The sequence below is a fragment of the Cellulosilyticum sp. genome (assembly GCF_982396655.1).
Map to the genome: position 1 here is coordinate 57,672 of NZ_CEVXFV010000007.1, position 57,671 is coordinate 115,342.

Sequence of the window (57,671 nt, forward strand, 5' to 3'; positions counted from 1 at the left end):
GTGTATAGTTAGATAAATACTCAAATTTTAAAGGTGGAATATTGTCTTCTAAGTTTGCTTTGTTATAGCTTTCTGCATTATGAATTGCATTAGTTGCTTTACTTTTTCCTTCTTTTAAAAAACGATGATTTAAACTTTTTTCAAATTTTGTATCGCTAAATCCATGAAGTTGTGGTAACTTAATATCAAGATAAAGGGTAGAAAGGTCTTTACTGATATGTTTAGTTGTTGCCATAATACAGGGTATATCAGACATGACGAAAATAGCTGTACCGGGTTTGTCTTTTTTTCCTGTTTTTGCTTGTGCCATTATGGGCGAAATAAGTGTGAATATACATAAGAGGTAAAGCATCGCTTTAAAAATTTTCTTTTTCATATTTAGCCCCCTGAATCGTATTTTTATATTATTATTTTGCCCTAATGAATGGCTTCTATGTTAAGCAAACATTTGCAAATCTGCAAAGTATTTCATTAAGAAAAATATGTTAGGGCCTAAATTGAAAGAGACTCATATTGTCTTTAAGAAAGGATAAAGGTGGATTAAAAAATGAATAAATTTACCAACCATATACAAGAAATGCATCGTTATTTTTATACACGTCGTACTTATGACATTAATTTTAGAATTTATTATTTAAAAAAATTAAAAAAATCTATTTTAAATCATCAGGAAGATATTATTAAAGCCTTGTATAAAGATTTTAAAAAACCAGCTTTTGAAACCTATACAACAGAGATTTATACAACAATTACAGAAATAAATCATATGCTAAAAAATATTACTAAATGGACAAAAGGTAAAAATTATGGGGGTGTACTTCCACTTATAGAGAGCACAACAAAAGTTATGCCTGAACCTTATGGCGTTGTATTGATTTTTACCCCTTTTAACTATCCCTTTCAGTTAGCAATAATTCCTCTTATAGGTGCATTAGTGGCTGGGAATTGTGGCATTATTAAAGTCTCAGAGTATACACCTTATACTAATAAAATACTACGTCAAATCATTGAAGAAGTTTTTCCTTCTTACTATGTAACAATTATAGAGGGTGATGCTAAAGCGTGTGAGGAATTATTAAAAGAACCACTAGATTATATTTTCTTTACTGGCAGCATTGAGGTAGGAAAGAAGGTTATGGCAGCGGCGGCTGCACATCTCGTACCAGTAACATTAGAACTTGGTGGAAAAAGCCCTACAATTGTAGATTATGACGCAGATATTAAGTTGGCAGCTAAACGTATTGCATGGGGCAAATGCATTAATGCAGGACAAACTTGTATCGCACCTGACTATGTTTTAGTACATGAAAACGTGGCTGAAACCTTTATTACAGAGCTTATTAAAGTGCTAGATAAGCATTATAGTAATTCAAAACAAATTGCACGCATTATTAATGAAATGCATTATGTACGTTTATTGCAAATGATGGATGAAGAGAAAATTTGTTATGGTGGTCATTTTAACACAGATGACTTATATATTGAGCCTACTCTTCTTTATCCGGCAAGTATTCATGATCCTGCTATGTCTGAAGAGATATTTGGTCCTATCTTGCCAATCATTCCATTTAAGCGTTTAGATGAATCCATTCGCCTTATTCAACAACGTCCGAAACCATTAGCTTGTTATATCTTTGGTGAAGATAAAAAACGTATACAATATTTACTAAAGCACATCTCTTTTGGCGGTGGATGCGTTAATGACACGATTTTACACAGTACTCATCCAGAAGCTGCATTTGGAGGTGTTGGCTATAGCGGTATGGGACAATATCATGGCTATCATAGTTTTAAAACATTTTCTCACGAAAAGACAATACTTATAAGTGGAAAAAAAGAGTTACCATTTCGCTTTCCACCTTATGCACCTAAAATACCACTTATTAAAAAACTTATTCGTTAAATAAACTTATGAATGTATTAAAATAATAAAAAGCAATATGTCTTTCACTAGACATATTGCTTTTTTATTATTAGTAACAATCAGATCCTTTATTTTTCTTAATATCATTAAGTTTATCTAAAAAATCTTCAATTTGCCCAATTTCCATATCCCCTTTAGCTTGGATTGTATGGATTTTTTCTTCTCTAAAGTTTTTAAGATGCATTGTCATTGTATCGTCATTACCTTTTTCAGTATAAATACAACGATATCCTTCTTTATATTTGTTTTTTAAATCATCATATCCACTCATATTATTCACTCCTTTTTTAGGTAGTATAAGTTAATAAGTGGATTTTAATACCTATTTTTATTGAAAACTTAATTTTTTGATTTGTTCTTGCTTATTATGTGCATCAATTTCATGCGTATAAATAGAAAGTGTAATAGATGGATTACTATGTGAAATTAATGAGGAAATTGTAGAAATATCCATATTAGATGCAATGCAATAAGAAGCAAATGTATGTCTAAATAAATGGGCATGAATATGACGTCCCATTACTTGTGATAGTTTATTCATTAAATCATGTAATGTGCGGGTTGATAAGTAAGTAGATATATCATTTTTGCTAGGAAATAAATATATACTTTCATCTAAATTTTTTATCAAATCTGGATTTAGAGTTTGAAGGGCTTCATCATATAATGTAAAAGCTGCTAATAAATCTTCATGAATAGGAATCTGATTATACTTTGCACCTTTGGTAAAGAGTAAGATAGTTTGCCCTACTAGATTGATATCCTGTTTTTTTAGAGCAACCGCCTCATGCGCACGACAACCTGTATAAAGTAAGAGACTTATTAGTAAGCGGTTACGAATTGCACAATAATAAAGATAATGATAATACGATTGATCTTTTTTTACTTCTAATCGTTTAACTTCTTCATCTAGGTAACCAAAGAGATGTACAATCTCTTCTTTTGTAAGCACTTCTTTGGGTAAAACTGTTTTCTTGTTCTTAATAGGATCTATATACTCATAAAGCTTCTCTGTGCAAAGTTGTTTACGATAACAATACTTCATAAAACGGTGTAAAACGACACGTTTACGTTTGATTGTTGTCACTTTAAGTGTCTTAATACTAATAAAATAATCCTGAAAATCCTCAAAGCCTAATTCATTTAAATCAGTTTTAGATGTCCAGTTTATAAATTGTTTTAAGTCCTGTCCATATGCACGAATAGAGTGTTTAGAAAGTTGCTCACTCTCTAATGCTTCTAAAAAATAAACTACTGCTTTTTCAATTTGCATATTGAAGTCTCCTTAGTGATTGATACTACTTATTATAATACTAAAACAAAAGAGACGCTATAATAGCAACAGGCTATATGGCGTCTCTTTATGTAAATAATTATTTAGATGGTTTTGTAAGTTTTCTATAGATTAAGAAATACATTACTGCAATGAATAAACCACCAACGATATTTCCTAATGTAACTGGAATAACATTTTTTACAAAGAAGTTACCCCATGTTAAAGTTGCAATTTTATCTGCAGCTAAATGTGATGCTTCTACAAAGTCTACATTTGATTTTACAAAAAGTGCTGTTGGAATATAGTACATATTCGCAACAACGTGCTCTGCACCACTAATTGCGAAAGCAAAGATTGAGAAGAATCCGGCTAAGATTTTACCTGAAATATCTTTTGCACCATAAATCATCCAAATCCCTGCACATACAAAGATATTACAAAGCACTGCTAAACAAAATGCTTCTTTGAATCCTAAATTAACTTTATTAACAGCTGTTTTGAGAACATAACCGCCGAAAGCATTGTCACTCATTGTTAAAAGTCCACTGTTTGCTACTAAAAATGCTACAGTTACTGCACCTACAAAGTTTCCTACTAAAACAATTGCAAGGTTTTTAACAAATTGTGCAACTGTTGTACGCTTTTCTAATGTAGAAAGTGCAATTAAGCAGTTACCTGTAAAAAGATCCGCTCCATTAATAACTACAAACATTAACCCAATTGGGAAAACTGCACCAGTTACAAGTTTATTAATCCCTTTGTTTGCGATATCGTGAGCAGCTACTGAAGAAGCAAAACCACCAAGTGCAATATATACACCCGCCATAATTGCCATTAAAAATACAAGTAACACACTACGATTTACTTTGTTTACGCCACCTTCACTTGTGTAGTCTGTGATTTCTTGTGGTGATAAATAATTTGCCATTTGTATACAACTCCTTTTTCAATTTATGAGTATACCATTATACAGAATAAATTTCAATATCTTACTCCTTTTTTTCTCCTGTATTTTGTAACTTTGCATAAAACTCTTGGATTTTTTCATTATAAGCACGTTCTAACTGACGATTTACTTCTTTTAAATCGTTAATTTCTTCTGTAAGTTGTAATTTTTGCTCGAGTAATTGATTTTTAAGTTCAAGTTCATAAGTTGCCTGACGCTTTTTAGTTTCCTCTTCGTGTTTTTCTAAAATCTGTTTTTTTTCTTCATTAAGCTTTTCTACTTCTCTTTGTAAAAACCAAACTTCTGAGGCTAATTCATCATTTCTATTTTTTAATTTGTTATTTTCTTCATTACGTTCACTAATCTCTACTTCTAAGCGTTTATAGCTTTCTAACTGCGCCTTTAATTCTTCTACTTCTTCCTCGAACTTTTGATGTAATAGCAGATTATTCTTTAATTGCGTTTTTTGATCAGCTAATTCTGCTTCAACATCTTTTAATTGAACAGTTACTGTTTTTACTTTAAGTGATTCTTCTTGAATGTCTTTTTGACTCGCTTCTAATTGCTTTTTGAGGCTTTCATTTTCAATTCTTAATACCTTTTCTTCTTCTTCTTTTTCATTAATAATTTCCTCTACCCCTTTTAAACGCTCTTCATACGCTATCTCACTCTTCTCTGTCATATGTAAATACAGTTTTTGAATGCGATTTAACAAAACTTGTAGCTCTTTCATATCACTTTCAAATAAATGACTCTCTGAACGCGATTTTTCTAATTTATAGCTTGTGAGCAGCATACTCATAAATTCTTTACCACTTAATGCATTATTTCTCATTAATTCGGCTAGTTCATTCTTCATTTCTTCGGTTACTTTTACACCAAATGTTACATCACTCATTTATTTACTCCTTTTTGTTAACTTTTTTGCAACTGGTTAACCTATTGATTTGTATGAAGTTAACTTAGGTTAACTTATATTTATATGTTAACATATTTTGCATGTAAAATGCAACCCACCACAGATAATTTTATATTATCTGTGGTGGGTATGAGATAGTGTAAGGGAAAAGATATTGAAATTAGCTCAAAATATTCAGTTAATTTTAACCTAGTACTAGAATTCACCATAATATAACCAGCTATATAATATTTACTAAATAGCGTAGAGCTCTTCGATATAAAATACTAGGGCTCAAAAGTAGTTAAATAATGTGATAAAACATAAAAGCAGTATGAGATAACGTAAAGAAGTGATTAAGGAAGTTCATATAGCAAGAAAAAAGACACCTATTATTTAGAGGCCACTGAAAAACTATCGTTTTTCAAATAAACCTAAAAAAAGCACTTCAAAAAAGGCAATCAAAATCTAAAGTCAAGATTTTAATTGCCTTTTTTCTTTATTATTAAGTTAATGGTGGTACTAGGCCTCCATTAACTTAATAATTCTTTTTAAATTTACTGCGAACATGGCCAGTGCCCCTTGCATTTCCATGCCTATTAAGCCTGATGATGATGCAACATCATAACCATGCCTATGTTTTAATTCACTATTTTTAGCTTCTATTTTATATCGCTCTTTTGATTTCTCTTTAAAATAGTCACTTTCTTGAAAACGCACCTGTTCTTTATGTATATCGCTCTTTATAGTTACAGAATAAGTTTTACTTTTAGCCCCATCTTTATAGCATCCATCTTTAAATGAACATACTTTACAGTTTTCAACATCAAAATAGTAGGTGTCTGCTTGATTTTTTGAGACACCTTTCTTTCCTTGTCTTGCTTTTCGAATCGCCATATGACCGGCTTTACAAACATACATTCCTGCATCTTTATTAAACAAAAATTCATCTTCTTTTTTTCTAACTCCTTGTGTTACAGACGGATTCAATTTGGCTACAAGCTTAATCTCATTTTCAGTTGCTAATTCAATATTTCCTTTTTCAGAATAAGCTGCATCACCTATAATAGTATCTATTTCAAGGCCGGTCTCTAAACTCTTCTCTAATAATGTTTTTAGTTCTTTTCCATCATTCTTTTCACCAGTGCTGACCGTTGCAGCGGTAATGATTCTTTCCTCCGTCATAGCTATATGTGTTTTATATCCAAAGAATGATGTATCAGCTGTTTTATGTCCTACCATTGCATCACAATCACTTGAAATCTTTAAATGTTCAATATCATCATTTACTGTCTCTTCTAAAAGATTTATCTTTTCTTTTACTTTAGGATATGAAGCGATTGCTTCATTAGTGTTTATTACTTTTAAAAGTTCTTGGCAGTATGTAATTTCCTCTTCTATAACATTTGACGTGTTTTTAGAAGGGAAAACATCTTTCATTTTTTCATCTATTTCATACACGGCTTTACGTAATTTTTTAGAACGATCTTGTAAAATCTCTATAGGTGATTTTTGATTATAACGTGATTTAGTATGTGTTGCATCAACGATAATAGATTTTGACTTAATAATACCTTTTTCAAGTGCTATGCCTACTGTCTTATTGATAAGTAAGTCTAAAAGATTAACATCTTTTAATCTAAGTTTACGAAACTTAGTCAATGAACTTGCATCAATAACAGCATCCTCAGGAGCCATATCTAGAAAATATTTAAAAGACATATCATATCTAGAGCGTTAACAATATCTACATCTGATAAATCAAAAATAGATTTTAAAAGAAGATATTTGAACGTGCGAATAGGACTAATGGCATTTCTACCATTATCTAAGCAATATTTATTAATAAGTTCATCATAAACAAAGGAAAAATCAATCAGTTCATTGATCTTACGTAAAAGATTATCCTTTGGGACAACGAGATCGTAAATTTTCATGTATGGGCTTAAGACTAAAGATTGTTGTTGTTGAAGCATAGTATCACCTTCCGAATTTGATACTTTTATTATAACAGAAAAAAGTCTATGATTGTCGAAATTCAACAATCATAGACTTTTTCAGTGGCCTCATTATTTAAGGTGTCTTTTTTATAATACCTAGCACTACTGCTAACACTAGATATATCGTTCTGTATAGTTTATTGCTTGTCTTATAAGTGTAATTTCTTCTTTGCTACTCAAGCCACTATCCTTAATATACCTAAAGGCAGGCGTAGCTTCATGATCAAGCCAATTGTAAAATGCATTAATTTTATCATTTGGTATTGATACTGTCTCACCATTCGTAAGATATACACGTAATTCCATATTTATCATCTCTTTATATTAGAATATACTAAAATAAGATTAGTTAAACATCCATTACTTGAAACTTTCTTTTGTAGTAATATACTCTACAAATAGCGTATGTATACATATAAAAGCAGCTAGATTTATTTCAAAAAGTATTAATCTAGCTGTTTTCAATGGTTAACTAGGCTATTAATTTTAAGTTAACCCTTAGATTTATAGGATAAAGACATTATAAGGTCAGTTGCTCCCCGATTAATTTATCGTAGCTTAAGTTATTTAAGTTCATATTTGAGCGGATATTTTCTACTACGATAGTTTGTTTTTTATCTACATCATATGTAGATGATAAGTTATATTTCACATCAAATAGAGACATAAGATGATTTGGAATATCATATCCTACACAAAGAAGCTGTACATTATTACGATCTAAGAGCTTAATAACAGGTTCCCAGATATACGCTGCTGCTGTACCTGAGAATGGACTATCTAGCATAATGAACTTACGGCTATCCTCACCAATATGAGGATTGTAGAGTTTGCGAATATATGATATCAAACAAATGAAAATGCTCATATACATCCCATTAGATTGCCCTGTTGAACCAATTGCACGATTCCAAGGAAGTTCACGGCTATTTTCTGCAATATCTTCTACTTTAAAAATACGCACATCACTTTTTTTGATATTGACTACAAAAGCACTAAAGAGTTCACGTAGCGTTAAATGACTTGCTAAATAAGCTTGTTTTTTACTTTCCTCAATATACTCCACTTGTTCGACTAAGCTATTAATATAACTACGCATCTTAGCAAAGCGTAACTCTTCATCAAGTGGCGTGACAATAATACGAATCATCTCTTGACTACGACCATAAAGTTCAATTTTAGAAAGCTGGGAAAGACTCATAAGGTCATTATAAACTTGTTCACATTTTTGAATACACTGTGTAATAAAACTCTCTTCATCTTTTTTTAGTTCCAGGATAGTAAGTTTAATACGCTCTTTTTCTTCACGTAAATTTTCTAAGTAGCCACCTTTACCACCAATAAGTTCTTTATAACGAAGTGCTGACAATTCATCTTGTGGCTTTTCTGTAAGAAGTTTATCTAAGTCTCCTTTAAAATGAACAAGTTCTGGCGCTTCTAGTTTAGCTAAAACTTCGTGAAGTAAATCTTCATAAGCTTTTAATTCTTGACTAAGGAGGCCTAAAACTTTACTTGCATCTTGCTCAGCTACTTTAAAGTAGTCGAGCTCTACTAATTCTTCAGAAACTGGTATTAATGTTAACTGGTGTTTATAAATAAGTGCATCTAACTTCTGGCTCATATCAACAAGTTTAAAGAGTTGTACATCACAGGCATTCTTTTGACGTTCAGCTTCAGCAAAATCTTTTTCAAAAGCCTTATGTGCTTGCATGTTTTCCACTCTTTCACTGATAATACGCTCAAGATGTGTTTTCACATTCCCTTCTTGTAAGAAAACAGTATCATAATTAATGCCATAAGTCTGTTTAAATTGGTCTTTCATATTATTCAAAGCGCCTTCATGACTTACAAAATTTTCACGTGCAAGGGTAGCTTTTTGTTTAAGTCCTTCATAAAGATGTGTTTCTCTTTGAATTTCTAGGGCAAGGAGATTTAAGAATTCTAAATAATCGCCTTGTAGGAGTTGGCGAGAAGCAAAATACTCAGGATCAAAATCTTTATGTTTAGCACACATTTCCTTTTCTTTTTGCTTCATGGCATCAGTAAGTTCTTTGATTACCGCATCTAGGAGTTTTACATCACCCGCTTCTTCTGTAAGACGTTTTTCATAAAAAGCATATTTTGCATGAACTTCCTCAAAAGAAATGGTTGGTTCATCATACTTGGTAGCTTTTTCAATTTCAAATTTAAAAGCACTTAACTGCATACGAAGTTTAATGAGCCCTTCAAATAAAACACGATGCAAACGGTCGGCTTCTAAATATTTACTTTCTAAAACATTCAGTTCAAGTGTTAAATTTTCTAATTCTAAGTATAATTGTGCACACGTTACTTCTAGTGTGTGCACAATTTCACTTAATTGTATACGTGTCTCCTCATGAACTTCCCAGGTAAGTAGAGATTCCCATTCTTTTTCTAAAGATTTAATCTCATCTTCTAAAACAGCCCCTTTTGCAAGTGAGGTTTCTAATTTAGAAGTCAAAGTTTCCTTTTGATGACTGAGTTGGGTGCGTTCTAATTCTGAAGCATCTAGTAGCAGTATTAGATTTGCCTTTTCACCGTTTGCTTCAGTCAACATAGACTCTTGGACTTTAATCTTATCTGCGGGGAAAGCGCGCATAAGTTCCATATAGAGACTTCTATGCTGTTCTAAGACTTCAATTTGACCTTCAAAGTCTTTAAGCTCCTGAATGTAACGAAGTTCTTCTTTTTTTAGTTTTTTTAGTACTTTTTCTTTCAGTTGTACATTCATAAAGAATTCGTAATCCTTGGCTGTAAAAGTAAGTCCCGCTATACTAAACGGTTGTTCACTTAAAAGGGCTTGACGGTCAATAATAGGCAAGAGTTCATCTTCTAAATCACGCATTAAGTCTATATCTAAGCAAAGCTTTTGAAAATCTAGATGATCTACTAAAATACTATAAGGCAATAAATTAGTTTGCTTTAGCAAACGTTCTTTAGCTTCTAAACTTTGACCTTCTAAAAAGGTTAACCCCAAAATAGCTGAAGGATAAACATCTTTAATGCGTTCGAATTGACCTATAGCAGATTTAGAAAGATTTATGCCTTTATCTTCTATAATTGCCTCCTGCTTCTTTTGAAGCTCTTCTAGCTTTAAGTTCTTCTTAGCTATAGTTGTACGAAGGTTTGTAAGTGTTTGATTAAAGTAAGTTAGCAGCTCATAAGTATGATAAGTATCTCTCAATCGCTCAATTTCGATTTGTGCTTTATTGGCTTCATGAACCTTTTCCTCAAGATCAGTAATTTTTTCTTTCACATGATCATGTTTAGATACTAACAAAGAATGCCTTACATAGTTTTCATTTTGAAGTGTATCCACACGTTTAAGTTCTTCTTGAAGTAAAGCAATTTCTTTTTGAAGGGCCTCATATGTGTTTTTATCTGTATTGAGATGCTCCTTAAGTTGCTCTTTAGTTAAATGTTTAAATTGTTTTTGAAGTAAACTAAGTATTTCTTTTTCATTTGCAAGAGCTATTTGTTTTTCTTCAAGTTGTGTCTTATAATAGTGCTGTTCAGTTTTTAAACGTTCTTGCTTTAGATTTAGCTCATCTTTTAACTTTTTAAGCGTATCAAGTTCAGCCTTTGCAGTTTGTTCTTCATTTTCCTGACTTTCAAATTTTGTTAAAAGACGATTACCATAAACGTTTGCCCAATAGCTATAATCTGCTACAAGTTCACTATGTTCCTTAGAACGTGCTTCACGTTCTTCTTCTTTTAAAGCTTTCTTTTCACTATAGGTTAAATATTCTCTATAAAGTTTTTCACCTTCATAATAAGTTACTTTATCTTCTAACGCATGAATCGCATTTTCCTTATCTAGCATTTCTTGTTTAGAAACATTGGCTAAGCGTTCAAGTTCTGCTAAAGCTTCTACAGCTTCTTTAATCCCATAAGCACGTTCTGTAATTTCCAGCTGCCTTGTCTTCTCTTCACAGGATTGAATGGCTGTTTGAATTCTTGTTAGTTCTTGATTTAAAATTTCTTTTTCAAGAGTACTATTTTTCTTAGCTATTTTAATTGTTTGGTTAAGGACGCTTAAACGTTTAAGGAGATTAGTCTTTTCACGAAAGTGTATCTCTAATATACCTAATTGCTCAAAAATAGCTTCACAAGCATTTTCAATATAGAGATACTCTTCTTCTAGGGCTTCTTTTTGTTGTAAGGTCACCAAGGTTTGTCGAAGTTGTAGAAGTGTTTTCGCACGATTTTCTTCTGTTTGATAATCCATTTCGTGACGTAAGCGATAGCTTTCTTCAATCGTTGGAATTAAGAAATCTTGGATAAAGCTACTAGCAGTTGTATATGATCTTAAGTACTTTTCAGCATTAGCTTCACTCGCATTGATTCCCATAAGATGTTTCCATTCCACACTGTTTATATTAAGCTTTGCGAGTTCCTTAAGATGGTCCTTTTTTGTACGGTTAATTACTATGGCATAATCTTTAAGAGGCGTTCCTTGAAGTGTTTTTAAGTACTTCTCTAGCTCCTTATAATTCATAACTTTCCTAGTTCCATCATCTTTATAGGTAACAAGTGGTAACGACTCAATATCATAAGCATTTGGCGTATTATAGTAACAAATATATAAAAACGTACCAAACTCACCCTGATTTTCCTCATCTACAAATCCTTCTAAGGTTTTATCCCCTGTTTCTTTTTTATAAGCACAAAAACCTACTAGTGCATATTTATAGGCACTACCTTCATCTAAACGCCATTCTACTAAAGAATGAATGGTATTATTGTTATTATTTTTATCAAATAAAAGAGAAATAGGAAACTCCTGTTTAAATTTTGCATTAGGTAGCATAGGTTGCGCCATACATTGTAAGAAAAATGTTTTTCCAAGTCCGTTAATCATATCAATAAGTGTATGGGCACCACCTAATTTTAAAACAAAATCTTCGTAATAGTTATTTCCATCATTGTACTTGGTGTTGACAAGTCGGGTACGATTAATATCTGGCATCTTTAGCTGTCTCCTCTCTGAAGTAATGTTTCGCTATAATGCATAAGTGCATTTTTTACATCTCTATTATCAAAATAGTTAGCAATCAGTGCTTTAAACTTCTCTGTTGGCATATAATTACGTTCTTTTTCATTTTTAACCAATAAATTTTGCATTGTTAAAAAGTGTAAACTTCTTGTTACAAAGAAAAACTGTGAATTTGTTCTTCTAAGACTTTCTAAATTTTCTTCTGTCTGATGTAAGCTTATTTGTGTTAAATCTTCCCAGAAAGTTTTAAGTGTACTAAAAGCAAACGATTCTTCCTTTGAAATCTCTTCTACTGTAAAGGCTTCCAAGGTTGCTGTCACACGATCGACCACTTCTGTACTTGTAATATAATCTTTATAAGTTGCGAAACTACTTTCTTTATAAAAGATTGTCATTACAGAGTACATGATAAAATAGCATAAATAGAGCTCTTTGTTTGTTTCTAAATTCATCATATTACGCAACTCTTCGTTTTTATAACCAAAGAGTACATTATCAATACCTGGTGAAACATAAAGTGATTTTTTATATTCAATAAGTGTTACACCGTAGCTTTCTAATATGGTATAGACCAATTCTTGAACGGTCATATCACTTATATAAAGCGTATATAAATCATATTCGCTTATAATCCCAATAGGCTTATTTTGAAGCAGCAGATTGGTAATACGTAAAGCAGATTGTAGTTGTTCTTTATAAGTCATAGTTTACCTCGTTGTATAATAGTTACAATTTGTTATTTCTAGTGGCCCTTCTTGAATATATTCACCACGTAGTACTTCTACATGAAAAGAAGTTTCCTTAAAGCAAGCTAAACTCTCTGTTTCTGAAATGATTTTATAATAAACCCATTCCAAATCAGGCATTTTTAAATCTTTTCTAGAAAGATTTTTAAATTCAAAGCACTTAGCTCCCTTACTTCCTCCTTTATTTTGGGTAAGTGTTAAAAGAAATGGCGCTAAATCATAGTTTTCATATACTTTTTCACCATAGCGCTCTTTTAAAGCTTTTAAATATTCTCTTAAAGAAACTTGTTTCTTTTCCTTCACAATAAGCAGCAATTCTCTAAGCATTAATTCATAATTAAAACATAAACGACTTTCTACTTGTTGATCTAACGTTTCTACATGGATAGTATCTTGATTAGAATGATCTAGTATTTCCTTATCCTCATCAATCGTTTCTTTTAAAAGTAAAAGATGATCAATGCGTGTAGGTGCAAAACTTTTCGGAAGATGAATATTAAACAAACTATCTATAGCTATTTTAAGCCCTCTTACATCATCTTTGCGAAGTGCACTTTCTAAATAGTGCTGAAAGCTAAAATTCTCTTTAAAAATAGTTTTACGACGCATAAGCAACATTTCCTCAGCCTTCTGCCTTAGATCTACGACAGCATCTAACAAAAGACTATGTAGTTCTACAGTTTCAGTAAGTGCCATTTTCATATCAATGATAAAACTTTTAAAACGCTGTTCTTTAGCCGTCATTTGAACTGGTTCAATTTGATAGAGGTATTCAAATTCTAAACCATTTAAATAAGATAAGGTCTCTTTAAAGAGAGATTGCTCATCTTCTAAACGCTTACGTACACACTTAGTATAATTTTCATAGCCTTCTGTAAAACCATAACTGAGCTCTTCTAAGATTTCACCTTTACGTTTGGCTTCTTTTTTAATCTCAATATTAATATTTTCTAAAGTATTAAGGGCACTTCCAAAATCTTCACTATCTACAAGTTTACGTAGTAAGATAAGCTGAATGCTAATTTTACTTTCTTCTCCAAATTCTTTTGTTTGTAGTAAGAAATCAATTCCTGTGCTTGTTAAACGATAGAAGTTTTTTTCAAGTCGACTATCTCTTTTATAGCTAATATAACGTAATTTAGTTTCTTGGGTATCAGAAAGTACTTGATTATAATATTGATACGAAAATGGACTACCACCATTTTGTAATTTATCTAAAACATAACGTGTAAGGTTAGTTAATTCTTCAGCTGTATAAGTGACCTTATAGCTTTCAGCAACTAACTTCTGAATAAATACCTCTAATTCTTCAAAGGTTATACCCCGATCCTTTAAATGCCCCTCATATAATAAATAAGATAATAACCCTAATGTTAAAAGTCCCATATCTAAGTTGTTATATTTATCTGAGCGTTTATTAAGTGCATAAAGTTCAAAGAAAGGCATATATTTTGCAAGGTTTTCTTGGCGTATTGGTAAATCAGTTATAATACGTTCAATTTGTTTTTCAAATTCCATCGTACTTCTTCCTTTTGTAAAATTTCTAAATTTAGATGTTCTTGTGGGATGAAATATTTATTAGTTATAATATCAAATATGTTAACACCTATTATACCGAACATTTGTTCAAACTACAATAAAAAAGAATGTATTAAGCACTTGTAGAGTTTTTTATACCAGCACTTAATACATTCTTCTTATAAACGCAAATAAAGGATGTCATTAACTGAACACCCTTCAACAAGCTTACATATTTTATTGATTCATCAAACATTGCTTAACAATGCTACTTACTTTCCCGTTATCAGCTTTGCCTTTAACTTTCGCTGTGGCAATACCCATAACCTTTCCCATATCCTTTCCCATATCCTTTCCCATATCCTTCATAGATGTGGCACCGACTTGTTCGATTATCTCACGAATGATCGTAGATAGCTCTTCATCCGAAAGTTGCTTAGGTAGGTATCCTTGGAGAACTGCAATCTCAGCTTGAGCATCTGCTACTAAATCTGGACGATTTCCTTTTTCGAAATCAGCAAGTGCATCTTTACGTTTCTTGATTTCTTGCATAATAATATCAAGAATTTGTTCTTCATCTACATCCTCGTGTGAGTCCTTTTCTTTTTGAAGAATTGCACCACGTACACTTTGGACTGTATTCTTGCGAAGTATATCTTTTTCTTTCATGGCTTCCTTCATATCTGAAAGAAGTTGTTCTTTTAAAGACATTTAGCATCATCCTTTAAAACAAGTTCTATAGGCCTAGTGGCCTATAGAAACTTGAAATAATTATAGTTAAAGAATTTCAATTAGTATTGTTTATTCTTTTTACGTGCTGCTTCTGATTTCTTTTTACGTTTTACACTTGGTTTTTCATAGTGTTCTCTTTTGCGGATTTCTTGCATGATACCTGCTTTCGCACAGTTTCTTTTAAATCTACGAAGAGCGCTATCTAATGATTCATTTTCGCGAACTGTAACCTCTGACATTTCTTTTTCCCTCCCTCCGGTGCGATGTCGTGCTTTATGCATTTGTACGGAGAAAAGATTAAAGCACTACGTTAAATTATAGAGTAGTTTAGGTTATTCGTCAAGTGTTTCTCAAAAATTTTATGCTAAAATTTAAGATTTTTTAAGCATTCACTTGAGATTTGATAACAGATTTAGCAGTTTCTAGTGCTTCACTGATTTTTGCTGTGTTTTTACCACCAGCTTGTGCCATATTTGGACGGCCTCCACCTTTTCCATCTACTACTACTGCTGTTTCAGAAATAATCTTACCACAGTGTACACCTGCACTTACTGCATCAGGTGTTGCCATAACTACAAGATTTACTTTATCATCTAAAGCACTCATTAATACAACGATACCAGATACAAGTTGATCTTTTAATGAATCTCCCATATTTTTAAGGGCATTCATATCTAAACCATCAACTTGAGTTGCAAGTACTTTAAATGCACCAATTGTTTCTGCTTGGTCTAATAATGAACCAGCTTTACTTGCAGCAATTTCAGATTTTAATTTTTCATTTTCTTTTTCAAGAGATTTCACTTCAAGTGCCATTGCTTCAACACGTTTTACAACGTCTGCTTTTTTAGCTTTTACAACATGAGCTACTTCATTTAAGCTATTTTCCATTTCTTGATAGTAAGCAATTGCACCTCTACCTGTTACAGCTTCAATACGTCTTACACCTGCTGCTACACCTGTTTCAGAAATTATTTTAAATGTACCGATTGCTGCTGTATTTTGAAGGTGAGTACCGCCACAGAATTCAATAGAGTATCCCCCCATATTAACAACACGTACAGTTTGACCGTATTTTTCACCAAAGAGTGCCATTGCACCTAATTTTCTAGCTTCGTCAATTGGCATTTCTTTAACTTCAATAGTTAAGCCTTCTAAGATTTTTTCGTTTACTAAAGCTTCTACTTTTTCAATTTGCTCATGTGTTAAAGCTTCAAAGTGTGTGAAGTCGAAACGTAAACGATCTTTTGTTACATTAGAACCAGCTTGTTCAATATGTCCACCGACTACTTCACGAAGGGCTTTTTGTAAAAGGTGAGTTGCACTATGGTTACGAGAAACATCCATACGTGTCGCATTTTCTACTGCAAATGTAGCTTTTTGACCTTTTTCGAGTGTTCCCTCTACTACCTTTACATGGTGAGCAAACTTGCCACCAATTACTTTTGTTGTATTTGTAACAAGACCTTTACCTGTAGCTGTTGTGATTGTGCCAAGGTCTCCTGCTTGACCACCACTTTCAGCATAGAATGGTGTTTCACTTACAACAACATAAATTTCATCTCCAACATGAGCTGAATCTAAAAGTGCTTCATCATTTGCAAGTACTTCTAATGTACCTTCTAATGATGTTTCATGGTAACCTACAAATTTAGTTTTCATAGCTGGGTCCATTTTATTGAATACTGTTTCATCAGCACCCATATATTTTGAACCACCACGTGCATCACGTGCTTTTTGGCGTTGTGCATCCATTTCTATTTTAAAGCCTTCTTCATCAGCACTAAGTCCTTGTTCTTCTAAGATCTCACGTGTTAAATCAATAGGAAAACCATAAGTATCAGAAAGTGTGAAGCATGACTTACCATCTAATACAGTTTTTCCTTCAGCTTTCATTTCATCAATATGACCTTTTAAGATATTAAGACCACGGTCAATTGTTTCATTGAAGTTTTTCTCTTCTACTGTAAGAAGTTTAACGATATATTCAAATTTATCTTCGAGTTCTGTATATTCATGTTTAGAGTTTTCGACAACAGTTTTTACAAGTTCTTGTAAGAATAAACCTTGAATACCTAATAATTTAGCGTGTCTAACCGCACGTCTAAGAAGTCTTCTCATAACATAGCCACGGCCCTCATTTGATGGTAGGACACCATCTGCAGCCATAAATGTTACTGAACGGATGTGATCAGTAATAACACGGATTGATACGTCTTTTTTGTATTCCTCACCATATTTAACATTTGCAAGTGCACATACGTGATCACGAATTGCTTTAACTGTATCTACATCAAAGATAGAACCTACACCTTGCATCATTGCTGCAAGTCTTTCAAGTCCCATACCTGTATCAATATTTTTTTGTGCAAGTGGTGTGTAAGTCCCATCTTCATGACGTTCGAATTGTGTAAATACTAAGTTCCAGAATTCCATATAACGGTCACAGTCACAACCTACGCTGCAGTCTGGGCTATCGCAACCATACTCTGGTCCACGGTCAAAGTAGATTTCTGAACATGGTCCACATGGTCCATCGATACCAGCTTCCCAGAAGTTATCTTCTTTACCAAGGAATACAATATGATCTTCTGCAACACCTACTTTGTTTTTCCAGATTTCAGCGGTTTCTTTGTCTTCTTCATACACAGAAACAAAAAGTCTTTCTACTGGAAGTTCAAGATGTTTTGTAACGAATTCCCAAGCCCATTCAATAGCGTCTTCTTTAAAATAATCGCCAAATGAGAAGTTCCCAAGCATTTCGAAGAACGTACCATGACGTGCTGTTTTACCTACATTTTCAATATCACCTGTACGAATACATTTTTGACATGTCGTCATTCTTCTTCTTGGTGGCTCTTCTTGACCAGTGAAATAAGGCTTAAGTGGTGCCATACCTGCATTGATCAATAATAAGCTGTTATCATTTTGTGGTACTAATGGAAAGCTTTTTGCACGAAGATGATTTTTGCTTTCAAAAAATTTTAAGTACATTTCTCTAAGTTCATTTAAACCGTAGTTTTTCATGTGTTCCTCCTAAGTTTGACTATTTATATTAACCTTTTAAAGCACAAAGATATTCTTCTAAACAAAGCTGCTTTTGATGCATTCTAATGGCAGCCTTTTGTCCAACATACCGATAATGCCAAGGTTCATATGTAATGTGTGTGATATCCACTTTATCTTTAGGATAACGTAATATGAGGCCAAAACGTGCACTATTAGTCAGTAACCATTTACCAGTAGCTGTTTTTTCAAATGCTGTAGTCAAAGGGTCTTCTAAATCTTTCATAGACCATACAGCGAGATCTACAGCGAGTCCTAACTGATGTTCACTATGCCCAGGCATTGCGACTATTTGAGCTGCTTGAAGTCTAGCAGCCTCTTCGTCTAATCCCTGATTTCTATAATGATCTATCTTACGTGTAAAAAGCATCTCCTGATAGGTATATGGACGATATCCGCTAATAATGACAACCTGTTCAAGTCCTAAATGATGCAGTGTAAAGTTGACTTTACGTACAGCGAAAAAAGCTTCCCTGCACAGCCAAATCTTTGAAAAAGAATCTTGCATAAGGTGGACTGGTTTAAAATCTTTGCTTAAACCATATTCTTTATTCACTAAACGTAGTGTATCCATATTAACCCTCCTTCAATCGAAGAAAAAGACTCATACACGCAAAAAAACCTCTATCCCAATTAGGGACGAGGTTTCTCGCGGTACCACCCTAGTTACATGCAAAATGCATATCACCTTCACGATTCATAACGAAATCACCCGAGTACCTCTACTTGTAATAGATCTTATAAAGTATATAAGTCCACCTTTGCACGTTCAAAATACTTACTCCAAGACTGCTTCTATAAATAGGTATTAGAAAGCTCACACCATTACTTTCCTCTCTGAAAACCCTTATTTATATACTCCTTCTTTTCACTGTAGTTAATATATATATACGCTACGTCTAGCGTCTTTATTCTTTTTCTTATTCGATTATATGTAAAGTTTCACAATTTGTCAATAAAAGGCTAAAACTTTCCATTTAATCTATAGCATAAATCGAATGAATATCCTATTTTTACTTTTTAAAGCCGTCTTCATCAATAGCATGAATAAATATTCCGCTACGTAATTTGGGTTCAAACCATGTTGACTTAGGTGGCATTAAAAGATGTGCATCAGCCACAGCAATTAACTCATCCATAGAAGTAGGATACATACTAAAAGCAATATCCATATCTTCATTCGTACGTCTATTAAGTTCTTCTATTCCACGAATTCCACCAATGAAGTCAATACGTTTATCATTTTTGGGGTCTTGAATATGAAAAACAGGTGCCAATACATAATTTTGTAATAAGGCTACATCTAAACAAGCTACTGGGTCATTTTCATCAATACATACTTCTTTAAGTGTAAGCTTATACCATTTCTTTTCATAGCGCATACCAAACGTATGACGTAATGTAGGCTTGTATATCTCTGAAGAGACCTCTTCTACATCAAATTTCTGCTTTAAATATTCAAAGAACTGTGCTTTACTCAGTCCACTCTCATCTTTTAGCACACGGTTATAATCCATAATATAAAGTTGTTCTTTTGGAAAAATAGTAGCTAAGAAATATTGTGCCTCTTCACAGCCTGTATTTTCTTCTAAATGCTTTCTTGCTACGGCTGCTGCTGCTGCTGCTCGATGATGACCATCTGCAATATAAAGCGCAGGAGCTTCTTTGAAGGCAGCTGTGATATTTTTTATTGTTTCTGGGTGACTTACTTTATAGACTTCATGTCGTACACCATCTTCAGATGTAAAATCATATAAAGGCTTTTGAGTGGCAACATATTCTTTCATCCATAAAGTTACAAGATCTAAGCCTTTATATGCTAAAAAGATAGGACCCGTATGTGCATTGCAGTAAGTTACATGATTAATACGGTCCTGTTCTTTATCAGTACGGGTATTTTCATGCTTTTTAATAATACCTTCATCATATTCTTTTGCTGAAACACAGCATACAATCCCATACTGACTTGTAAATTCATTCGTTAAACCATAAATATAGAGACTTGGTTCATCTTGTACAAAAACATCTTCTTGAATCATACGTTTTAAAGTATCACCAGCAAAACGAAAAACCTCTGTAGTATCTTTAGGATTTACAACATGCATTTCAGGTTTGTCAATATGTAAGAAAGAATAAGGATTTCCTTCTACACAAATCTTTGCTTCTTCTGTATTCATTACATCATAAGGTAATGCTGCTACTTTAGTTACTAAATCAACCTGTGGTCTAAATGCACGAAAAGCTCTAATAGTTGCCATAAAATTTCACCTTTCCTTTTATAGTATATTTATTGCCAACTTATTATATAATAATACAATTATCATACCATATTAATTATGAATTTAGAATATTTAATAATAACTCATTTGCAAAAATATACTCACGTAAAAGCATTTGATTAATCTACCAATTAGTTTATAATAAAAGAAGACTATTATATTTATTTTGCATAAGGAGATTTGATATGAAGAACTTTATATTTTTCACACGTTTCTTTTTTTCATTAATAGGAACTATTCCAATGCTATGGAAAGTTAAAAGCTATGAAAAAAAAGGACAACTTATTGAACGTGATGATTATATTCATCGTGTTTCAAAAAAATGGATGTTAGATAATGTGAAATTCTCAGGTTCAACTGTTACTGTACATGGACTCGAAAACTTACCAGATGAAGGACCTGTTGTTTATATTAGCAATCATCAAGGAAACTTTGATATTCCTTTACTAATGGGGTATATTGATCGTCCTAAAGGTTTTGTTTCAAAAATTGAAGTCAAAAAAATACCAATTATTAATAAATGGATGGAACTTATTCATTGTGTATTTATGGACCGCTCTAGCCTTAAGGGGTCTGCAGGTGCAATTATTGAAGGAATTAAAATTTTAAAACAAGGTCATAGCCTTGTTATTTTCCCAGAAGGAACAAGAAGTAAAGGAGACAAAATGGGTGAATTTAAAGCTGCTAGTTTTAAACTTGCTACCAAACCAGGCGTACCTATTGTTCCTATTACAATTGACGGTTCATATCATTTAATGGAAGAGGGACATAATCGTATACGTAAAGGACATGTAAATCTTACGATTCATCCACCAATTCCAACAAAAGGTTTATCTAAGGAAGAATTAAATGAACTGCCAGATAAGGTACATAACCTTATTGCAAGTGTATTACCAAATCAAAACTAAAAAAGGAGTTACCACAAAATTAGTTTGTGGTAACTCCTTTAACTATTTACAACTTATTTTTTTCAATAATGTGCTTTGCGCATAAATAACCTGTCGAAAAAGCTGCTTGAATATTATAGCCTCCTGTATCGCCATCTACATCTAATACTTCACCAATAAAGTATAATCCTTTTTGTTTACGACTTTCCATAGTTGTAGGATTTACTTCTTTAAGTTTAATTCCTCCAGTTGTAACCATGGCAATATGGAAACCACCTAATGATTCAATATGAAACGGGCATTTGGTAAGCATTTGCACAAGCTGTTCACGCTGCTTTTTATTGACCTGCGCACAAGGCATATGTTCGTCAAGTTCAATAGTTTCACATAGTACAGAATACAGGTTACGCGGCAATTTAAACTGCTTTAAAAATGTAATCACTTCTTCTTTGCCACGATGTGCAAGTTGGTCAGCAAAATATGCTTTTACCTCTTCATACGTTTGTGGATATAAAAAGTTTACAGTAACAACGTCTCCTGCATACATCCACCTAGAACTATTAATAATTGCAGGTCCCGAAAGTCCTTTATGTGTAAAGAGCAAATCACCTACATAACTTGTTATCTTTTTCTGATTACGCCAAATTGTAATTTCTGCTTCTTTAGTGGATAACCCAGAAAGTACCTTATATTGTTTTTCAAGTGTACGAATATCTGTTAATGCAGGTCTCGGCGTCATAATTGTATGTCCAAGTTTTTCAGCCAATGTATAACCTAGCCCATCTGAGCCCATATGTGGGTATGATTTTCCCCCTGTAGCAATAACCACTTGGTCACTAAAATAACGATTACCGCTTGCAGTTTCCACTGTAAAAACATTATCATATACTGAAATGTTTTGAACCGTTTCCGTATATTTAAACTCAACATTAGCCTTTTGACACTTCAAAAGTAATGCATCTAAAATATCCCTACTTTTCATACTTTTAGGAAACACCTTGTTGTTAGGAAATACTTGGTAATCCACACCTGCTGATTCAAAGAATTTCATGGTATCTTTATTTGTAAAGGTTGTAAGTGCTTTTTTTAAAAACTTTATTTTATCATCATAGCAGCCAAAGAAATCCTCAATAGGCCCTGCATGTGTAAAATTACATTGCCCAGCCCCTGAAATAAGAAGTTTGCGACCTGCTACACTGTTACGTTCTAGTAATAACACATGTTTTTGGGCTCTGCCTAGCTTCTGAGCAGCAAAAAGACCTGCTGGTCCACCACCAATGACGATTGTGTTGTAATGCATAGTGAGTCCTCCAATAAATATAGTCTTAACTTTTATTATATCCAAATAAAAAGTATCTGAAAAGCATTTTATAAAATAAATATAAAAAGATGATTATATACTTAAAATAAAGCATATAATCATCTTCATAATTAATGGCTAGAAGCTAATACATGCTTATTTTGCCATAAATATTGAAAGCCTGATACTAAAGTTAAAATAAGTGCTAAATAAGCAAGACAAATAGCTAGTCCTGAAATAATAGAATTTGAAATTGGTATTAAGTAAACAATAATCATGACCATTTGCACAACCGTTTTTACTTTACCTAAGTAATTTGCGGCAATGACTTTATTTTCACTTGCTGCTACAAGGCGAATACCAGATACCATGAATTCACGTAGTAAAATAACTACTACAATCCATGCTGGAAGATTACCTGCTGGTAAAATACCTTGTGTACCAAAATCAATGATTGCAATCATTGCACCTGTCACAAGCATTTTATCCGCTAATGGATCCATGAATTTACCTAGATTTGTTACCAAATTTAACTTACGCGCTAAGTAACCATCTAAAAAATCTGTTAGGCTTGCAATAATAAAAATGGCAAGTGCTGTCCATAAAACTACATTTAATGATAAATTAAGAGGAAGCCAAATAATTCCCATAAATACAAAAACTAATACAATACGTAATGTTGTTAGCTTATTCGCAATGTTCATCTATAATCTCTCCAATTAGATCGTAGTCATTTGCACCAGTAATACGCACATCCACATAATCACCAGAGATAAGTTCACCTTCATATTCTACAAATACTTCACCATCAATATCTGGTGCATCTTGGTAAGTACGACCAATGTAAACATCTTCGTCTGTAATTTTTCCTTCAATTAATACTTTCATTTCTTTGCCAACTTTTGCAGCAGTTAATTCCTGAGAAATGCCATGTTGAAGTGCCATAATTGCATCACGACGCTTAACTTTTGTTTTTTCATCAATTTGATTTTCAAATTGAGCTGCTGGAGTACCTTCTTCTTGTGAATAAGTAAATACACCTAAACGATCAAAGCGCATTTCTTTTACAAAGTCATAAAGAATGTTGAAATCTTCTTCTGTCTCACCTGGGAATCCTACAATTAAAGTTGTACGAAGGGCAATGCCAGGAATTTCTTGACGTAATTTGCCAATAGTTTCTTTTAAAAGTTCTAAAGAACTTTTTCTTGCCATACGTTTTAAGACAGCTGTTGATGCATGCTGAATAGGAATATCTAAGTATTTACATACTTTAGGATTTGTTTTAATCTCTTCGATTAATTCATCTGTAATACTTTCTGGATAGCAGTAAAGTACACGAATCCATTCAATACCTTCTACTGTACTAAGCTCTCTTAAAAGTTTTGCAAGAGATGCATCTTCTAAGTCACTACCATACTCTGTTGTATCTTGAGCAACTAAAATGATTTCTGATACACCATCTTTTGCTAGTTGTTCTACTTCTTTTTTGATTTTATCCATCTTACGACTTCTGTATTTACCACGTAACTTAGGAATGATACAGTAAGTACAGTGTTTATCGCAACCTTCAGAGATTTTAACATATGCAAAGTAACCTGCAGTTGTTAAAATACGAGGCATTTCATCTAACATTTCACGATCAATAAGATCGAAAGTTTGTGTACGAAGACCTTTTTGTTCTAAAATGCCATTAGCAATTTCTACAATTTTATCATATGAAGTTGTTCCAACTACAGCATCTACTTCAGGAATTTCATCTAAAATTTCCTGTTTATAACGCTGTGCCATACATCCTGTAACTATTAAAGCTTTACAGTTACCATTTTCTTTGTATTGTGCAACCTGTAATATATTTTCAATACTTTCTTTTTTTGCATCTTCAATGAAGCAACAAGTATTTACAACAACTACATCTGCTTTATCTTCATCACCTGTTAAAGAAAAGCCTCCTTGGTTTAATAAACCTAACATATGTTCACTATCAACTAAGTTTTTATCGCATCCAAGAGATACGAATGATACTAAATAATTCAAATTAATACTCCTTCATGTGTTTATTTTTCAGCAGCCAAAACACAGTTATGCATAAGCATAGCAATTGTCATAGGCCCTACTCCGCCTGGGACTGGTGTAATATAGGCAGCTTTCTTTTCACAAGCCTCAAAGTCTACATCACCACAAAGTTTACCATTTTCTAAGCGATTAATACCTACATCAATAATAGCTGCTCCTTCTTTAATCATATCCCCCTTAATGAAATTAGGAATACCAACAGCAGCTACGACAATATCTGCATTTTGAACAACTTCTTTTAAATTTTGTGTACGTGAGTGACAGATAGTTACTGTACCATGTTCACGTAATAAAAGCAAGCTTACAGGTTTTCCAACAATATTACTACGCCCTACTACCACGCAGTTTTTACCTGCAATTGCGATATTGTAACGTTTAAGAAGTTCAATAACACCTGCTGGTGTACAAGAAACAAAGCCTTTAAGCCCAATACTGAGTGCACCTACATTCTGTGGATGGAAACCATCTACATCTTTACTTGGTGCAATACGTAAGATTACTTTTTGCTCATCTAAATGGGCCGGAAGTGGTAATTGAACTAAAATGCCATGTACAGTAGGATCAGCATTTAAAGTATCAATAAGACCTAACAGCTCATCTTCACTTGTTTCAGTAGGTAATTCATAACTAAATGATTTGATACCTACAAATTCACATGCTGTTTTTTTATTACGTACATAAACTTGAGAGGCACTATTATCACCCACTAAAATAACTGCAAGTCCTGGTTCAATTCCCTCAGCTTTTAAAGCACTTACTTTTTCTCTAAGTTCTTCTTTGATTTGTGTTGCAATAAATTTTCCATTAATTAGTTTTGCCATTTGTTTCTCCCCTTATCAGTTTATTTAAAATAAAGTTATAAATTTAGTTTATAAAATATATACCACATTCAGTTTTGTTTTGTACATTTGTACAGAGGTAACAATCTATAATGACCCGTGAAGAAACATTTCTCCACGGGTTTATTATAGTATAACACAATTTCGTAGCTTGTTCTAAACATTTTAGAATAAGTGGCTTAAAATAAGCCTGTTACAGTCCCATTACCATCAATATCAATTTGTTCAGCAGCTGGCTTCTTAGGAAGCCCTGGCATTGTCATTACACTACCAGTAAGGGCTACAATAAAGCCTGCACCTGCTGATATTCTAATTTCTCTAATCGTTGTTGTAAAGCCTGTAGGTCTACCTAAAGCTGTTGGATCATCAGAGAATGAATACTGATTTTTAGCCATACAAACCGGTAAATGAGAAAGGCCTAAAGCTTCTACTCTAGCAAGTTCCTTTAAAGCCTTTGGCTCAAAAGCTACTGCACTTGCTCCATAAATAGTAGTTGCAATCTTTTCAATTTTTTCTTTTACACTTAAATCATCTTCATAAAGCATTTGGAACTTACTTGGTTTATTTTCTAAAACATCAATCAGTTTTTCAGCAAGTTCAATGCCCCCTTCTCCGCCCTTTTCCCATACATTGGCGATGGCAAAGTTACAACCTTTCTCTTCACAAGCAGCCTTTACAAATGTTTTTTCAGCATCTGTATCTGATACAAAGGCATTAAGCGTCACAACAACTGGTACCCCATATCCTTGTAAGTTTTCAATATGTTTTTCAAGATTACTAAAGCCAAGTTTAAGTGCCTCAAGATTTTCTGCTTGAAGTTCAGATTTTTGAATGCCTCCATTATATTTTAGTGCACGAATTGTTGTAACAAGTACAACTACATCTGGTTTAAGTCCAGCTTTACGGCATTTAATGTCAAAGAATTTTTCAGCCCCTAAATCAGCACCAAAACCTGCTTCTGTTACAGTAATATCTCCAAGTTTCATAGCAAGCTTAGTTGCCATAATACTGTTACAACCATGTGCAATATTAGCAAATGGCCCCCCATGCATTACAACAGGTGTATTTTCTAGTGTTTGTACTAGATTTGGTTTAATAGCATCTTTAAGAAGTGTTGCCATAGCACCTTCAGCCTTTAAATCACCTGCCGTTACAGGCTCACCCTTAAAGTTATAACCAATAATAATTTGGCTAATTTTCTCTTTGAGATCTGTAAGACTTGTTGCTAAACATAAAATAGCCATAATCTCAGATGCAACTGTAATCATAAAACCATCTTCTCTTGGCATACCATTTACCATCCCTCCAAGTCCTACAACAATCTCACGTAGTGCACGGTCATTCATGTCAACACAACGTTTCCATGTAATAGTACGACAATCAATACCAAGTGTATTGCCTTGATGAATATGATTATCAATCATAGCAGCTAATAAATTATTAGCTGCACCGATTGCATGAATATCACCTGTAAAGTGGAGGTTAATATCTTCCATTGGTACAACTTGTGAATAACCGCCACCCGCAGCACCACCTTTAATTCCCATACAAGGTCCTAAAGAAGGTTCACGAAGCGCAATGATTGCATTTTTGCCTATTTTGCATAATGCTTGTCCAAGTCCAACAGTTACAGTTGTTTTACCTTCACCGGCTGGTGTTGGATTTGTTGCAGTTACTAAAACAAGTTTGCCATCTTTTTTGCTTTCTAAGTTTTGGATTAATTCATAAGACAGTTTTGCTTTATATTTTCCATAAAGCTCTAAGTAATCTTCTCCAATACCGGCCTTTTTAGCAACCTCAGTAATTGGTAGCATTGTTGCTGCTTGTGCAATTTGAATATCAGTTTTCATAACAATCTCCTTCACCATAATGATTCATTTTTACTATAAAACACGTCTTGGTTTGCTGCCTTCATCTGGCCCGACAATCCCACGACTTTCTAAGGCATCCATTAATCTGGCTGCACGATTAAATCCTATTCTAAAATAACGTTGTAGCATAGAAATTGAAAGTTTCTCCTTCCCTGCCGCAAATGCAATAGCATCTTCTAAAAGTGCATCTTCATCTTGTCCATCCCCTGTAGCTACTGTTGCTGTTTCTAATGTTTGAATAACAGATTCTTCATAGTTTACTTCATCTGTTCGGATGGCATTTACAATACTTTCGACTTCTTTATCTGAAATAAATGCGCCTTGGATACGAATTGGCTTTGATTCTCCAACTGGGTAAAAGAGCATATCTCCTTTTCCAAGAAGTTTTTCAGCACCAGTCATATCTAAAATAGTTCTAGAATCTGTTCCTGAAGATACAGCAAACGCAAGTCTTGATGGGATATTGGCTTTAATAACACCTGTAATAACATCAACAGATGGTCGCTGCGTAGCAATTACGAGATGAATACCTGCAGCCCTAGCCATCTGTGCTAGACGGCAAATCGCATCTTCCACTTCCTTTGCACCAGTCATCATAAGATCAGCAAGCTCATCAATAATAATAACTATTTGTGGTAATCGCATACTTTCCTCTACTTGCTTCTCATTATATCCTTTCATATCACGGACATTATTTTCAGCAAACAAATTGTAACGACGTGTCATTTCATTAACTGCCCAGAAAAGTGCCCCAGCTGCTTTTTTAGGATCTGTTACAACTGGAATAAGTAAATGCGGAATACCATTATAGACACTTAGTTCTACAACCTTTGGATCAATCATAATCAGTTTAACCTCATCCGGTCTTGCCTTATACAAAATACTTGTAATCAGTGTGTTAATACAAACACTTTTTCCTGAACCTGTAGCACCTGCAATTAAAATATGTGGCATTTTTGCAATATCTGTAACAATTGGTTTACCTGCAATATCTTTTCCCAGTGCAAAGGCAAGTTTAGAAGGATATGCAATAAAACGATCAGAATCAATAACATCTCGTAGGTAAACCATTTCACTACTTTCATTTGCAACCTCAATCCCTACAGCAGCTTTGCCTGGAATTGGTGCCTCAATACGAATATTAGGAGCTGCTAAGTTTAAGGCAATATCATCAGCCAAGTTCACAATCTTACTTACCTTAACTCCTTGTTTTGGTTGTAGTTCATAACGCGTAACTGCTGGGCCCTTATGTATTTGTGTTACTTTAGCTTCTACGCCAAAACTAGCTAGTGTTTCTTCTAACTTTTTTGCATTACTTAAAGATTTTTTAGAAGCATCTTTACTATAAGGTACCTGCACCTTATTTAGGAGTTCAATAGAAGGAAAAGTATACTCTTTCATTGGCTGTGTAGGATTTTGTACCGACACATTTGTAGATTGTGATAAACTTTCATCTTTACTTCCTAAGTCAAGTGGCATATTCCTACCTGGTGCTACTGACGCATTCTGATTTGATGTAGTCTGTGTCAGTGGTACTTCCTGAGATGGCGTCATATGTGATTCCGAAAGAGTTTGTTCGTATGCATCAAAAACTTCCTCTTCTAGCTGCTCTTGCATTTCATCAAGATAACTTGGTACATCTGCTGATTCATCTACAATATTAATACCTTTATCACCTTGATATTCTGAAGCATTATAAATTGGAATCGATTCAAAGTTATATGCCTCTTCACCCTTAACCTCGTCTTTTAACTTACCTACTCGAATCTTAGGCTGTTTTGTATATTTTGAGTGTGATTTGAGATTTTTACTCATATTAGCAAAAACTTCACTACATCTCACATGAATCCATGAAAATATAGGAAATTGTGTAACAATAAGTAACCAGACAGCTGTTAATACGCTTAAAACAACATATGTACCATATAGTCCAAACAGACTTAAAAGTAAGTAACCAAGGGCTGCACCTATGAATCCACCATTAAACCAAGCCCCTTGTTCAATATAATATAAACTCCATAAAATTTCATCTACTGCTTCCTTATAATATAAGACATGGAAAAAGGTGATTAAAAGTAGCAGAAAACTTAACGTATACACTAGTGTTTGTACGACTCTCTTTAGATTACCCTGTATATAAAATACCCCAACCCCTACAGCAATGAGTGGTATTATGTAACCACCTATACCAAATAAGCCAACGAATATCGTGCGAATCATTTCGCCTATAAGCCCAGATTTAGTAGTAAATAGTCCGATGAGTATGAGCAAACTTACACCCACCATACAAATTCCTACAATTTCTTTTGAAATTGGTGAATGTGTATTTGAACGATTTACAGGTTTTCTCTTGACATTTTTATTTCCTGTTTTAGGCCCATTTTTCTTTTTCTTTTTATTCATTTGTCATAACCCCTTTATCTAATCGTGTAATACCTCCATAAATATAGAATACATGGAGGTGCCTATAAGTATAGACTTTGAGACATCTCCATAAATTTCATTATAGCAGTTTTCCCATTATTTGATAAGAGTGTTTTCAAGTAATGTGCCGGGTTGTAAATTTTCATTTAAAAAGTCTTTTGGGTCTGTAGAATAAATACGTTCTAAAACATAACCATCTGATGTTTTACAGGCGAGAACATCCATACCATTATAATTAAGTTCTACATATTCTATAGGTTCATCTAGTCCATAAATAGGTGCAACAGAATACATCATTTCTTTTCACCCACTTCAGCACTTTCTTCAGATTCTTGGATTAGACTATGCAATTTATTCATAGCTTCAGTTAGTCCACCTACCTCATCGATGATTTTTTCTTTAACGGCTTCTTCTCCAACTAAGATTGTACCTACATCTCTCGCTAATTTACCGACACTGAGCATCATTTCGCGGAATCTTGCTTCTTCAATATGAGAGTTTTTAGCAACAAAAGCAACAATACGTTCTTGCATTTGATCAAAAAATTCAAAAGTTTGTTGTACACCTATTACTGTACCACTCATACGTACAGGATGAATAGTCATTGTGGCAGTAGGTGTAATAAATGAATAATCACTAGAAACCGCAATAGGCACGCCAATAGAATGCGCACCTCCTAAAACAAGAGAAACAACTGGTTTATTAATAGAAGCAATAAGTTCTGCAAGTGCTAAGCCTGCCTCTACATCACCCCCTACTGTATTTAAAATAACTAAAATTCCTTTTACCTTAGGATTATCACACAGTCCAACAATTTGAGGTATAAGGTGTTCATATTTAGTGGTTTTATTTTGGGGTGGTAAACTCATATGCCCTTCTACTTGACCAATGATAGTAATACAATGAATTGGACTTTCACCATCCTTTCCTGCAGGCAATTGGCCAAATTCTTTAATATTTTCCACTGTATTTTCAGGTGCTTGTGGCGAATCATTATTCCCTTCATTTTCATTTTTACCATTATTATTTTCTTTACTAGGTGCTTTAGGTATAGAGGGCTTTTCAGTATCATTTCGCCCAGAAAAATTTTGCTGCATGGCTGAAAAATTTTTCATTGGAACATCATTACGCATTGGAACCTCATCTTTCATTGGGACATCATTACGCATTGGAACCTCATCTTTCATTGGTGTACTATCAGTTATATTTTTTTTCATAAGCTTGTTCCTTTCACATAAACTTTATGGTTAGTATGCAAAAAACAAGCATTATTCATTCACTAAAGTTTAAATTCATCATGAAGCACATTAATTGCTTTAGAAACTTCACTTTCCTTAATTAAACAAGCAATTGTTGTTAAAGAATCTGCTGTTTGAAGTACTTCAATATGTGCCTGTGCTAGTGCTTTGATAATACGTGCCATAACGCCTGGTACACCAGTCATACGTTCACCAATAGCTGTTACCTTTGCACAGCCAGTTACAACACTGTAAGTATAGCCAAGGTCTTTTAATAATTTCTCAAGTGCTCCTTGATCTTCAGCATCTATTGTAAACATTTTTGTTTTAGGGAAAATATTAATAAGGTCAATACTAATATGAGCTTCTGCCATCTTCTCTAAAATGCCTTCAGAAACTAAAATATCTTCTTCTATCGTAAATTGTACACGATTGTTGCGATTAGCCACACTTGTAATTACAGTATGTGCTTTTGATAAATTACAGCCTTCTACACTTTGAACAATAAAAGTTCCCTCTGCATCAGAAAATGTATTTTTGATAACAAGTGGAATATTTGCACGCATTGCATATTCTACTGCACGTGGATGAATAACTTTTGCTCCATTGTCGGCCATTTGGAATACCTCTGTATAACTAATAGCTGGAATAAAGCTTGCCTTCTCACAAATACGTGGATCTGCTGTCATGATGCCATCTACATCAGTAAAGATTTCAATACGATTTGCCTTTATTGCGCCGCCTAACATGGACGCTGTCGTATCACTACCACCACGCCCTAAAGTTGTTATTTCTCCATCTACGGTCATCCCTTGGAAACCAGCAACAACAGGTACAATACCTTCCTCTATAGTAGCCAGTAATGCTTCAGTTTTTGCATAAAGAAGATCCGCTTGCTTATGGTAACAATCTGTAATAATTCCTGCCTGCCCTCCTGTAAAAGCCTTGGCTTTAATGCCACAAGCATTAAGTTTTGTTGCCATAGTCACAGCTGAAATAATTTCTCCACAAGCAAGAAGCATATCGTATTCGCGATCTGACATTTGCCCTGCTGTTTGACTTACAAAGTCAATTAATGTATCAGTTGCATAAGGTGATCCTTTACGTCCAATGGCTGATACGACTACCACCGGCATTTCATCTTTTGATAAAGCTGCTTTGATTTTTTCTATTACTTTTTCGCGACTTTCCTCTGTCGCAACAGACGTCCCTCCAAATTTTTGAACAATGATTTGCATAAGTTTTCTGTCCTTTCAAATGTATCCTTCTACTGTCAATATATGTTAGACCTATTTATTTAGGTACTCTTCTAATGCCTTTGCAAGTTGATCAGGACAAGATGTACCTCGTCCACGACAATCAATTCCTTTAAGTTTACTAATTGCATCTTCTACTTTCATTCCTTTTATAAGTGCAGAAACACCCATTGTATTGCCTGGGCACCCTTTAATAAATTCAATATTTTCAATTGTGTCATTTTTAATATCAAAATGAATTTCTATCGAACAGACACCTGATGTTTTGTAAATTTCCATTTTGTTCACTCCTTGTTTATGATATGATAATCGTAAGTATTATATCATATCATAAGATGACTTTAAAGTTTGAGTTATGTTACATGATATAGTCAAATTTCAAATAGAAGGACGGATGATATGAGTATTACATTTAATCATACAATTATCCATGTATTAGACCTTTCAATGGGGATGCCTATTTTATCCACAGACTTACTTGTATTAAATGATGAGACTGAAAGTTTTATTACAAAACATTTAGTAAAAGTTTTTGAAAGCAGTGCTACCTGTGAAGCTGTTTTTAAAGAAGAATCTGCTTTTCGCAAGGTATTTGAGGCACCACTTACAGCAGATAATTTTTTAGGACTTTCTAATGACCTTGCGGACATTTACTTTAGATATATGACAGAATATGGAACAATTCCTAGTGGTGACCTTATCATTACTTATTTTACAATGGATGGTAGTAATTATTTAGGTGTACTAAAACTTAATTATAAAGAAGAATATACTCACTTTGTCGAAAACAGTGAAGCTGGTGTAAGTGCACGTATTATTAAACATAAGGGAATCTTCCCACCTACAAGTAAACAAGTAGATGAAGGAATTATTATTAATATGGAAACAGAAGATGTAATGCTTTTAGATGCTACTAAAAGTAAATATCTTTCTCTTCTCTATGATTTAGAACCTAAAATGTCTGTTAAGGAGACTATTAAGGCTATTGAAAAAGTAGCGTCTAAAGTTATTGAAGAGCATTATGAAAACCCACTTAATGCCATTACTGAACTCAAAACAAATATTTCTGAAAGCATTTCTCGTACAAGTTCGATTCCTGTACAGGAGATTATGGAACAGACCTTTGGTGAAGATGTTGAAGTATTTGAAACTTGTATGGAACATATGGAAGAAATGGGGATTAAGGAAACCAAAGTTGAAATCAGTGACCCTAAAATAGGAAATAAATTTTCTTCTCAGAAACTAAAAACTGATACAGGTATTGAACTTAAATTTCCAACACATTTATTCAAAGATTCTGATTTCATTGAAATTATTAATGAACCTGATGGTACCTTTTCCATTGTACTTAAACATATTTCTCAAATTATCAATAAATAATTTATTAAGAGGCTATTACACTTTAACGTAATAGCCTCTTAATAAATCTTATATAACAAAAAGCCCTTAACGGTACCAAGAACATATGTTTGATTTATAAAAAACTTTATGTTATAATGAAGCAAATTATAGGAATGAAATAGAGGGATACTATGGACGAACAAAAATTAACGGCCAAGCAACAACAAATCTTAACATGCATAAAAGATTCTTTAAAAGATAGAGGCTATCCACCTTCAGTACGTGAAATTTGTCTTGCAGTAGGACTTAGTTCCACTTCTACTGTGCATAGTCATTTAAATAGCTTAGAGAAAAAAGGTTATATTCGTCGTGACCCTAGCAAACCAAGAACGATTGAGGTATTAGAGGAAACTAACAATTGGTTAGATGAACATGTTACGCCTGTACCAATTATTGGTAAGGTAACAGCTGGGCAACCTATTTTAGCTGAACAAAATATTGATGAGTATTTCCCGCTTCCTAATCATATGGTCCGTTATGAAAACACTTATATGCTACGTGTTTCAGGAACAAGTATGATTAACGCAGGTATCTTAGATGGTGATCTCATCATTGTACGTCAACAAAATAGTGCTCAAAATGGAGAGATTGTGGTTGCGCAAGTTGAGGAAGATGGCTTTACTGTCAAGAGATTCTTCAAAGAAAAGAATTGCTTTAGATTACAGCCCGAAAATGACACAATGGATCCTATCCTTTGTACACATGTTAATATTATAGGCAAGGTGATTGGGCTTTTTAGAGAGTTTTAGTGGCTCAAGGGATAGAAAGAAAAATACACTGTTCAATTCTATGAAAATTAGAAAAGGATGGTGTATTTTTATGCCTAGAAAAAAGATTAAATTTGAACTTGCAAACGATACCAAAACAATGGCAAAAGCCCGTGAAGAGTTTTTATTAAATTGTAAGGCTAGAAATCTGGTAGACGAAAGTATTGTTAATCACGAAAAGACAACAAGATATTTTATGAATTTCATTGGTGAAGATTTTAATATATACGATCTTACCAAAAGTGATTTAGATAATTATGTTGCAGATTGTTTAAAGCGTGTTGAAAGTAACACTGCACGTAGTTACTGTAAATTATTAAAGGTATTCTTTAAGTACCACGAATTAGATATTGAAATGGAAATCCCAAAAGAATCCTTTAAGTATAAAACAATCTATACCGATGAAGAAATTGCACTAATGTTGCAACCACCTAAAAGAAAGTCTTTCTCTACTATGCGTGACCATGCAGTAGTTTGTTTCTTATTTTCTACTGGTGTAAGAATGCGTACAGTTATTAATATCAAAGTTAAAGACTTAGATTTCGATAATAATCTGATATTCCTTGAAACTACTAAAACTAAGAAGCAATACTATATCCCTATGTCTACACAACTTAAGAAAGTATTACGACAATATTTAAATGCTTGGCCACACACTTTAGACGATTACTTATTCCCAAATCAATTTGGTGAGCGCTTATGTAAAACATCATTAGGTACATTAATAAAAAATTACAATGAATCAAGAGGGGTTCATAGTAGAGGTATTCATAGATTTAGAAATACTTTTGCTACTAATTATGTTAAAAATAATGGGGATGTATTTCGTCTTCAACAATTGCTTGGACATAGTAAGATAGATACTACTAGAAGATATGTGACACTTGATATAGAAGATTTAAAAGTTGATTATGATAGTTTTAATATCTTAGATAACTTTGCAACTAAAAATGAGCGTATAAAACTCAAAAAGAAATAGTACTAATTTTAGGAGATAGATCACCACACTATCTCCTTTTATGCTACCTGCTCTCTCTTTTTTACATACACTCCCCCATCTATAGAATTTAACATTGTATACTCTTCTGCATAGTCATTGCTTCCTGTAATCCAATCATAAATATATTGCTGTACACATTTTAATTGCCCTGCAATCATTTCATATTCGTTCATTATCTCCCACAAATCTACTTCTCCAATCATACTTAACTTTTCATATTTAGTTTTTGCATAACCTATATATCTTTGTAATCTTTTTGTTATTTTAATACCTTTATACCCCTTATACATAAGCCACTCCCCTTATACAAAATATGGATTAAGCCAAGGCTTAAATCTTATACTATAACTATATCACTACTTTAAATCCTTGGCTCTATGAAAAAGATGGAAAACGCATATTATGACACTGCAATGCTAATAATATCAATTAATGCAGGAGGTGTGGATGTGAGACAAATTAAAGAGGAAAATGTTATTGCCGGTGAAAAACTTAAAGAATATCGCAAACAAACAGGCTTATCAGTATTTAAGGTTGGAAGGCACATAGGGGTATCCGGTAGTTATATTAGTCAAGTGGAAAATGGTAAACGCCCTGCCTCCGATGCAATGTTAATGGCAATGGCTGAGCTGTATGGTGTGGATAAAAAAGATCTCTTTGACCTATATAATAAAATGCCCAGTGATGAAGTTAATACTATTATGCAGCACCCTGAGCTTAGAAAGCTATTCCTAGATGTTACAAATGATAAGAAGTTTAATCCTGAAAAACTCAGTAAAGTAATTGAAGAATTTAGGCTGATGGCTAAAGAATATGAAGATGAAGGAGAACACAAATAATGAGTTCATTTTATAAATTTCTAGAAGCATATGACTATTGGATGGTTAATACATTTGGTTATGATTTAGCTGTAAAAATAGAAGATATCTTTTATGGCCTTTCTATGATATTTATTGGCATACTTATTATGGCCCTTCTTACTGGAATATTTATACGTCGCCTCTATTCCCTTAAGGATTTTGGGGAAAGTAAAGTCAAAATATTAAGGGTTGATAATGGTCGAAAATCCACTCAAACGATCCAAATCAGAACATTAGCAGAAGCGTTTCATCAGGTTATACTCCTTTCTTTTAGTCCACTTTTTACATTTAAACGATTTACTGAAAGAGATGAAAAGCGTACTAAGCGCTTTGTAAAATGGATGCTCATTATTGCTGTTTTTATTATCCTATTTGGTTTATTTACTACTTTTACAGTGCTTAGACCTATAAGTTAAAATTAGTAGCTTTGCACATTAAAAAAGGGATAGTGTTTTAATAACATTATCCCCTATGACATTCTATATTGCTAATGAATTTATTATTTTTTGCTCAGTATTCTATTTACTTCCTCTCCAACAGATTCTTTATTATTCTCAATCTTATCAATCAATCTAATAAATTCACTTTTAATATTCTTAGCTATTGTGCTGGCCTTACACTCTCCTGTTCCTCTCTCATAATATCTTTCATTACAAATTTCATCTAATTTATCTATTATCGAGCCAATTTCCATTTTATATTTTTTACATACACCCATATATTTGCCTCCTATAATCTACATTAATTCCATTAAATTAACTTTAGGATAATTTAGATTTATTTGTCCCTTTTTATTTGTAAAGTCTAGTTGAAACTTGCTTACATAATAATATTTTATCATATCTAAACTAACCATATTATCTATTATGCTCTGTATGTCTTCCTTAAGTGTTTCATCATTGCAAAAACTACTTTTAAGTTCATCTGTGCAATTAAGAAGTATATTTAAGGACATATCATCAATTTTTAAACTAATTATAGTCTCATCTTTTACTAAAACCCTCTTATGATCTTGTTCATTTTTACACCCTCTTAGTTTTGGCAACACAAATTCTATCTTCCAACCCTCCATCATACTCCCCTTTCTTATCACCTTTATACACTAATCATTGCACAACTCTTCCCTGACAAGTTGTTCTAATTGTTTAATCGAATATCCTATTGTAATATTTTCAATCAGATCTAAATATAATTCACTAAATCCTGGTGTTCCATACATATAAGCCACAGTACCAGTCTCTATATATCCATATTGTTCTAATCTTGCAAGTATGACATTCCCCATTTGTAGCTCCTTAATCTGCCTTCTACTTATTACCCCTTTTTCTTCTTCGGTATTCTCCCTATTTTCTTCTATTTTTAGTAGATTATATAAATCAATAATTCCCAAATCTAATAAAAAATTAATATGATTTATTTGTTGACAACTAATTACTTTTTTCTCTTTTAATGCTTTTTCTACAATAATTCCACACAAAATATTTGTGATTTCTGTATAACTTCTTCTCTGTCTTTCTATAATGTCTATGAGCTGTACTTTATTTGCATATTCTTTATAAGCCTCACTAAATTCTTTTATAGTATATTCTCCTTTTATTACTTGTTCTAAAAAAACAAGAATTCTAGTGGTTTCTAATAAATTTATAGTCATACTTAAACCATTTGCTTTTACATCCAATAAACTTTCTACCTTCATATAATTCTCAATAACCTCTGGATAATACTGTACTATATTATTAAAAGTATTCTTCATTCCCTGCTTACCTTTCTTATTTTCTACTGTATGTACTTATATATCACATTTACTTCATACACTATGAATTTTATTACGCTATACTTTATATAAATTATAGTGTGTCTAACTATACGCAAAACGCTACCTTGGAAAACTACTAATTCAAATTCCCCTACTTCATTTACAAACCTACCATCATTTGATGACATTATATAAAATAAATTTATTTTATATCTCTAGTTTGCAACGCCTACTTTTAATATTAACTCGAATTTCATTTAAAATAGTAAGATACATGAATTATCTTATAAACTATATTTACTGAGATAAAATTAATTTTGTAATCATAATTTTAATACATCTATTAATTCTTCGTATGTAAAATAACTTAATATATCCTGAGACATTAAGTTAAAAAAGTATTTATTTATTGCCACATCTCCTCCACAAAAAATATTAGTCTCAGCATATCCATATTGCTCTAACTTAGATTTTGTAACTTTTATTAATTCTAACTCTCTAGGATTTTCCTCTTTATAAAAGCAGTTTTTATCTTTACACTCATCATACATAATTAGACAATTATAAAGATCATTTGCTGTCAGGCTAATAAGAAAATTAATTTTGTTTATTTGGTCCGCTGTAATCGAAATATTTTTTTTATAATTTTCTCTAATTATACATCCACATAATAAATTAATAATTTCTGTATGAGTTCGCCTCTGTTTTTCAATTAGTTCAATCAATTGTTTCTTATTGCTATACTTTCTATAATGTGAAATAAACATTTCTTCTGTCATACCTTCTGTTACAATTCCACGAATAAAACAATTAATCCGTATCCCCTCTATAACTTCAATTGTTGACTTAATAGATGTATGAACTGGACTACTTAATGTATCTATTAAATTAAAATTTGCTTTTAGCCTTTCTTCACATAGAGAAGATATCATTAAATAATTTTGATTTATGCTTTGTTTTAGTTTATCTAACATCTTCAACTTCTCCTATTAATCTTGAGTAATTAATGTCGCATTGCATATGGAACATCTATAAATATGAGTATTCTCACTAAATACATCAACTATAAAATGTAATGTCTCATTTCCACAATGTCTACATTTTGCCCATTTGCCATTCCCATATTCCACAAGTCTCAATAAATAGCACCACAATTTGACCATTCTTTATGAGTCTCCTTATCATGTGCTGTACTTTCACCACACCATAAACATTCTACTCCTTTTGCCATATATATCCCTCCATTCTCTAATTAAATTCTATCCTACTCACTATTCTTCTACAACAAAAAAGACTCGTCATGTTTCGACAAGTCATAGATTAGTTATATAATTTTATAATATTAGAATAACTGTTGTTAAAAAAATCTACAGGTAAATTACAAAGTTCTACAATATCTCTTGAATACATATTTATTTCATTTAACATTTCCTGTTTAGTAAGTACTTCATTATCTATTAATAATTCTGTGGCATCTTTTAATAATGTAGGTTCCTCTACTGGTAAAATATCATCAAGTGGCTCATTTTTTCTCCATCCTTTAAAACTTATTCTCTTTTGAAAATAGATATATTTTTCATCTGATATTAATCCCAAATCCAAACATTTTCTAACAATTGCTTGAATAGAAATTCCCCACTTTTCTTTTAAACTAATAAAGGCTTCTAAGCATATTGGATATTCGCTTAGTTCCTTTAAAAATTCTTCACTTGGATATAAAAATTCTGATGCAAAATAGTCAGCATCACGTTCTATCGCTGTACTCCCTTGCTCCTCTGCTGTTACATTCCTATGCAATAATAAATGTCCAAGTTCATGGGCGTTATCAAATCTCGATCTTACTGCTGACCCTTTATTAGCGCTTGTAAATATATATGGTGTATCATTTACCCATTGTGATAATCCATCAGTTTTATCTTGATCAATATACTGTTTATTTAGGATAAAACCATTACTTTGTAAAACATATGCTAAATTAGTAATTGGCTGTGTACCCAACTGCCACCTTTCCCTTACTTTCCTAGCTACATTCCTAATGACTTCCCTATTATAATTACAATTATTTTTTCCCAAGTACTCATTTAAATCTGGTATATTCACTTCTGGAAAATCGATATATTTCTTATAGAATCCCATTATATTTTCATCTAAAATTTGTATTTTAGTTGCTAAATGTTCCTTGGTTCTTTTTGAGATACTTTTAGTTCTAAAATATATAATACTTTGTGACATATTATATTGCTGAATATTTTTTTGCATAAAAAAACTAATAGGAAATCCCAATATTTTGGGTAATAAGGCTATTATCTCAGCACTTAATTGACTCTTGCCCACTTCATACTTAGAAATTGCTTGTTTAGTCACACCTAATTTATCTGCTAATTCGCTCTGCGATAATCCCCTGTATAATCTAGCCTGTTTTATTTTAGAGCCTAATATTAAACTATATCCTTCTTTCCTAAAAAGGGGGCTACTGTCTCCCGTGTTATTCATATTATCCACACCTTTTATTATTATCTAGTTTTTATTTTTAACTTATCTTTTAAATCTTCCTTCTTAATATTTTCCTTTGATATTATTGATTCTACCTTAGGCTGTGGAACATACTCCTTATTTCCTAATAGATGCTTTGGCACATCTATTTCTTCAATAATATGTTTCATTTCTGAATCAAAAAATACCATTTTCACATAATCTAAATGATCATCAGTGCTAAAATGATATGCTAAAATTGCATAATATTTAGTAGGAATGCTACTACTAATAGTTTCTCCTAATGCATTAAAACAATTTAATTGTGGATCTAACGGAATATTGCCTTGTGCAAACTCTTTCATATAACACGAAGGATTCTTAGAAATATCCTCAGGTCTATTGCATGATTTAATTGTAATTAGTATATTACCTTTTTCTAGCTTAGGAAGTGCTACTGAATGAGCTAAAAATGTGTCTGTATACACTCCTATAGCACCTCCTAACTTACTATTACAAATCACATCGCCTATTGCTTTAGACCTAGATATTCCAATAGCTCCCTTTTGCGTTTGTATTTCCATTCCCTTATTTAATTGTTTTTGTGCTTGTATTAACTTATCATTACCTTCTCTGAGCAATCCAATGATGTATTTAAATATGTCTTCCTGCTGTAATTGATTATGTATATATTCTCGTCTCTGTTCTAGTGAAACTTCATTATTTATCATAGTATCACCTCTAAAATCAGAATATAAATATATTGTATGATTTTTTCTCAATTTAGTCAACTATTCTATCTATATTTTTTATATTTTCAACCCCAATAGATATAATATAAAAAATCTTCAATCACACTTCTTATAAACTCATTAGATATCCCACACAATTACTATACCATCTCAACTCTTTATCAATCTCAATATTATTTCTTATCCTTCCATCTAACACCTTCAAGAACTTCTCAGCTCCACCACCTGTAAAGATTTTGTCATGTAATATAGTCTTGCCAAATTTGTTTTCTACATCTTTCATAATATCCCTACATACATGAATAGTGCCACATAAATGTTCCTCTAAATTAAAATCACCTCTTTCCGTTCTAATGATAGGCTTACCACTATTAAACTTCCTATCAATCTGTTCAATAGTTACTTCCACACCTTCTGCTGCTATCTTGTCTTGTAATACCTTGTAAATATCATATAATGCAATATTAACAGTTCCATAATTAGTAATTCTAAACTTACCATTCCATTCTATAAGAAGCACATCTGTTGTTTTCATCCCTATATCAATAAGAAGTGTTGTATTATCTTTATCTATGTACTGACTTAGTGATCTAATAGATGCATAGCCTTCTGCAAATACATTTACATCTACTATATTAACTGATATTTCTTTTCCATTAACCACACCATCAATAGTTCCCAATGCCTTAAGCTGTTCTCTAAACTGTTCTTTCTTAGCCTTATAAATACTGATAGGTAATCCCACGCCTAAATTAATATAATGTACTCCTGCTCCATATACTGCATTTACTGACCAAAGTATTTGGTGTTCTATGTATTCTCTATTTGTCTTGTCAACATTAGTAAGTGTAGTTTGCCCTATTCCTAATGCTAATTTTGTTCCTCTACATTCAATAATATCTCCACTCATAAGAGCTGTATCCATTGAGTATGTACTGTAGGTATAAGCCTTTATAATTTCGCCCTTACTATCTATACCTGCTACACAAATGGTTGAATTTCCTAAATCCACACCTATATTCTTCACATTCTTTGCCATGTTGTTCTCACTCCTGCTGTCTTGCTTGTTAAAATTCTTCTATTTCATCATATATGTTATTTTTTATATTTATTGATGCTACTGGTACTTGTGTTTGAGTATGACTTAAAGGTTCTACTATATGGGTAGGTGTGGTTAAAATCTCCCTTTGAGGTTCCACTACTTCCCCTAGGTTATTCTTTACATACCAATTAAGTGCCTTGTTTATTTCGCCATTTAATGTTCTAAAATTAGCCTTTGCCATATGTTCTAAATCTATCTTTAGCTGAGGATCAATTGTAATACTAATTCGTGCCATACCATCCTCCTAAGTTGTTAATACTAGTTGGTTTATTCCTTGCCATTCGCTAGGTTCTTCTTGCAATTTAAGTTTATTTGTTGCCTGCTCTAGTAATTCTTTAACTGCAGGTATCATATTTTTTAATCTTTCAAGTGCTTCCTTATCAAAACTATGAAGGTCTATCCCCTTATACATTAAAGGCTCTTTCTTCTTTACCTTTTCAAAAGGAATTACATTGTCAGGTGCTTCTTGTATCTCGTCCTCTATAGGCTGTTCCTCTTGCTCCTGAGTTGCTATTTTTATTGTTCTTTTATAATGGTCCTCAATTGTTGAGGTTATGTACTTTTTGCTAATAAGTGATTGAATAATATCACTTGCTCGCTTAGATGTAACTTGTAGGAGTTCAGCAAAGTATTTGTTTGATGCGAAACAACCATTATGTTTATCTAGTGCCTTAATGATTGCTAATACGAATTTTTCTTGAAGTGATAAATTTGAATCTCTAAGAATGTCAAGATCAATCCAAAGACCTTGCATATTTTGTGATATGTTGTTTTCCATGCTGTCTGTTCCTTCCTGTTATTTCCAAGCTGTTATGTACACAGTATAGCTCTACACCTCTATAAATGTCAAGACATTTTTAGACATTAATTGACATTAAATGTTGTTATTAACATTTTAATAGTTTATTATTTGTGTTATAATATCCCTAATTATACAAACAAGGAGATATATCATGGCAATTGAAGAAAAAAAAGTTCGACCTAGTGTAAAAAGAACTCAAGTTGGTACATCCTTGGATAAAGATTTATATGCAACACTAAAGCAATTTTCACATGATTCTCGAATCCCTCAATCCAAGTTATTTGATGAAGCTCTTGAGCTCCTATTTAATAAATATAATATTAGAATAATCAATCATACTGAGTCATAACTTTGATTCAGTATTTTTTTATTCAGTCACAACAAACTACATCCATATCATCTATTGTTATTATTAAACATATTATAAGAGTTATTATATATATATTATTTATCCCTGACTCCTTATATCCCCCTCCCTATTTTTTTATACCCCCTTAGAAGTATTTAGGTATCCCCATGTATGAAAGTTTATAAGGACTTCCTAATTAAACGGATACCCTTGGAAAAATAGTTATATAGGTATGGATAATTTGACATAGTTGTAATTTATTACAAAACAAAAAAACAAGGTTTTACCCTTGGTACTTAGCTGCAAAGTTAATTATAAGCTCTCTTACATCATCACTGGTATAAGTTCTTTTTAACCATATCTCAGAGCTACTAATAACATCCTTTTCCTTTAAAGTATTTATAGCTCTCTCTAAATCTTCATCAGTATCTACTGTATTAGACCTATATTTATAACTATAACTTAAGTTAGCTATATTTGAAATAAACATAATTAGAATTACAACTAATTTTAATATATATATATATACTCCAAACTTATTACCTACTATTTTACTAAATGAAACATGTAACATGTCTGTTACCGAAACTATCTGTAAAAATGTGTTCAAAAAAATAATTAATGTAATTAAACTAAGTATACACATTATAATTTCAATTACATCAACCCTCCCCTGATGTGTATTGTATTTGTTAATTACATAACCACTCTTGAAACCTCTAATACTGCGGTATAAATTAATGCCTGCTAAGATACAAACATTAGAAACTAATATTAATATTACTATATTAATAACATGTGCAGTATTTCCATTCATAGAAAAAAAACTACACCCTTTACCTCTTTCATTATTAAATAGATTATACAAAAACAAAGCCATTAAAATAAAAAATGAAAACAAACTCGACATAAAAGCTATTATCTTAAATATTTTCCCTCTCATATTTATTTTCCACCCTTCATAGTTATTCTTTATTCTAATATCAGCCGATAATCTATTCCACATTATTCATTGTATAAAACACTTAATTTTTTAGGTTCATCACCAAAATGTGCGCTTGACTTTTTATTCATAAGAACCTTAGGGAACTATCTTTATCCAACTTGCTGTATTTGTTTTACTGAAGAGATACTCCCCTAGTAAGTAGTTCAACAAAATTATTGTCAAGCACAGTTTATGGTGAAGAGCCATTTTTTATTATAAAATTAATAAAGCAGAGATTATAAACCTCTACTTTTTACATTATCTATACGCTTGATATTTAGGGGTCATCAGCATCTCCTCACTAGTATATGTTACAGTTCCACCATGAGAACTCCCTGCTGAAAAACCACTAAGTGATACTCCTGCTGTATTGCCTACATTTACGCTTACTGTAAAATAACCTTGTCCATAGAAATGGACACTCGTAAGTGGAAAATCACTTTCATCTTCTTCCATTCCTGCATCTGTTTCATGCCATGTGGCACATGAAGGTCCCTCTGCCATTTTTGTATGTATATTCCCTACATCACATATCTGTCTAAAGCTACTCCATCCATACATTTTAATTCTTGCTACTACAGCTGCTGAGTAATCATCATTTCCATTCAGACTTTCTGGTGCTTCAAATAAATAATAATAATAATCGCCATTATCACTACTGCTATATGTACTTCTACTATTTTTTAAATTCATCTTTTCTAAGCATTCTTCACTATTCATATCATTTAGTTCTTGAGCTTCACTAATAGTAATATTTTTTTCTTCTGCTAATGCTTCTACATACTCCTCCTCTGTAATAATTGTAATACTGGCCCCCTCTATCTTACCTTGTCGTACTGCCTCTAAATATTCAGTTGAGATTTCATTTGCTAAAGTTGATGTTGAAGTTTCAGTTATAGTGTTTGCATATACTGGTATACTTAAAAGTGACCCCATCAATATAATACCTAATTTAAATTTAATATTTTTCATGTTTACTCTCCTTATTTATCTTATATAAATCCATATGATATCCTAGTTACACTCATAGTTAACGCTTATCAGCACTTCCTTACTAGTGTATGTTATTTGTCCACCCGTAGAAATTCCAGCTGTAAATCCACTTAATATTTTTCCTACTGCACTACTGCCTACATTTACAGTTTCTGTAAAATAACCCTGTCCATAGAAATGTACACGTGTAAGTGGAAAATCACCTTCACCTTCTTCCGTTCCTGCATCTGTTTCATGCCATTCAGCACTTGAAGGTACTCCCGCCTTTTTTTGTGTATTTACATAACTCACACTACATATCTGCCTAAAGCTATTCCATGCATACATTTTTATTTTAGCAGTCAGCGTTGCTGAATAATACTCATTTCCATCAACTGCTCCTGACTTTTCAAGTAAAACATAGTAATATCCATCATCTGTACTATTACTGTAAGTACTTCTACCTTTTTTTAACCCCATCTTTTCTAAACATTTTACACTATTCATATCATTCAGTTCTTGAGCTTCACTAATAGTAATATTTTTTTCTTCTGCTAATGATTCTACATATTCTTCTTCTGAGATAAGCGTAGTACTCACACCTTCAACTTCACCTTTCTGCACTGCCTCCAAATATTCAACTGAAATTCCATCTTCTGAATTTGATGCTGAAATTTTAGGTATAGTACTTGCATACAGTGATACGCTTAAAGAAATACTCATCAATAAACTACATACTTTAAATTTGATATTTTTCACTTTTATGCCTCCTTTCTTTTTAATTATAAAGGATATATATAATTTTTTCAACATTTTTAATATTAATTATTTTGTAAATATATTGACACTTTATTTAAAAGACTTCTTACATTACCACTTGTATATCTTTCGCTAATCCATATATCAGGGCTGCTAATAATTCCCCTTTCTTGTAATACCTTAACAGCTATCTCAAGCTCATCATCCTCATTCATTTCATCACTTACATCTTGTTTCAACTTCTTCCATGCCTCTGCATTCTCCACATAATACTTAGGACAAATCTTTCCTGTTACATCATAATGCCTAATAATAGCCTGTGTTGGCTCTAAATTGTATCTACTACATAAATCTACAAGTAATTCAATAAGGCTCTTATATGCTAAATCTGTATATTTTCCTGTATTATCAGGATGGCATACCTCAATACCAATAGCATAACTATTTGCCTTACTTGCATGATAAGCCACCTCATTTTCAGGTACACACCTAATAACCACACCATCATTACCTATGATGTAGTGAGCCGATGCATACGTCCCTGATTCATTCTTTAGGTTATTAAAATACCTTGCATTATTTTCTGCTGTACTTCCTGCATTACCCACGTAATGAACCACTATATTTTTGATTGTTCCTATCTTTGTTTGTGGTCTGCTATATTTGTTTGGTGTGATTAACATCTCTTTAATTGTAATTGCCATATTCTATATTTACCTTTCTATCCTTTTATATTTGCTACGATTTGGTCTAATTTTGTATTAATGTCTTTTGCTAAAACTGCATTTGTTTCTAGTAATGTCTTATTGATTGCTGACATTTCACCTAGTTGTGTGAGTAGTCGTTCCTCTCGCTCTTTAGAGTCTGCTCTTGACTCACTTTGCACCTTGGCAATATAGAATCCAAGGCATGTAACACATGCCACTGGAAACCCAAAGTTTTGAATGACTTCTAAAAAATCTATACCGTCTCCTCCTCTCTTAAGCCTCTATAATACCAAGTTCTCTTTTAACCGCTTCTACGTAATTTTCATCTACCATATCAATAGTCCAGTTAAATGATGCCATTAACTCTACATAAACTGGTACTCCATACTCCTCTGGTACTTCTTCAATCGTTCTTGTTCCATTTTGTATTGTTCTTGCATATGCTCTTAATCTTGTTTTATTAATCATGTTGTTTTGTCTCCTTTAAAATTTATTTGTTGTATAAAAAAACACCTTAGCCACTAAGGCCAAGATGTGCCATAATTAAAGTTAACTTCTCATCTATTGTAGTAAGTAAATCCATATTTAGAAGATTATCCTCTGCTGATATCTGTGTGATATTGTGCATTTCTTCTGTAATTTCCTCATGTGTTGCAGTTTTAGTAATCTCTTCTATTGGCTCTAAAAACTCTCTAGTTTTAGCATCGAATTTTCTGTACTTAATAGCAAGTTTATACTCTTCTTCACTTAATTTAATGTCATCATCCGTATAATCAAAAGTATTTGCTACAGATAAAATAGTGTTATCATCACCTAAGTAAATTATATACTTATTATCCATTTATGATTACCTCCTATATATTTAAATAATATGTGATTGAAACTTTTGTACTTGATGCACCATAACTATCTCTATAATATAGTGTAAAGCTTGATTTAAATGGTATGTCAAAATAATGGGCACCTGTTCCATTTGGATTCGTGCCAAACATTTCATACAAAGTAATACCATCAAATATTGTTGTGCCATCTACTACTAATTTAAGTGTAGGAATAGTCCTATTGGTGTTATAGTTCATTGCATGTACTCTTGCCATACCGCCTTTAGAATTAGTATAAGATTTTAATACTGTATAAATATTTTGTTGGTATGAAATGTTTATCGTCTCATGTTTGATTGTTTTACCTATAATATCGCCTCCCAATTCACCCTTTTGAGCTATTGTAAGATATTCACTATGGGTGTGGTTACTTGGCGGAAAACTTGAGGGTTTTCCTTGAACACCTTCCCACCTCAAATCTATATTTTTAACAGCTTCTTTCACCTCTTCAACACTTTCACGTATATCTCTATGAGCCTCTTGATCCACATCATGCTCTTTTAAAGCTTCATCTGTTAAATACACCAAACTGTTATCAATTCTTGCTGTTACCTCTGCCACATTACTTACCATAACTGTTACATGAATAAGCTTTTCATTTAATGAGTCCTTTGAGATATAGGATGTATTTTCTGTATAGCCATACATATAAAGAATTTCTACATCATCACTGCCTTTTGCATATACTCCAATCTCTGACCAATCGAATGAGGTGGCAATATCCTCTATCTTGAGTATGGTTGATAAAGTCACTTGGCTGCCTTTCCTTGAAATCTTTGTAATAGGCAAGCTTTGTTTTAACTGAATCAACTCAGTAGCTTCTCCTATATCTCCTGTAAAGTTTCCATCTCCCAATTCTATCTTTGTAAATTCTAATACTTCACCAGAAAGAGCCTTACTCAAAAGCTCCATTCCTTTTGTTGTAATACTTTTATTTTTAAACTCGCTCAAACTGTCCCTCCTTATATATTTATCTTATCTCCTATTTGAACATAGAAGCCTGTATAAAGTGTATCTTCTATTGGACTTAATACGTTGATATTTAGCACCATATTAGCTGGGATTTTCTTTCTTAAATCTTTTTTTAGTGAATCTATTAAATGCTCCTTATTTTTAACCACACCAATCGTCAATACATACTTTGAATTATCTAACTCCATTAAAAAGTCTCCTCTCCCAATAGTGGTATTTAAAGTATTTCTAAGCCACATTATTGAAAAGGGGATTGTTGAATTATATTTATTTAGGATATTAAAGCGTCTTAACTCTATATCATTTGTACTACTTAAATTTAATAGCTGCTCATACTTTCTTAAACCCTCTTCATTGGCTGTTTCTATAAATTGATTCTCTTGTAATTGCTGTAGCTTATTTCTTAGCTCATCTACTTCTAAACTAATTGTTTTATCTAGCTCTTGAAATTCTTTTATGTTACTTACAAAGTCAGGTAGATATTTCTTTAGCCTCATATATTAACCACACCTACCAATACTGGCACATTCTCTCCTGACAGATATAAATTTCTAGGCGAGCCATTGAGCATAGTATCCTCAATATCCATTATCCCTTCAATTTCTAATAGCCTTGCTTCTATTTGGCTAATACGTACTACTATGTCATTCTCTGACCAGTTAGCTCTTAACTCATTAAAGTATTGTTCAATTACCTCATTAACTCGAACGCTTACGTTTTCCCAACTACTCTCCTTAAAAGTGAGGTGTGTGGTTAATTGTACTTCTACTTGACTTGCTGCTTCTATAGTTACACTATGGCCTATTGGTGCAATCCCTAAGCCTTGACCACTATTTTGAACTGGATCAACCAATGTCTGTACCTGTTCAATAAGCTCTGGTGTGGGTATATTACTCTCTGCATCTAATAATCTAAGTTTTACTGTGCCGCCACCATTCCAACAAGGATAAACTTTCACTTGTCCTACACCATCAATACTTCCCACTTTTTCTTGGTAGTCTTTTATATTCCCACCAAAAGCCTCTTTCTCAAAGCTATTAAAGTATCAGCACCTTAATGCATCATCTTGCTCCATATTTTCACCAACTATCACCACATCACTTAAAATTGCTTCATTTATGTTTTCTATGGCATCAATATTAATCAAATTACCATCATAATGATTCCCTATGGTGCCTGGTTGCGTACATTTGAGTAAATATGCACCATTTTGCACCATTTCGGTGACTGTATACACCAATTCTTCCTTTCCCCAATGTGATCCAATAGGTACTTCATTGTCAAAGTAAGCTTTTCTTACTGCATAAGTAGCTTCTTTTCTATAAATACCACGCTCAGCACATCTTCTTTCTAGGTATTCACCATAGGCTGTATCTGCAAATATTCTTTTCTCTAGCTCATCAATATAAATATAGGCTTCATATAATTCAGCTACACATGGTGCTATGGCATCAAATAAAAAAGAGCCTTCACTAGTATCCACACTGCTACTGACTCTCCTAAGTGTCCTGCTTAATAATTCCTCATAGCTTATCATATTAGACATTAATCGCCACCTCTCCATAAATTGTTGCTACTGTAAAACTTACTTGCAAGTTATCATTTAAAAGGTTTATTTCAAAGTTACTACAGCCTTTTATCTTATCGTTAATTAATAAGCACTCTTTAATTCTTCGCTCTACTTCACTCTCTATAAATCCTTGCTCATAGCCTCGCCCTATAAGCTCGTCTAAGTCCTGCCCATAGTCCCAAGTATAAATAGGATAGGTGTAGCGTGTGGTTAATAATGCTTTATAAATCCACACCTTAAGAGCTTCCTTGCCTTCAAGTATTTTGCCTGTTAATTTACCATCTTCAAAATTAAAGCCATATTCTTTATGGGTATCTACTGCTTTCACTTTGCTTGTATCTGCACCTCTTGTCATAAATGGGAATAGACTCATAAGTTTACCACCTTACAAAGAATAATATATTTCTGCTTATTAGATGTGGGAACCATTGCTAAGGTATCACCTTGATTAAAACCTTTTATATTTTCATTTACCATTAAATCCTCTCTATCTAAAAAAAGCTCACCAATGCTTACGGATAAAGGATTATTACTTATAACTTTCCCTATCACTACAGCTGGTGAGCTAGTATTATTTTGTTGTTTTATTATACTTAAAATTCCGTTATATGGATTATTTATCATTGTTCCTCTTTTTTAACTACTATACTCATTTCTTCCTAGGATGTTTTTCACTTATTCTTTTTTCTTCCTCTTCCCACTCCTTTCCAATCAATTCTTTATACTCATAACGTCCACCACTAGCAAGTTTTCTCATTAATTGTACTTCGAGTAAGCCATCCCATTTGACATGTATATGCTCAAATTTAAAATAATTCAACTCGTCAGTGCACACAGGCAACTCAGCTACATCATCATCTGGATTCATTAAATAATATGGATATGTACATTCTAAAACAACATTATTTTGCTCAATTTGATTTGAACTCTTATCCCAACATAGCAATAAAAACTGTACGCTATTAAACCTAAATACATATGATAACTTCAAGTCAGGAAATTCTTCAAATTCTATTTCTTCATTAATAAAATTTTCTCCTGTTTCGTAGTTTATATTTCTTATTGTGCTATTTGAATAAAGGAGTGGATTCTTACACCACATCAATTTCTGATTACCAAATACAATATCATGTACTGGGGATACATTACTTGCTATTCCACATAATACAGTAACATTTTCTTTAGGAATATTATCCTCAACATTCATTAGATAATGGCGTATTTCTTCATCAAAAAAAGAACAATCTTGCTTATGAGCCCTCAAATCATTAAATGCATATTTTAATAACATCTTTTGAATCAAAGTATAATCATATTTAATCCTAACTTCTTCATCTTCTTGATATTTTCTAGTAAAATATTGACTAATAAACTGTTTTGCATATGCATCAATATAAGATATTTTGTGGTTATTACAATCTGAACATACATCTTTTACCATGGGATCTGAACCATGTACTGCATGCCTAGCATAATCAAAAGTCAAATAGCACTCTGGGAATAAATCTAAAACAGCACATGAAATAATATGCTCTTTCGTTCCAGTTGCCTCTTTCCCGCAATATGCACACTTCATAAATTAAACTCCTTTCTATATTTATCTATATAATTATCTCATCTTCCTTTTAACTAGTCTACTTTATTTAACCTATCCCTTTATTTAATTAATTTTAGCTTTAGAATATACTGTTTGTTACCCCATTCATGTCGATCAGATTCAATTAAAAAAAAATCCTCTAACCTAGCCAAAAAATCCTCAACTTTAATTATCTTTCCACTAAAACAACTGGTATTTCCTATTGCATTAATTTCTATTTTCCTCTCAATACCTTGAAGCATACTACTAGCTACTGTTTTTGCTTGTTTATCTTCTTCTTTTGTATACGTATCTTGAAATGTTCCTAACAAACTTATCAATTCATCATTTTGCACCATACCTAAATACTGGTCATTCTCATCATAAATCTTAACTTTATTAACCACACCTTCTGCATTCTCTGAATAGCTGCTTTCTAAAATATTTACATCATCCTTTAAAACATAATCAACCACTTGTTTTCCTACTTGATCCACATATAACTTGCCTTCTCGCATTGTAATATAATACTTCTTGCCATTTTGACTACCAGCTCCATCATAAACTGTTTTTATAATTTCATACATTCCCATACCACTACATAATAGTTTTTGTGGTATTCCTGTTTTAGCAAGTGTTCCCACTGCTATCCCTAAATCATTACATACTGTTGTCGTAATAGTTTCTGCTGTCTTATTCTTAAAGTTATATGTACCCTTACTTTTACTTAATCTAATAGCATCATCATAACAAGTAATTTGTATTGTCCCTTGCTCTCCAAATCGTTCATTATAAAAGACTCTACCTCTAAACAATTCCTTTCCATTATCATCATACAAATACATTTCATCACCTATATTGGGATAAACTTTGGGTGCATATATATCATGTAATGGATATAAGAAATTTAGTTGTAAAGTCCTTGCTATTTCTGATATACTTCCACTCCATGTGATTTCACTTATCATGTTAGTTACATCTATACTATCTGCTTTTGTCTTTAATATCACCTTTGGCATTAAATCACCAACTTTTGTCCTATATAGATTTTATCAGGATTAGTAATATTATTTTTAGCTGCAATAGCTTTATAATTTGAGCCATCACCTGTAACTTTCTTTGCTATAAGCCATAAGGTATCTCCCTTTTTGACCACATAAGAGTCAGAAGGAGACTTCACTTGTCTAGTAGTAGTTGGTGTGGTTAATGTTGTACCATTAGAAGTTGTAGTTGTTTGTTTTGTAGTTGAAATAAACTTATACTCCTTAAGTTCTAAAGTAAAATAAACATCACCAGTTCCATCTACTTCTGAATATGTAAGACTTTCTATTGCCATTGCATAATTAATTGGTGTGTTTGTTACTATCACCCTAATAGGCTTTCCTGAGTTCTTCCATTTTAGAAGTTGCTTGATATATTCATAAGGCTTAGAAAAACTATTATATAAACAAAAACTATATTCTTGATTAGGAAAAAAGCTCTCTATACTCATACTCATAAGTCCTGTTTTACCTATTAAATTAATCTCCCCTAAATTAGTAATATTAACTGTTGTATTTTGATGAGGCACTGTCACCTCAAAAGAAGAAGGAAGGACTGGTAGCCTTATCCTCTCTTCATTATTATTAAATGATAAATAATACTCCAATCTTACCTCCTATGTCATGTTAAATGCTTGTTTCTTAAGTTTGTTATATAATGCACTTGCAATTTCATTTATATCACTTTGTTTTCTTACTGTCATATTTGAAATAGTAATATTTACACCACTTACTCCTGCACTGCTCTTGCCATCATTAAAAGCTTTTTTAATACTTTCATCATGTGGATATACTCTTGAGCCTTGAGGTAAATCTACAATTTCAGCACCTCTATCGTGAATCATGGCTGTACCACCTTGCCAGTTATCTGTACCTTTATAGAGCATTGGAATAGTTGGTAAATTAATTCCTACTTGTGCACCACCTAACCATTCGGGCATTTTAAATGAGCCTAATTTATTAATTCCACTAATAGCTCCATTAATAAAACCTATAATACCATTCATTACACTTCTACAGATGCCTGTAATCCCTTCAAAAATCCCTTTAAAGATATTTACCACTCCATCCCATGCTTTCTGCCAGTTTAGCGTAAAGACACCCACAATAAAATCAATAATACCGTCTAGTACTTGAACCACACCATTAATGACTGTGGCTACCCCTGTTAGCACGCCTTTAAAAGCACCTATCCAAGCCGAGCAACTTATTTTGATATACTCTACTAATAATGCAATTAAAGGTTTAATCATTTGACATAGCCACTGCATAAAACTTACTATTCCTTGAATAGCTAAACTTATGCCCTCTTTAACCTTGTTAAATACCTCTTTGAGCTGTTCAAAGTCTAAACCACAATTTAAGGCCAACTCTTTAATTTTGTTAAAGCATCCTATAAAGAATGTTTTTAAGGGCTCCCAATACCTAATAACAAGTGCTGCTATTAGTGCAATAGCTGTCATAATTAAAACTACTTTATTTGCAGGTGAAAAGATAAGTTTCATAACATCTTTCATATTTTTAAGCCCTTTAATAGTTACACCAAACTTCCCAATAGAAGCTGTTGCTTTACCTACACTACCTACCAATTTTCCAAATATCTTAATAGTTGGCCCTATACTTGCTGCCATTAAACCAAACTTTAAAATACTTTGAGTCTGTTCAGGTGTTAAGTTATTTAAGGCATCTCCCACCTTACCAATTACATCTGTTACTTTTTCAAAAGTTGGTAAGAGCAATTCACCAAATTGAATCATACTATTTTTTATTTTATTAATGGCAATATTAAAACGTTGGCTCGGTGTCTGCATGGCTTCAAAGGCACGCTCTGTCATACCTGTGGTTTCACCCATTTGGGATAAAACATTTTCAAAATCACTTGCACCTTTACCTGTTAAAACTAACATAGTATTTAAAGCTTCTGTTGAACCAAAGAGTTTTCCCATCATTTCGGTACTGCCACCTGTGGCCTTAGCAATCTCATCCATAAACTTAGCAAATCCTACAGATTCTAAATGAGCTGAATTAAAACTAATTCCTAACTTATCTGCTAGTTTAGCTGCATCTGTTGAAGGCTTAATAATATTAGACATAGCTGCTTTTAAGCCTGTAATTGCTTCACTTGTCCCAATCCCTTGTTTAGTTAGTGTTGCAATAGAACTAAATAACTCCTCAGTCGTAACACCTAGTTGTGCTGCTGTTGGGATAACATTCCCCAAACTCTGTGCCATTTCTCCAAACGAAGTTTTACCAAAGTTCTGTGCTAACATCATTTGATCTGATATAGTTGTTACCTTATCCGCTGTCATACCATAAGCATTTAATACGGTGGTTAAGCCATCAATAGCTGTTGTGGTATCTGTAAACCCACCTTGCGCTGCCTTTACTGCTGTCTCTACAAACTTAACTGACTCAGCTGTATCTACACCTGCTGATATTGCTTGGTATTGTGCTTCTGCTAACTCTGTAAATGCTACACCTGTATCATTAGATAGTGCTAATATTTCTTTCTTGAGCTCTACCATTGACTTAGTACTTGTATCTGCAATCGTACTTACTTTAGCCATAGCATCTTCAAAACTATTTGCTGTAGAAATTGCCATTGTGCCAAGTGCTGTTAAAGGGGCAGTAATACCAAGTGATAGTTTACTTCCTACTTTCTCAATATTTGCCCCTGTTTTTTGTATATCTTTACCTACCCTTTGGACTTGCTTTGAATACTTCACAAGCTCATGTTGTGCCTGAGTAAGAGTAGGTGTAAAATTATCCGTCAACTTTAAAATCGCATCAATAATCTTTGCTATGAGGTATCACCCCCATACATCTGTTGTGCTTCTTTCTGCCTTTCTTCTAGTTCTCTTTTTATGAAATAACCTAATATTTTCTTTTCGCCTAATGGCAACCAATAAAACTCCGAAGGCTTGATATTTTTATATTTAAAAAGTAAATACATCACTTGCATTTCATAGTCTGTATCTATTGCTTTTTTAACTCTTCTTCGTCCTCATCTTTATCATAGCCTGATAGCTCAGTAATCACATTCGATAGCTCTGCAATCTCTCCTGCTAAGAATAACTTTTTAACCAACTCTTTAGGTGTTACGCATCCAAAGTAACCTAATAATCTTTCATCCTTTAAGCTAGGTTCTACCACACCATCAATTACTGTAAGCACCTGCATCTCAAAAAGGTTAATATCCCTTAAACCACCTTTTTTATTTAAGTCTACTGCTGACCTTTGAATATCTGCATATCTCTCGCCATCAATTGCCTTACACTTTACTTTAAAAGACTCATTTAAAAGATTACTTAACCTCTCAAATTCTACTTCTTTTGTAGGCATTGCCATTAATTTTGCTTTATCCATCTGTAATAATTTATCAATTAAACTCATGTTGTTCTCCTTTAGTTGTTTTAAATAGTATCTAATAAATCCCAATCACTAAATGTAAAACTTACTTGTTCTTCACCTAGTGTCTTCGCTGACCAGTTTGCAAGTGTTAGCTCATCAAAAACTGCATCTTTAATTACCACACGCTCAGCTCCTTGTGCGTCTGGATCATCTAACTTACTGATGATTGTACAAACTGTTTGTCTACCTGCTTTCATGTCATCACTTAACTTCTTAATGAAGTAAGATGATACTTTATTGAGTGTAATTTGACCTGAACAAGAAAAGCCTATTACCTTCTGTGCTTTTACAAGTCTCCTTGTCATATTTACATCTGTTTTCTCTAATGTTACTTTTGCTTCAAAGGCTGTTACCTCTGCCATATAAGTTCCATCAATCCATATTTCTCCCCAAGTTCCATTAATAACTTGGTGTGCTGAAAATTTATCCATTCATTCCTCCTTTAATTTTGGGTATTAAAAAAGAGCTCTTATGAGCCCTAATATTTATGATCCTATAACCATTCTAATTCACCAAAAATATGATATATCACGTTTTGCTTTATAATTTCATTACCTAATTTATACTCAACAATAAATACTTTTCCCCTCTTATTTATATATTGTATACTTATTAATTCTCCTCTAATATTATCAATATAGCTTCTTATTACTTTATGCATATGCTTTTCCTCAAAAAAAACTGTCCAAATGCCTGTTATTATCATTATCAAAAATGCTATTACAAATAATGCACATTCTATCATTACTATCCATCCCTTTAGCTCTAATACCTTGATTATACTATAGGGAATAATCAATATTAAACATTAATATTAAGAGTAATATCTTCAATAGCATCAAGAATCTTAATATTGGATGCTAAAAACACTTTATCTTTAGTGTTATATTCTTTAATCTCTTTCTCAGATAGGGCTTCTACATCCACACCTATTGATTTTAAATAAATCCTTTGACTCTCTACATCTATATGTATCTTATTATCATAGCTATTATCTAAAATACCATCTAACACTAATTGATCTAAGTATGCTTGAATGGCTGTAACCAGTAAACATTTATTATCATAACTATTTGCATACTTTCCTAAATAGCTATCTTCTGCTGTTTTCTTTACATCATCATGAATCATATGCATAGCATCCACAATCTTTACCTTTTTAAAGCTTTCTCCTTTATCTTGGGTAGTCGTTACAAAGCTATTAACTGCTCTTGCTACCTTAACTTTTTCCCCATCATGATAAAGTA

The 57,671-nt window shown here is 32.6% G+C and carries 64 protein-coding genes, 2 pseudogenes and 1 other annotated feature (2 of these 67 cut by a window edge); of the genes and pseudogenes, 8 read left to right on the forward strand and 58 right to left on the reverse strand.

Annotated elements, in window-relative coordinates:
• On the reverse strand, window positions 1–376 hold the beginning of the coding sequence (locus AC1VAQ_RS04725) for a DUF3298 and DUF4163 domain-containing protein (protein WP_302596325.1). It extends 392 nt beyond the left edge of the window; the window shows 376 of its 768 coding nt (coding positions 1–376); it begins with the start codon at window positions 374–376; its stop codon lies off the left edge, out of view.
• A 171-nt stretch (window positions 377–547) separates the two neighbouring features.
• On the opposite strand from AC1VAQ_RS04725, the gene AC1VAQ_RS04730 reads away from it, so the two are divergent.
• The gene (locus tag AC1VAQ_RS04730; protein WP_479903537.1) at window positions 548–1,903 is read left to right on the forward strand and encodes an aldehyde dehydrogenase family protein; all 1,356 of its coding nucleotides are present in this window, start codon (window positions 548–550) and stop codon (window positions 1,901–1,903) included.
• A gap of 70 nt (window positions 1,904–1,973) precedes the next feature.
• Here the strand turns inward: AC1VAQ_RS04730 and AC1VAQ_RS04735 are convergent, their stop codons facing one another.
• The 14 genes and pseudogenes from AC1VAQ_RS04735 to AC1VAQ_RS04800 form a co-directional block, all read right to left on the reverse strand.
• On the reverse strand, window positions 1,974–2,195 hold the full coding sequence (locus AC1VAQ_RS04735; protein WP_302596329.1) for a hypothetical protein: 222 nt from the start codon (window positions 2,193–2,195) through the stop codon (window positions 1,974–1,976).
• 57 nt (window positions 2,196–2,252) lie between these two features.
• Complete coding sequence (locus tag AC1VAQ_RS04740; RefSeq protein WP_302596330.1) at window positions 2,253–3,197, reverse strand: tyrosine-type recombinase/integrase; 945 nt, start codon at window positions 3,195–3,197, stop codon at window positions 2,253–2,255.
• Between the two features lie 100 nt (window positions 3,198–3,297).
• The gene (locus AC1VAQ_RS04745; protein WP_302596331.1) at window positions 3,298–4,128 is read right to left on the reverse strand and encodes a formate/nitrite transporter family protein; all 831 of its coding nucleotides are present in this window, start codon (window positions 4,126–4,128) and stop codon (window positions 3,298–3,300) included.
• A 61-nt stretch (window positions 4,129–4,189) separates the two neighbouring features.
• On the reverse strand, window positions 4,190–5,044 hold the full coding sequence (locus AC1VAQ_RS04750; protein ID WP_302596333.1) for a coiled-coil domain-containing protein: 855 nt from the start codon (window positions 5,042–5,044) through the stop codon (window positions 4,190–4,192).
• Window positions 5,045–5,566: 522 nt separating this feature from the next.
• Window positions 5,567–7,020: pseudogene (locus tag AC1VAQ_RS04755) on the reverse strand (IS1182 family transposase).
• 138 nt (window positions 7,021–7,158) lie between these two features.
• Window positions 7,159–7,350, reverse strand: a complete 192-nt coding sequence (locus AC1VAQ_RS04760) for a hypothetical protein (RefSeq protein ID WP_479903538.1) — start codon at window positions 7,348–7,350, stop codon at window positions 7,159–7,161.
• A gap of 214 nt (window positions 7,351–7,564) precedes the next feature.
• Window positions 7,565–12,034, reverse strand: a complete 4,470-nt coding sequence (locus AC1VAQ_RS04765; RefSeq protein ID WP_479903539.1) for a hypothetical protein — start codon at window positions 12,032–12,034, stop codon at window positions 7,565–7,567.
• Window positions 12,035–12,036: 2 nt separating this feature from the next.
• On the reverse strand, window positions 12,037–12,765 hold the full coding sequence (locus tag AC1VAQ_RS04770; RefSeq protein ID WP_302596337.1) for a DUF6063 family protein: 729 nt from the start codon (window positions 12,763–12,765) through the stop codon (window positions 12,037–12,039).
• Window positions 12,766–12,768: 3 nt separating this feature from the next.
• Window positions 12,769–14,325: a hypothetical protein gene (locus tag AC1VAQ_RS04775; RefSeq protein ID WP_479903540.1), complete on the reverse strand. Its 1,557-nt coding sequence runs from the start codon at window positions 14,323–14,325 to the stop codon at window positions 12,769–12,771.
• Window positions 14,326–14,562: 237 nt separating this feature from the next.
• Window positions 14,563–15,036, reverse strand: coding sequence for a GatB/YqeY domain-containing protein (locus AC1VAQ_RS04780; protein ID WP_479903541.1), 474 nt, complete (start codon window positions 15,034–15,036; stop codon window positions 14,563–14,565).
• Window positions 15,037–15,116: 80 nt separating this feature from the next.
• On the reverse strand, window positions 15,117–15,296 hold the full coding sequence (gene rpsU, locus AC1VAQ_RS04785; RefSeq protein WP_013657175.1) for a 30S ribosomal protein S21: 180 nt from the start codon (window positions 15,294–15,296) through the stop codon (window positions 15,117–15,119).
• Window positions 15,297–15,438: 142 nt separating this feature from the next.
• Entirely contained in the window at window positions 15,439–18,084 is a 2,646-nt protein-coding gene (alaS, locus tag AC1VAQ_RS04790) for an alanine--tRNA ligase (RefSeq protein ID WP_479903542.1), read from the reverse strand.
• 28 nt (window positions 18,085–18,112) lie between these two features.
• The gene (locus AC1VAQ_RS04795; protein WP_302596345.1) at window positions 18,113–18,697 is read right to left on the reverse strand and encodes a M15 family metallopeptidase; all 585 of its coding nucleotides are present in this window, start codon (window positions 18,695–18,697) and stop codon (window positions 18,113–18,115) included.
• Window positions 18,698–18,755: 58 nt separating this feature from the next.
• Window positions 18,756–19,004: a binding site (T-box leader), on the reverse strand.
• 132 nt (window positions 19,005–19,136) lie between these two features.
• On the reverse strand, window positions 19,137–20,381 hold the full coding sequence (locus tag AC1VAQ_RS04800) for a DUF1015 domain-containing protein (protein WP_302596347.1): 1,245 nt from the start codon (window positions 20,379–20,381) through the stop codon (window positions 19,137–19,139).
• Between the two features lie 206 nt (window positions 20,382–20,587).
• On the opposite strand from AC1VAQ_RS04800, the gene AC1VAQ_RS04805 reads away from it, so the two are divergent.
• The gene (locus AC1VAQ_RS04805) at window positions 20,588–21,310 is read left to right on the forward strand and encodes a lysophospholipid acyltransferase family protein (RefSeq protein ID WP_302596348.1); all 723 of its coding nucleotides are present in this window, start codon (window positions 20,588–20,590) and stop codon (window positions 21,308–21,310) included.
• Window positions 21,311–21,356: 46 nt separating this feature from the next.
• On the opposite strand, the gene AC1VAQ_RS04810 is transcribed toward AC1VAQ_RS04805, so the two are convergent.
• The 10 genes from AC1VAQ_RS04810 to AC1VAQ_RS04855 form a co-directional block, all read right to left on the reverse strand.
• A complete protein-coding gene (locus tag AC1VAQ_RS04810; protein WP_302596350.1) occupies window positions 21,357–22,589 on the reverse strand; it encodes a BaiN/RdsA family NAD(P)/FAD-dependent oxidoreductase in 1,233 nt (410 codons plus the stop codon).
• Window positions 22,590–22,720: 131 nt separating this feature from the next.
• Entirely contained in the window at window positions 22,721–23,293 is a 573-nt protein-coding gene (pgsA, locus tag AC1VAQ_RS04815) for a CDP-diacylglycerol--glycerol-3-phosphate 3-phosphatidyltransferase (RefSeq protein ID WP_302596351.1), read from the reverse strand.
• A complete protein-coding gene (rimO, locus tag AC1VAQ_RS04820; protein ID WP_302596352.1) occupies window positions 23,277–24,623 on the reverse strand; it encodes a 30S ribosomal protein S12 methylthiotransferase RimO in 1,347 nt (448 codons plus the stop codon). The genes pgsA and rimO overlap by 17 nt, the downstream gene beginning before the upstream one ends.
• Before the next feature lie 20 nt (window positions 24,624–24,643).
• Window positions 24,644–25,483: a bifunctional methylenetetrahydrofolate dehydrogenase/methenyltetrahydrofolate cyclohydrolase FolD gene (gene folD, locus AC1VAQ_RS04825; protein ID WP_302596354.1), complete on the reverse strand. Its 840-nt coding sequence runs from the start codon at window positions 25,481–25,483 to the stop codon at window positions 24,644–24,646.
• A gap of 197 nt (window positions 25,484–25,680) precedes the next feature.
• Complete coding sequence (locus AC1VAQ_RS04830; RefSeq protein WP_302596355.1) at window positions 25,681–27,351, reverse strand: formate--tetrahydrofolate ligase; 1,671 nt, start codon at window positions 27,349–27,351, stop codon at window positions 25,681–25,683.
• A gap of 33 nt (window positions 27,352–27,384) precedes the next feature.
• Window positions 27,385–29,775 (reverse strand): FtsK/SpoIIIE family DNA translocase, encoded by a 2,391-nt coding sequence (locus AC1VAQ_RS04835; RefSeq protein ID WP_302596356.1) that lies wholly within the window; start codon window positions 29,773–29,775, stop codon window positions 27,385–27,387.
• A gap of 117 nt (window positions 29,776–29,892) precedes the next feature.
• Window positions 29,893–30,093, reverse strand: a complete 201-nt coding sequence (locus AC1VAQ_RS04840; protein WP_302596357.1) for a YlzJ-like family protein — start codon at window positions 30,091–30,093, stop codon at window positions 29,893–29,895.
• Entirely contained in the window at window positions 30,090–31,013 is a 924-nt protein-coding gene (locus AC1VAQ_RS04845) for a ClpP family protease (RefSeq protein ID WP_479903543.1), read from the reverse strand. Before AC1VAQ_RS04845 ends, AC1VAQ_RS04840 begins: the two co-directional genes overlap by 4 nt.
• Window positions 31,014–31,075: 62 nt before the next feature.
• On the reverse strand, window positions 31,076–32,272 hold the full coding sequence (dapG, locus tag AC1VAQ_RS04850) for an aspartate kinase (RefSeq protein WP_302596359.1): 1,197 nt from the start codon (window positions 32,270–32,272) through the stop codon (window positions 31,076–31,078).
• A gap of 51 nt (window positions 32,273–32,323) precedes the next feature.
• Window positions 32,324–32,569, reverse strand: coding sequence for a TIGR03905 family TSCPD domain-containing protein (locus AC1VAQ_RS04855; RefSeq protein WP_302596360.1), 246 nt, complete (start codon window positions 32,567–32,569; stop codon window positions 32,324–32,326).
• A 120-nt stretch (window positions 32,570–32,689) separates the two neighbouring features.
• On the opposite strand from AC1VAQ_RS04855, the gene AC1VAQ_RS04860 reads away from it, so the two are divergent.
• From AC1VAQ_RS04860 to AC1VAQ_RS04870, 3 genes are all read left to right on the forward strand, one after another.
• The gene (locus AC1VAQ_RS04860) at window positions 32,690–33,670 is read left to right on the forward strand and encodes a nucleoid-associated protein (protein ID WP_302596361.1); all 981 of its coding nucleotides are present in this window, start codon (window positions 32,690–32,692) and stop codon (window positions 33,668–33,670) included.
• A 152-nt stretch (window positions 33,671–33,822) separates the two neighbouring features.
• The gene (gene lexA, locus AC1VAQ_RS04865) at window positions 33,823–34,440 is read left to right on the forward strand and encodes a transcriptional repressor LexA (protein WP_302596363.1); all 618 of its coding nucleotides are present in this window, start codon (window positions 33,823–33,825) and stop codon (window positions 34,438–34,440) included.
• Between the two features lie 118 nt (window positions 34,441–34,558).
• On the forward strand, window positions 34,559–35,437 hold the full coding sequence (locus AC1VAQ_RS04870; RefSeq protein ID WP_479903544.1) for a tyrosine-type recombinase/integrase: 879 nt from the start codon (window positions 34,559–34,561) through the stop codon (window positions 35,435–35,437).
• Between the two features lie 38 nt (window positions 35,438–35,475).
• Here the strand turns inward: AC1VAQ_RS04870 and AC1VAQ_RS04875 are convergent, their stop codons facing one another.
• The gene (locus AC1VAQ_RS04875; RefSeq protein WP_479903545.1) at window positions 35,476–35,748 is read right to left on the reverse strand and encodes a hypothetical protein; all 273 of its coding nucleotides are present in this window, start codon (window positions 35,746–35,748) and stop codon (window positions 35,476–35,478) included.
• Between the two features lie 123 nt (window positions 35,749–35,871).
• On the opposite strand from AC1VAQ_RS04875, the gene AC1VAQ_RS04880 reads away from it, so the two are divergent.
• Complete coding sequence (locus AC1VAQ_RS04880; RefSeq protein ID WP_479903546.1) at window positions 35,872–36,297, forward strand: helix-turn-helix domain-containing protein; 426 nt, start codon at window positions 35,872–35,874, stop codon at window positions 36,295–36,297.
• Window positions 36,297–36,734 carry a hypothetical protein gene (locus AC1VAQ_RS04885; RefSeq protein ID WP_302596369.1) on the forward strand — a complete coding sequence of 146 codons (438 nt, stop codon included), beginning with the start codon at window positions 36,297–36,299 and terminating at the stop codon, window positions 36,732–36,734. Before AC1VAQ_RS04880 ends, AC1VAQ_RS04885 begins: the two co-directional genes overlap by 1 nt.
• 83 nt (window positions 36,735–36,817) lie before the next feature.
• Here AC1VAQ_RS04885 and AC1VAQ_RS04890 read toward each other — a convergent pair whose 3' ends face one another.
• The 9 genes from AC1VAQ_RS04890 to AC1VAQ_RS04930 all read right to left on the reverse strand — a co-directional run bounded on the left by AC1VAQ_RS04890 (window position 36,818) and on the right by AC1VAQ_RS04930 (window position 43,178).
• A complete protein-coding gene (locus AC1VAQ_RS04890) occupies window positions 36,818–37,036 on the reverse strand; it encodes a hypothetical protein (RefSeq protein ID WP_302596370.1) in 219 nt (72 codons plus the stop codon).
• Between the two features lie 18 nt (window positions 37,037–37,054).
• On the reverse strand, window positions 37,055–37,390 hold the full coding sequence (locus tag AC1VAQ_RS04895; RefSeq protein ID WP_302596372.1) for a hypothetical protein: 336 nt from the start codon (window positions 37,388–37,390) through the stop codon (window positions 37,055–37,057).
• A gap of 30 nt (window positions 37,391–37,420) precedes the next feature.
• Complete coding sequence (locus tag AC1VAQ_RS04900; protein ID WP_479903547.1) at window positions 37,421–38,071, reverse strand: hypothetical protein; 651 nt, start codon at window positions 38,069–38,071, stop codon at window positions 37,421–37,423.
• A gap of 326 nt (window positions 38,072–38,397) precedes the next feature.
• Window positions 38,398–39,048, reverse strand: a complete 651-nt coding sequence (locus AC1VAQ_RS04905; RefSeq protein ID WP_479903548.1) for a hypothetical protein — start codon at window positions 39,046–39,048, stop codon at window positions 38,398–38,400.
• Between the two features lie 346 nt (window positions 39,049–39,394).
• Window positions 39,395–40,567 (reverse strand): helix-turn-helix domain-containing protein, encoded by a 1,173-nt coding sequence (locus tag AC1VAQ_RS04910; protein WP_479903549.1) that lies wholly within the window; start codon window positions 40,565–40,567, stop codon window positions 39,395–39,397.
• 20 nt (window positions 40,568–40,587) lie between these two features.
• Complete coding sequence (locus AC1VAQ_RS04915; protein WP_479903550.1) at window positions 40,588–41,277, reverse strand: hypothetical protein; 690 nt, start codon at window positions 41,275–41,277, stop codon at window positions 40,588–40,590.
• Between the two features lie 130 nt (window positions 41,278–41,407).
• Window positions 41,408–42,337 carry a ParM/StbA family protein gene (locus AC1VAQ_RS04920; protein WP_479903551.1) on the reverse strand — a complete coding sequence of 310 codons (930 nt, stop codon included), beginning with the start codon at window positions 42,335–42,337 and terminating at the stop codon, window positions 41,408–41,410.
• A 28-nt stretch (window positions 42,338–42,365) separates the two neighbouring features.
• On the reverse strand, window positions 42,366–42,635 hold the full coding sequence (locus AC1VAQ_RS04925; protein WP_302599692.1) for a hypothetical protein: 270 nt from the start codon (window positions 42,633–42,635) through the stop codon (window positions 42,366–42,368).
• Window positions 42,636–42,644: 9 nt separating this feature from the next.
• Window positions 42,645–43,178, reverse strand: a complete 534-nt coding sequence (locus tag AC1VAQ_RS04930; RefSeq protein WP_302599693.1) for a helix-turn-helix domain-containing protein — start codon at window positions 43,176–43,178, stop codon at window positions 42,645–42,647.
• A 175-nt stretch (window positions 43,179–43,353) separates the two neighbouring features.
• Between AC1VAQ_RS04930 and AC1VAQ_RS04935 the strand changes: the two genes are divergently transcribed.
• Window positions 43,354–43,551 (forward strand): ribbon-helix-helix domain-containing protein, encoded by a 198-nt coding sequence (locus tag AC1VAQ_RS04935; protein WP_302599694.1) that lies wholly within the window; start codon window positions 43,354–43,356, stop codon window positions 43,549–43,551.
• A gap of 283 nt (window positions 43,552–43,834) precedes the next feature.
• Here the strand turns inward: AC1VAQ_RS04935 and AC1VAQ_RS04940 are convergent, their stop codons facing one another.
• From AC1VAQ_RS04940 to AC1VAQ_RS05050, 23 genes and pseudogenes are all read right to left on the reverse strand, one after another.
• A complete protein-coding gene (locus AC1VAQ_RS04940) occupies window positions 43,835–44,557 on the reverse strand; it encodes a hypothetical protein (protein WP_479903552.1) in 723 nt (240 codons plus the stop codon).
• A gap of 237 nt (window positions 44,558–44,794) precedes the next feature.
• The gene (locus tag AC1VAQ_RS04945) at window positions 44,795–45,508 is read right to left on the reverse strand and encodes a hypothetical protein (protein ID WP_302599696.1); all 714 of its coding nucleotides are present in this window, start codon (window positions 45,506–45,508) and stop codon (window positions 44,795–44,797) included.
• 42 nt (window positions 45,509–45,550) lie between these two features.
• Window positions 45,551–46,267: a hypothetical protein gene (locus AC1VAQ_RS04950; RefSeq protein WP_302599698.1), complete on the reverse strand. Its 717-nt coding sequence runs from the start codon at window positions 46,265–46,267 to the stop codon at window positions 45,551–45,553.
• 62 nt (window positions 46,268–46,329) lie between these two features.
• The gene (locus AC1VAQ_RS04955) at window positions 46,330–46,971 is read right to left on the reverse strand and encodes a peptidoglycan recognition protein family protein (protein WP_479903553.1); all 642 of its coding nucleotides are present in this window, start codon (window positions 46,969–46,971) and stop codon (window positions 46,330–46,332) included.
• Between the two features lie 17 nt (window positions 46,972–46,988).
• Window positions 46,989–47,192 (reverse strand): hypothetical protein, encoded by a 204-nt coding sequence (locus AC1VAQ_RS04960; RefSeq protein WP_302599700.1) that lies wholly within the window; start codon window positions 47,190–47,192, stop codon window positions 46,989–46,991.
• 55 nt (window positions 47,193–47,247) lie between these two features.
• Window positions 47,248–47,442, reverse strand: coding sequence for a CD1375 family protein (locus AC1VAQ_RS04965; RefSeq protein ID WP_302599701.1), 195 nt, complete (start codon window positions 47,440–47,442; stop codon window positions 47,248–47,250).
• A gap of 46 nt (window positions 47,443–47,488) precedes the next feature.
• Entirely contained in the window at window positions 47,489–47,815 is a 327-nt protein-coding gene (locus AC1VAQ_RS04970; RefSeq protein WP_302599703.1) for a hypothetical protein, read from the reverse strand.
• Between the two features lie 13 nt (window positions 47,816–47,828).
• Window positions 47,829–48,806 carry a phage tail-collar fiber domain-containing protein gene (locus AC1VAQ_RS04975; protein ID WP_302599705.1) on the reverse strand — a complete coding sequence of 326 codons (978 nt, stop codon included), beginning with the start codon at window positions 48,804–48,806 and terminating at the stop codon, window positions 47,829–47,831.
• Between the two features lie 11 nt (window positions 48,807–48,817).
• The gene (locus AC1VAQ_RS04980) at window positions 48,818–49,324 is read right to left on the reverse strand and encodes a putative phage tail protein (protein WP_302599707.1); all 507 of its coding nucleotides are present in this window, start codon (window positions 49,322–49,324) and stop codon (window positions 48,818–48,820) included.
• Window positions 49,321–49,641, reverse strand: coding sequence for a hypothetical protein (locus AC1VAQ_RS04985; protein ID WP_479903563.1), 321 nt, complete (start codon window positions 49,639–49,641; stop codon window positions 49,321–49,323). The genes AC1VAQ_RS04980 and AC1VAQ_RS04985 overlap by 4 nt, the downstream gene beginning before the upstream one ends.
• A pseudogene (locus AC1VAQ_RS04990) lies at window positions 49,621–49,836 on the reverse strand (baseplate J/gp47 family protein); the annotation flags it as partial. The gene AC1VAQ_RS04985 and the pseudogene AC1VAQ_RS04990, both read right to left, overlap by 21 nt.
• A 36-nt stretch (window positions 49,837–49,872) precedes the next feature.
• Window positions 49,873–50,373, reverse strand: coding sequence for a hypothetical protein (locus tag AC1VAQ_RS04995; protein ID WP_479903554.1), 501 nt, complete (start codon window positions 50,371–50,373; stop codon window positions 49,873–49,875).
• Window positions 50,366–50,770, reverse strand: coding sequence for a DUF2634 domain-containing protein (locus AC1VAQ_RS05000; RefSeq protein WP_302599709.1), 405 nt, complete (start codon window positions 50,768–50,770; stop codon window positions 50,366–50,368). The genes AC1VAQ_RS04995 and AC1VAQ_RS05000 overlap by 8 nt, the downstream gene beginning before the upstream one ends.
• Window positions 50,767–51,021 carry a DUF2577 family protein gene (locus AC1VAQ_RS05005; RefSeq protein WP_302599710.1) on the reverse strand — a complete coding sequence of 85 codons (255 nt, stop codon included), beginning with the start codon at window positions 51,019–51,021 and terminating at the stop codon, window positions 50,767–50,769. The genes AC1VAQ_RS05000 and AC1VAQ_RS05005 overlap by 4 nt, the downstream gene beginning before the upstream one ends.
• 25 nt (window positions 51,022–51,046) lie before the next feature.
• Entirely contained in the window at window positions 51,047–51,973 is a 927-nt protein-coding gene (locus tag AC1VAQ_RS05010) for a hypothetical protein (RefSeq protein WP_479903555.1), read from the reverse strand.
• 80 nt (window positions 51,974–52,053) lie between these two features.
• Window positions 52,054–52,992: an XkdQ/YqbQ family protein gene (locus AC1VAQ_RS05015; protein WP_302599713.1), complete on the reverse strand. Its 939-nt coding sequence runs from the start codon at window positions 52,990–52,992 to the stop codon at window positions 52,054–52,056.
• A complete protein-coding gene (locus tag AC1VAQ_RS05020; RefSeq protein WP_302599714.1) occupies window positions 52,992–53,621 on the reverse strand; it encodes a LysM peptidoglycan-binding domain-containing protein in 630 nt (209 codons plus the stop codon). Before AC1VAQ_RS05020 ends, AC1VAQ_RS05015 begins: the two co-directional genes overlap by 1 nt.
• Before the next feature lie 9 nt (window positions 53,622–53,630).
• Window positions 53,631–55,787, reverse strand: a complete 2,157-nt coding sequence (locus AC1VAQ_RS05025; protein ID WP_479903556.1) for a phage tail tape measure protein — start codon at window positions 55,785–55,787, stop codon at window positions 53,631–53,633.
• Between the two features lie 26 nt (window positions 55,788–55,813).
• The gene (locus tag AC1VAQ_RS05030; RefSeq protein WP_479903557.1) at window positions 55,814–55,975 is read right to left on the reverse strand and encodes a hypothetical protein; all 162 of its coding nucleotides are present in this window, start codon (window positions 55,973–55,975) and stop codon (window positions 55,814–55,816) included.
• Window positions 55,976–55,989: 14 nt separating this feature from the next.
• Window positions 55,990–56,406 carry a phage tail assembly chaperone gene (locus tag AC1VAQ_RS05035; RefSeq protein WP_302599717.1) on the reverse strand — a complete coding sequence of 139 codons (417 nt, stop codon included), beginning with the start codon at window positions 56,404–56,406 and terminating at the stop codon, window positions 55,990–55,992.
• Between the two features lie 20 nt (window positions 56,407–56,426).
• The gene (locus AC1VAQ_RS05040; RefSeq protein ID WP_302599718.1) at window positions 56,427–56,855 is read right to left on the reverse strand and encodes a phage tail tube protein; all 429 of its coding nucleotides are present in this window, start codon (window positions 56,853–56,855) and stop codon (window positions 56,427–56,429) included.
• 62 nt (window positions 56,856–56,917) lie between these two features.
• Window positions 56,918–57,169 carry a hypothetical protein gene (locus tag AC1VAQ_RS05045; RefSeq protein WP_302599624.1) on the reverse strand — a complete coding sequence of 84 codons (252 nt, stop codon included), beginning with the start codon at window positions 57,167–57,169 and terminating at the stop codon, window positions 56,918–56,920.
• A gap of 56 nt (window positions 57,170–57,225) precedes the next feature.
• On the reverse strand, window positions 57,226–57,671 hold the final stretch of the coding sequence (locus AC1VAQ_RS05050; RefSeq protein ID WP_302599625.1) for a phage tail sheath subtilisin-like domain-containing protein. It continues 625 nt past the right edge of the window; the window shows 446 of its 1,071 coding nt (coding positions 626–1,071); its start codon lies off the right edge, out of view; its stop codon occupies window positions 57,226–57,228.

Excerpts from the sequence above, each read along its gene's own strand:
- AC1VAQ_RS04730 (WP_479903537.1), top strand. The coding sequence starts at position 548 with ATGAATAAATTTACCAACCATATACAAGAAATGCATCGTTATTTTTAT.
- AC1VAQ_RS04735 (WP_302596329.1), bottom strand. The coding sequence starts at position 2,195 with ATGAGTGGATATGATGATTTAAAAAACAAATATAAAGAAGGATATCGT.
- AC1VAQ_RS04740 (WP_302596330.1), bottom strand. The coding sequence starts at position 3,197 with ATGCAAATTGAAAAAGCAGTAGTTTATTTTTTAGAAGCATTAGAGAGT.
- AC1VAQ_RS04745 (WP_302596331.1), bottom strand. The coding sequence starts at position 4,128 with ATGGCAAATTATTTATCACCACAAGAAATCACAGACTACACAAGTGAA.
- AC1VAQ_RS04750 (WP_302596333.1), bottom strand. The coding sequence starts at position 5,044 with ATGAGTGATGTAACATTTGGTGTAAAAGTAACCGAAGAAATGAAGAAT.
- AC1VAQ_RS04760 (WP_479903538.1), bottom strand. The coding sequence starts at position 7,350 with ATGGAATTACGTGTATATCTTACGAATGGTGAGACAGTATCAATACCA.
- AC1VAQ_RS04765 (WP_479903539.1), bottom strand. The coding sequence starts at position 12,034 with ATGCCAGATATTAATCGTACCCGACTTGTCAACACCAAGTACAATGAT.
- AC1VAQ_RS04770 (WP_302596337.1), bottom strand. The coding sequence starts at position 12,765 with ATGACTTATAAAGAACAACTACAATCTGCTTTACGTATTACCAATCTG.
- AC1VAQ_RS04775 (WP_479903540.1), bottom strand. The coding sequence starts at position 14,325 with ATGGAATTTGAAAAACAAATTGAACGTATTATAACTGATTTACCAATA.
- AC1VAQ_RS04780 (WP_479903541.1), bottom strand. The coding sequence starts at position 15,036 with ATGTCTTTAAAAGAACAACTTCTTTCAGATATGAAGGAAGCCATGAAA.
- rpsU (WP_013657175.1), bottom strand. The coding sequence starts at position 15,296 with ATGTCAGAGGTTACAGTTCGCGAAAATGAATCATTAGATAGCGCTCTT.
- alaS (WP_479903542.1), bottom strand. The coding sequence starts at position 18,084 with ATGAAAAACTACGGTTTAAATGAACTTAGAGAAATGTACTTAAAATTT.
- AC1VAQ_RS04795 (WP_302596345.1), bottom strand. The coding sequence starts at position 18,697 with ATGGATACACTACGTTTAGTGAATAAAGAATATGGTTTAAGCAAAGAT.
- AC1VAQ_RS04800 (WP_302596347.1), bottom strand. The coding sequence starts at position 20,381 with ATGGCAACTATTAGAGCTTTTCGTGCATTTAGACCACAGGTTGATTTA.
- AC1VAQ_RS04805 (WP_302596348.1), top strand. The coding sequence starts at position 20,588 with ATGAAGAACTTTATATTTTTCACACGTTTCTTTTTTTCATTAATAGGA.
- AC1VAQ_RS04810 (WP_302596350.1), bottom strand. The coding sequence starts at position 22,589 with ATGCATTACAACACAATCGTCATTGGTGGTGGACCAGCAGGTCTTTTT.
- pgsA (WP_302596351.1), bottom strand. The coding sequence starts at position 23,293 with ATGAACATTGCGAATAAGCTAACAACATTACGTATTGTATTAGTTTTT.
- folD (WP_302596354.1), bottom strand. The coding sequence starts at position 25,483 with ATGGCAAAACTAATTAATGGAAAATTTATTGCAACACAAATCAAAGAA.
- AC1VAQ_RS04830 (WP_302596355.1), bottom strand. The coding sequence starts at position 27,351 with ATGAAAACTGATATTCAAATTGCACAAGCAGCAACAATGCTACCAATT.
- AC1VAQ_RS04835 (WP_302596356.1), bottom strand. The coding sequence starts at position 29,775 with ATGAATAAAAAGAAAAAGAAAAATGGGCCTAAAACAGGAAATAAAAAT.
- AC1VAQ_RS04840 (WP_302596357.1), bottom strand. The coding sequence starts at position 30,093 with ATGATGTATTCTGTTGCACCTATTTATGGACTAGATGAACCTATAGAA.
- AC1VAQ_RS04845 (WP_479903543.1), bottom strand. The coding sequence starts at position 31,013 with ATGAAAAAAAATATAACTGATAGTACACCAATGAAAGATGAGGTTCCA.
- dapG (WP_302596359.1), bottom strand. The coding sequence starts at position 32,272 with ATGCAAATCATTGTTCAAAAATTTGGAGGGACGTCTGTTGCGACAGAG.
- AC1VAQ_RS04855 (WP_302596360.1), bottom strand. The coding sequence starts at position 32,569 with ATGGAAATTTACAAAACATCAGGTGTCTGTTCGATAGAAATTCATTTT.
- AC1VAQ_RS04860 (WP_302596361.1), top strand. The coding sequence starts at position 32,690 with ATGAGTATTACATTTAATCATACAATTATCCATGTATTAGACCTTTCA.
- lexA (WP_302596363.1), top strand. The coding sequence starts at position 33,823 with ATGGACGAACAAAAATTAACGGCCAAGCAACAACAAATCTTAACATGC.
- AC1VAQ_RS04870 (WP_479903544.1), top strand. The coding sequence starts at position 34,559 with ATGGCAAAAGCCCGTGAAGAGTTTTTATTAAATTGTAAGGCTAGAAAT.
- AC1VAQ_RS04875 (WP_479903545.1), bottom strand. The coding sequence starts at position 35,748 with ATGTATAAGGGGTATAAAGGTATTAAAATAACAAAAAGATTACAAAGA.
- AC1VAQ_RS04880 (WP_479903546.1), top strand. The coding sequence starts at position 35,872 with ATGCTAATAATATCAATTAATGCAGGAGGTGTGGATGTGAGACAAATT.
- AC1VAQ_RS04885 (WP_302596369.1), top strand. The coding sequence starts at position 36,297 with ATGAGTTCATTTTATAAATTTCTAGAAGCATATGACTATTGGATGGTT.
- AC1VAQ_RS04890 (WP_302596370.1), bottom strand. The coding sequence starts at position 37,036 with ATGGGTGTATGTAAAAAATATAAAATGGAAATTGGCTCGATAATAGAT.
- AC1VAQ_RS04895 (WP_302596372.1), bottom strand. The coding sequence starts at position 37,390 with ATGGAGGGTTGGAAGATAGAATTTGTGTTGCCAAAACTAAGAGGGTGT.
- AC1VAQ_RS04900 (WP_479903547.1), bottom strand. The coding sequence starts at position 38,071 with ATGAAGAATACTTTTAATAATATAGTACAGTATTATCCAGAGGTTATT.
- AC1VAQ_RS04905 (WP_479903548.1), bottom strand. The coding sequence starts at position 39,048 with ATGTTAGATAAACTAAAACAAAGCATAAATCAAAATTATTTAATGATA.
- AC1VAQ_RS04910 (WP_479903549.1), bottom strand. The coding sequence starts at position 40,567 with ATGAATAACACGGGAGACAGTAGCCCCCTTTTTAGGAAAGAAGGATAT.
- AC1VAQ_RS04915 (WP_479903550.1), bottom strand. The coding sequence starts at position 41,277 with ATGATAAATAATGAAGTTTCACTAGAACAGAGACGAGAATATATACAT.
- AC1VAQ_RS04920 (WP_479903551.1), bottom strand. The coding sequence starts at position 42,337 with ATGGCAAAGAATGTGAAGAATATAGGTGTGGATTTAGGAAATTCAACC.
- AC1VAQ_RS04925 (WP_302599692.1), bottom strand. The coding sequence starts at position 42,635 with ATGGCACGAATTAGTATTACAATTGATCCTCAGCTAAAGATAGATTTA.
- AC1VAQ_RS04930 (WP_302599693.1), bottom strand. The coding sequence starts at position 43,178 with ATGGAAAACAACATATCACAAAATATGCAAGGTCTTTGGATTGATCTT.
- AC1VAQ_RS04935 (WP_302599694.1), top strand. The coding sequence starts at position 43,354 with ATGGCAATTGAAGAAAAAAAAGTTCGACCTAGTGTAAAAAGAACTCAA.
- AC1VAQ_RS04940 (WP_479903552.1), bottom strand. The coding sequence starts at position 44,557 with ATGTGGAATAGATTATCGGCTGATATTAGAATAAAGAATAACTATGAA.
- AC1VAQ_RS04945 (WP_302599696.1), bottom strand. The coding sequence starts at position 45,508 with ATGAAAAATATTAAATTTAAATTAGGTATTATATTGATGGGGTCACTT.
- AC1VAQ_RS04955 (WP_479903553.1), bottom strand. The coding sequence starts at position 46,971 with ATGGCAATTACAATTAAAGAGATGTTAATCACACCAAACAAATATAGC.
- AC1VAQ_RS04965 (WP_302599701.1), bottom strand. The coding sequence starts at position 47,442 with ATGATTAATAAAACAAGATTAAGAGCATATGCAAGAACAATACAAAAT.
- AC1VAQ_RS04970 (WP_302599703.1), bottom strand. The coding sequence starts at position 47,815 with ATGGATAATAAGTATATAATTTACTTAGGTGATGATAACACTATTTTA.
- AC1VAQ_RS04980 (WP_302599707.1), bottom strand. The coding sequence starts at position 49,324 with ATGAGGCTAAAGAAATATCTACCTGACTTTGTAAGTAACATAAAAGAA.
- AC1VAQ_RS04995 (WP_479903554.1), bottom strand. The coding sequence starts at position 50,373 with ATGTCTAATATGATAAGCTATGAGGAATTATTAAGCAGGACACTTAGG.
- AC1VAQ_RS05000 (WP_302599709.1), bottom strand. The coding sequence starts at position 50,770 with ATGAGTCTATTCCCATTTATGACAAGAGGTGCAGATACAAGCAAAGTG.
- AC1VAQ_RS05005 (WP_302599710.1), bottom strand. The coding sequence starts at position 51,021 with ATGATAAATAATCCATATAACGGAATTTTAAGTATAATAAAACAACAA.
- AC1VAQ_RS05010 (WP_479903555.1), bottom strand. The coding sequence starts at position 51,973 with ATGAAGTGTGCATATTGCGGGAAAGAGGCAACTGGAACGAAAGAGCAT.
- AC1VAQ_RS05015 (WP_302599713.1), bottom strand. The coding sequence starts at position 52,992 with ATGCCAAAGGTGATATTAAAGACAAAAGCAGATAGTATAGATGTAACT.
- AC1VAQ_RS05030 (WP_479903557.1), bottom strand. The coding sequence starts at position 55,975 with ATGCAAGTGATGTATTTACTTTTTAAATATAAAAATATCAAGCCTTCG.
- AC1VAQ_RS05035 (WP_302599717.1), bottom strand. The coding sequence starts at position 56,406 with ATGAGTTTAATTGATAAATTATTACAGATGGATAAAGCAAAATTAATG.
- AC1VAQ_RS05040 (WP_302599718.1), bottom strand. The coding sequence starts at position 56,855 with ATGGATAAATTTTCAGCACACCAAGTTATTAATGGAACTTGGGGAGAA.
- AC1VAQ_RS05045 (WP_302599624.1), bottom strand. The coding sequence starts at position 57,169 with ATGATAGAATGTGCATTATTTGTAATAGCATTTTTGATAATGATAATA.